This is a genomic window from Bradyrhizobium sp. USDA 4504, from assembly GCF_054063995.1.
The window spans coordinates 5,464,816-5,521,942 of the sequence record NZ_JBSSGV010000001.1 but is presented as its reverse complement, the minus strand read 5'-3'; the positions used below and the strand labels follow the sequence as shown (position 1 = coordinate 5,521,942).

Sequence of the window (57,127 nt, the reverse complement as noted above, 5' to 3'; positions counted from 1 at the left end):
CCCATCCAGGCGCCGCCAACCAGCTGCTGCTCGACCAGCCGTGGATTGAGCGCGCGGCCGAGTTCATAGGCGGAGTCCATCCGGACCATGTGGACCTCGCCGGTCTCGTCGTCGACCTCGACCTCGGCGACCAGGCAGGCATGCGCGTAGCATGTCGCCGGCGACATCTCGCCGGTCTCGGGGTCGACGTCGGACAGCGGCACCAGGAAGATACCGCGGCCGGAGATCGTCTTGCCCTGCTTGAACTGCGCGGCGATGGCGACGTCCTTGGTGGAGATCGAGCGATGCGGCGCGCCCTTGACGTGGATATTGCCGCGGCCGTCGGTCTCGAGGTCGGCGGCATTCACCTCCAGTTCCTCGGCGGCGGCCTCCATCATCACACCGCGTGCCTCGCGCGCAGCCGCCATTACGGCGTTGCCGACGCGATGCGTGCCGCGCGAGGCGAACGAGCCCATGCAGTGCGGGCCGGTGTCGGAATCCGCGGTGTCGACATAGACGTCCTCGACCGGCACGCCGAGCGTCTCGGCGCAGATCTGCCGCGTCACCGACTTCATGCCCTGGCCGAGGTCGATCGAGGACAGCGCCACGGTGAACTTGCCGCTCGGGTTGGAATGCACCAGCGCCTGGCTGGGATCGCCGCCGAGGTTCATGCCGATGGGATAGTTGACCGACGCGATGCCGCGTCCGCGATGCCGGGTCATGGTCAGCGCCTCCTGGTGCCGAAGACGGAAGAGAAGCGGGTGGCGCCGTGCGACGGCGCGCCCGGCCGCGGCGGCGGAGACGACGGTGGCGGCGAAGAGGGCGGCGGTGGCGGCGGCTCGCGGGTCGCGGCCGGCGCGCGGTCATACGTCGTGCGCTGCTGGGATGGTGAGGCCGGCGGTGCATGCGGCTCGCGCGGGGTCGGCGTCACGGCGGCTCGCGCGCCGCCACCATCCTTGCGCGACGACATCCGCTTGAAGTCTTCGCGGAGCGGCCACTTGGCCTTCTCCGCTGCGACCTGCACGCATTCGATCAGCGCGGTGTTCTTGGCCTCGCGGCGGTGCGCCTTCATGTCGCCGTCGCGATACGCATTGAGGATCCGGAACTCCATCGGGTCCATGCCGACGAGATGGGCGAGCTTGTCCATCTGGCATTCGATGGCGAAATCCATCGCGGTGACGCCGAAGCCGCGCATCGCGGTCGCCGGCGTGCGATTGGTGAAGACGCAGTAGACGTCGCCATGAACGTTCGGGATCGTGTAGGGGCCGGGCAGATGGGCGGCGCATTTCACCGCTGCATAGCTCGACAGCCGCGTATAGGCGCCGCTGTCGAAGTAGGCGCGCACCTTGCGGGCGACGATGCGGCCGTCGCGCATCACGCCGTCCTTGATGTAGATGCGCTCGGCGCCGCGCGGCGGCCCGTACTGCATCTCCTCCTCGCGCCCGAACACATAGCGCACCGGGCGACCGGTCAGCATCGCGCCGAGGATGCAGAGCGGCTCGGTCAGCGTATCGACCTTGCCGCCGAACCCGCCGCCCACGGTGCCGCCGATGAAGTGGAAGGTGTTGGAAGGCACGTCGAGGATCTTCGCGCAGGTGTCCACCGAGAAGAACAGCGCCTGCGTCGAGGTGTAGACGATGTAGCGGCCGTTGGTGTCGGGAGCTGCGATCGAGCCGTTGGTTTCGGTCGGCGCGTGCTCGATCGGCGACATCTGGTAGCGCTGTTCCAGCACATGGTCGGCCGTCGCGAGTGCGCGGTCGGCATCGCCGAAGCGCAGCTGCTGGTGATCATAGGTCTCGTGATAGGTGAAGGTGTTCTTGGGATAGACCTCGTTGACCACGGGCGCGCCCGCCTTCAGCGCCTCCTCGACGTCGAACACCGCCGGCAGCGGCTCATAGTCGATCTTGACCTTTGCGATGGCCTCATAGGCCTCGCGCGGGCTGTCGGCGACGATCGCGACGATGGGTTCGCCCTTGTAGCGCACCTTGTCGACCGCGAGCGAGGGCTCGTCGTCCTTGCCGAAATTGATCAGGCTGAGCAGCGTGTTCAGGTTGCGCGGCACGTCGGAGGCGCGGATCGCACGCCGGACCCCCTGCGACCGCTCGGCCTCCGAGGTGTCGATGCGGCGGAGTCTTGCATGGGGATGCGCGCTGCGCACCACCTTCAGATGCAGCATGCCCTGCAGCTTGTGGTCATCGAAATAGGGCGAGGTGCCGGTGACATGGCCGAGCATATCCTGGCGCTGCGTGCCTTTGCCGATCTCCTTCAGATCGTCGTCGCGCTCGTCGGCGAAGATGTCCTTGCGCAATTCCAGCATGGCACTATTCCCTTACGCACGCGCCCGGCCGCCGGAAGCGGCTGATAGCACGGCGTTGATGATCGGCTCGTAGCCGGTGCAGCGGCAGATGTTGCCGGAGATCGCCTCGACCACTTCGGCGCGGCTCGGCTGCGGATTGCGGTCGAGCAGCGCCTTCGCGGCCATCAGCATGCCGGGCGTGCAGTAGCCGCACTGCGCGGCGAAATTGTCGGCGAAGGCGCGCTGCAGCGGGTGCAGATTGGGGCCGTCCTTGACGCCGTCGAGCGTCTCGACCGAGCGGCCGGCGACCGTTTCGGCGAGCGTCAGGCAGGAGAGATGCAGCTCGCCGTCGATCAGCACGCTGCAGGTGCCGCAGCCGCCCTGGCCGCAGCCGAACTTCGGCGTCATGTCGCCGATCAGTTCGCGGAGCGCGACCAGAAGGTTGGTGCCGCCGTCGACGAAGATCGCGACGTCACGGCCGTTATGCTGGAATTGAAGGGCAGTCTTGGCCATCACGAATTATTCCTGACCGGACAACAGACGGCGGAGATGCACGCCGACGATCTCGCGGCGATACCAGGCGCTGGCGAGCGCATTGTCGCCGGGTGACGTTCCCTCAACGGCTGCCGCAGCAGCTGCGCTGATGGTGGAGGCGTCGAGCGCGCGGCCTTCGAGCGCGCGCTCGACGGCACGGGCGCGGATCGGCGTCGGCGCCATCGAGCCAAGCGCGACGCGGGCGCCGACGATGCGGCTGCCGTTAACGGGCAGGTGCGCCGCGAGCGTGATCACCGCGCCGCCGTTGGGCTTGATGCGCGCGATCTTGCGGTAGCGGAAGGCCTCAATGCTGCCGGGCCTGGCAAAGGAGATCGCCAGCACCAGCGATCCGGCCTGCCGGTCGCGCGATTGCAGGAACTCCTCGATCGGAATCTCGCGCCCGCCGAGGCCGCCCTGGACGGACACCGTGGCATCAAGCGCGAGCATCGCGACCGTGAAGTCGCCATACGGCACCGGCGCGAACAGATTGCCCCCGACGGTGCCCATGTTGCGCACCGCCGGCCCGCCGATCGAGCGCGCCGGGGCGTGCAGGAAGGCGAGGTCGCGTTCGGCCAGGACGCGGGCGAAGGTGACGCCGGCGCCGAGCGTGATGCGCGAGCCGGTGGCATCGATCCGTGTCATCGCTTGGTCGCTGGCGCGCACGATGGTCGAGATCGAGATGTCGCCCTCGTTCAGCGCCCGCATCACCAGCGTGCCGCCGCCGAGATAGCGGGCGCTGCGATCCGAGGACAGCGCCGCCGCGGCGTCATGGGTGCTGGTGAAGGTCTTCACCGTGACTGGCATGATGGTGCTCTCCGCTTACGCGGCCTCCTTCAGATGCCGGCGGATGGCGTTGAAGCCGGCCTGGTAGATGTCTTCCGAAACCATCCGCGTGATGCGCTCGCTGTCCTCGGTTCGCGTCGTGAAGCGCGACTCCCAGTGCCAGAAGGTGCGGTCACCATCGGTGACCGGCAGCAGACGGACATGCGCCACGTAGTTGAACATCGGGATCGGCGTATCGAGCAGGCAGTAGCTGAACGATTGCTCAAGATCGGACAGCGCCAGCAGTTGCTCGCGCAGCTCGGCGCCGTCCTTCAGCTTGAAGCGCCTGACGCAGCCGATCTTGTCGGACGGCTGGGCGCGCTCGATGCCGCTGCTCGCGACCGCCGGATGCCAGCGGTCATGACCGTTGAAATCGCGCAGCACGGCCCACACCGCATCGGTCGGCGCATCCAGGATCGTGCTTTTGACGATATGCGGCACGGTCTATCCTCCGAACGCCCGCTTCAACGCGTCGAAGCCGCCCTGGAACACGCCGCCGCCGATATTGTTGACGAGCTCCGTCTCGCGCTCCGGCGCGCAGTCGAATTCGGCGGTCCATTCCAGGAAGGTCTGGTCGCCGTCGGTGACTGGCGTGAGCCGCAGCGTCGCGACGTAGTTCTCGACGCCCATCGGCGATTCCAGGATCGAATAGGTGCAGAACATGTCGTAGTCGGACAGCCCGAGCAGCTTCTCGCGGATGCGATCGCCGTTGCGCAGCCGGAAATCCCTGACGCAGCCGATCTTGTCGGAGGGCTCGCCGCCCTCGATCCGGCTTTCGGCGATCGCGGGATGCCAGTTCGGCAGCCCGTTGAAATCGCGGACGCGGGCCCAGACCCGGTCGTTGCGGGCGTTGACGACGGTGGAAACGTAAACCCGTGCCATGGCGTGAGCTCAGTCCTTCTTGCGCGGCGTGCGCTCAGGTCGCGCCGGCTCGCCGCCGCCCTCGGGCGCCGGCGGCTTTTCCTCGGCGCCGCTCTTGCGCGCGGAGTCCTTGATGCCTTGCATGTCTCGGGCTTCGCGGATCAGGCCGGGCATCTTGGCGAGGCTGCCGCCCTCGACGCCGATATCCGAGAGGATCGAGTCGATCAGCGGCGCCTGCACGCGGTAGCGCAGCGCCGAGTCGATCACTTCGTCAGTGGCGCTGCGTCCGGTGCCGTTGCCATGCCCGTTGCCGTTGAGGCCGTCGACCTGGAGGATGCGGATGCCCTCGATCTTCTCCATCGGCTTGACGCTCTCGCGCACGATGCCCTCGATCCGGTCGAGCAGCTTGCGGCGGAACAGCGAGTAGCGCGCCTGATCGGTCAGCACGTTCTCGGCCTCGTTAAGCAGACGCTGCGCCTCGGCCTCGACCGTGGCACGGACCCGTTCGGCCCCGGCTGCGATCCTGGTTTCCTCGGCCTGCTTTTCGGCGAGCAGCACCTCGACGGTCTTGCGCCGCTTTGCGATCTCGCTTTCGCGCGCGGTGACGACGCGTTCGGCCGCTTCGGTGGCGTGGATCCGGGCGTCCTCGGCCGCGGCTCGTGCCGCGGATTCTTCCAGTGATTTCTGATGCAGCGCGATGGCCTTTTCCATCAGCGCGGTCTCGACATCCTTCTCGCGGTTGACCTCGAGCTTGCGTAGCTCGCGCTCGCGGCCGATGCGGGCCTCGTCGAGGCCACGGTCGGAGGCGATGCGGGCGCGTTCGACCTCCTCGCGGGCGACGATCTCGGCCTCCTGCAGCGACTGGTTGCGAGCGACCTCGAGCTGTTCGATCGCACGGCGCCGCTCGATCCGGGCCGCCTCCAGCGCCTGCTCGCGGGAGACGTCGGTGGTGTCGATGTCCTTGCGCGCCACAATTTCGGCCTGCCGGACCTGCCGGTCGGCATCGATCCGCTCGGAGCGCTTGGCGGCGAGCGCGATCACGCGCTCCTCGTCGGCGAGCTCGATCGCCTTCTTCTGGTCGATGTTGAGCACTTCGCGGGTCCTGGAGGAGGCGATCCGCTCACTCTCCAACGTCAGCTCGACATCGATGCGCTGCCGCTCGATGGCGTCGCGGCGCTTCAGCTCGGCGGCCTCGATCGCCTCGGTGCGCGCGATCTCGAGCCCGCGGGTTTCGCGCTCGGCGCGGATGCGCTGCGCGGCGACCGACTTCTCCTGCGAGATCCGCGCCGCCTCGATCGCCTCGCGGGAGGCGATATCGGCTTCCTCGATCGCGCGGGTGCGGGCGATCTCGAGCGCCCGGACGTGCTCTTCCTGGGCGATCCGCGACGCTTCGGTGGCTTCGCGGGCACTGATCCCGGCGATCTCGACCGCCTGGTTGCGCTCGATCTCGAGCTTGCGTGTGGTGTGGTCGGCGGCGATGCGCTCGGCGGCCAGCATCTTCTCGCGCGCGATGCGGGCGGCCTCGACCGCCTTCTGCGCCTCGATCTCGGCTTCCTGGATGGTGCGAACCTGCTGGATTTCCAGCGCGCGGGTGCGCTCGTCCGAGGAGATGCGCTCGACATTGACCGTCATGGTCTGGGCGATGCGCGCCTTCTCGGTGGCCTCGCGCGCGGCGATCTCGGCCTCGTCGACCGCGCGGGTGCGCTCGATCTCGCGGCGCCGGGTCTCCTCCTCATTGGCGATGCGGGCATCGGTGACGACGCGGTCCTGCTGGATCCGGGCCTTCTCGATCGCCTCGCGAGCGGCGATCTCGGCTTCCTCGACCGTGCGCATCCGCTCGATCTCGCGCTGGCGCACCTCGCGCTCGGAGGCGATGCGGGTGGTGTCGACCGAGCGCTGGTTGGCGATCCGGACCTTCTCGATCTCCTCGCGCGCCAGCAGCTCCTTCTCTTCGACCGCCCGCGTCCGCTCGATCTCCTTGTGCCGGGTCTCGCGCTCCGAGGCGATGCGTGCTTCGGTGATCGCCTGCTCGTTGGCGATGCGCGCTTTCTCGATGGCTTCGCGCGCCGCAATCTGGGCCTGCTCCGACTCTGTCTCGCGCAGCGCGCGCTCGCGGGCGACCTCAGTGCGCTGCAGGGCACGGCGCATCTCGATGTCGCGTTCCTGCTCGAGACGGGCGGTCTCGCTTTCGCGCTCGATCTCCAGCGCCTGCCGCTCGGCCTCGAGATTGCGGGAGCGGATCTTGATCATCGAGTCCTGCTCGATGTCGTTGCGCAGCTTGCGCTTGGCCTCGATGTCCTCCATCAGGCGGGTCAAGCCTTCGGCGTCGAAGCGGTTCGAGGGATTGAAATATTCGAGGTCGGTCTGATCGAGATCGGTGATCGCGACCGACTCCAGTTCGAGGCCATTCTGCGCCAGTGCTTCGGCGGCATTGGCCTTGACGCGCGCCACATAGTCGCCGCGCTGCTCGTGCATCTGCTCCATCGTCATCTCGGAGGCGACTGAGCGGATCGCGGAGATGAATTTGCCGGAGAGCAGGGTGTGGAGCTGCTCGGGCTCCATGGTGCGGCGGCCGAGCGTGGCGGCAGCGATCGAGACCGCTTCGCGGGTCGGCTGAACCCGGACGTAGAAATCGGCCTCGATGTCGACGCGCATGCGGTCGCGGGTGATCACCGCGTCCTGCCTGGAGCGCACGATCCCCATCGGCAGCACGTTCATGTTGACCGGCGTGTAGTCGTGGATGAAGGGCAGCACGAAGGCGCCGCCATTGATCACCACGCGCTCGCCGAGGAAACCGGTGCGGACGAAGGAGACCTCCTTCGACGAGCGGTGATACAGCCAGTTCACGACATAGACGATGATGACGATCGCGACGATTGCGACGATGAGCCAGAGGATCAATTCACCGACCAGCATCCCCGACATCTCTTCCTCCCTTGGTCACGGCGGCTAGCGCGCGCCGATCGCCTTGAATTTGCGAACCTGATCCGTGAGCGCCCGCTCGACCGGCAGGCGTTCCATCGAGGAGGCGCCGTAGAAGCCGTGGCAGTTGCGGGTCTGCTTCATGATGAAATCGGCATCGGCGGGGTCCGCGATCGGACCGCCATGCGCGAGCACGATGATGTTCGAATTGACGCTGAGCGCGGCCTCGGCCCAGGCCTCGATGCGGGCAGGGCAGTCGGCGAGCTTTGGCGCGGTCTGCGCGCCGATTGTGCCGCCGGTGGTGAGGCCCATATGGCAGACGATGATGTCGGCGCCGGCGATCGCCATCGCGGCAGCCTCCTGCTCGCTGAACACATAGGGCGTGGTCAGCATGTTCTTCTCATGCGCCTTCGCGATCATGTCGATCTCGAGCGCATAGGACATTCCGGTCTCTTCGAGATTGGCGCGGAAGGTGCCGTCGATCAGGCCGACGGTCGGGAAGTTCTGCACGCCGGCAAAGCCGATCGCCTTGAGCTGGTCGAGGAACACATCCATGTCGCGGAACGGATCGGTGCCGTTGACGCCGGCGAGCACCGGCGTCCTGGTCACGACCGGCAGCACCTCGCCGGCCATCTCGACGACGATGGCGTTGGCATCGCCATAGGGCATCAGGCCGGCGAGCGAGCCGCGGCCGGCCATGCGGTAGCGGCCGGAATTGTAGATCACGATCAGGTCGACGCCGCCGGCCTCCTCGCATTTCGCCGACAGTCCGGTGCCGGCGCCGCCGCCGACGATCGGCTCGCCGCGTGCGATCATGGCGTGAAACTTCTTCAACAGCGCTGCGCGTTCAAACCTGGCCATGGGTCACCTCGCCACTCTCCGCCGACCACCGGCGCGTCCGAGCAAGGGGCGGAACGCGCTGACGATGGCGGCGCTGAACTCGGGATCGTTGATATTGCGCTTGATGTGGATGATCTGCCGGTTGCCGGTCTGGCGCACGGTGCGCTCCAGCGCGCGGAACAACGCTGCATCGGCCTCCGGGTCCCAGAACGGCTGGCCGGGTGCATCGAGCGCGGAGACGCCGCCCTCGGCCAGGAAGAAGCGCACCGGCCCGTCCATCTGGTTGAGCCGTTCGCCGATCCAGCGGCCCATGCGCTCGTTCTCTTCCGGCGTGGTCCGCATCAAGGTGACCTGCGGATTGTGGATGTGGAATTTGCGCTGCCGATAGCGCTCCGGGATCGTGTCGGGTGCGCCGAAGTTCACCATGTCCAGCGCGCCGACCGAGCCGACATAGGGCACGCGGCTGCGGACGATGGCGCCGAAGCGATCCTCGGTCGCCGGGAACACGCCGCCCATCAGGAGGTCGCAGACCTCGGTCGTGGTGAGGTCGATCACGCCGGCGAGTTGGCCGGACTCGACCAGCTTCTCCATCGAGCGGCCGCCGACGCCGGTGGCGTGGAAGACGAGGCACTCGAAATCCTCGCGCAGGTCCGCCGCGATCTTCTGCACGGCCGGGGTGGTGACGCCGAACATGGTGATGCCGATCGCCGGAAGGTTCGCGCCTGCGCTGCGCTGCTTGCCGGCCTGCTCATCGAGCTGCGCCTTAACCATGCCGACCAGCGCATGAGCGCCGTTGCCGAGCACCGTGCGCGAAATCGAGTTGAGACCCTGCACGTCGGTCACCGAATACATCATGGTGATGTCGGCGGGACCGACATAGGGACCGACGTCGCCGGACGCGACCGAGGAGATGATCAGCTTCGGCACGCCGACCGGCAGCGCGCGCATGCCGGGCGCGACCAGCGACGCGCCGCCGGAGCCGCCGGCGGAGATGATCCCGGCGATATTGCCCTGGCGACGCAGCCATCGCTCGAACGCCTCCGCCATCGCCGTCACCGAGGCGCCGCGATCGGCGCCGAACACGCCGGAGCCGCCGCGGCCGTGGTTCAGTGCGATCTCCTGCGCGGTGACATCGCAGCTCGCCGCTTTGCCGCTGGTCGAGACGTCGACCAGTCGCGTGCGCAGGCCGCTGCCGGCGATGATATCGCGGATGAAGCGCAGCTCGGCACCCTTGGTGTCGAGCGTGCCGACGATGAGGACGACCGGTGGCCCGGACGTTCGGGAGGTCGTCGGTTCGCGTCGCTGCCGGGTTGCCTCCTCGAGCCGAGTGACCCCGGTGGACTGCGTCCGTGCGGCGGCCTCGATGCGGGCGATCGGCACCGGCTGCGACCAGCGGGTCGGCAGCACGGGATTGGAGACGTAGATGCGGGTCGGCCCCTTGCGTTCCGGCTGCGGGGCACCGGCCGCTTCGGCCTTCGCCGGTGCTGGCTCGGCGTCGGTCTCGTCGGCGCCATGGGTGCCGACGCCGAGCAACCGCTGCTGCAGCTCGCGGTCGGTTGCAAGGCGGGCGGAATCGATGATCCGGTTGATCCGGCCATTGACCATGATGGCGACGTTGCGCGACACCGCCGTCGCCACACCGATGTTCTGCTCGATGACCAGCACGGAGATGTCGCCCTCATCGCCGAGCCGCAGCAGCATATCCTCGACCTGGGCGACGATCACGGGCGCAAGGCCTTCGGTCGGCTCGTCCATGATCAAGAGATGCGGATTGGTCAGCAGCGCACGCGCGATCGCGAGCATCTGCTGCTCGCCGCCGGACAGCTGGTTGCCGCCGTTGGTCTTGCGCTCGGCGAGGCGCGGGAAGGTGTCGTAGATTCGCTCGATGGTCCAGGCGCCGCGCCGCAGGCCGCCGGCAAGCGCAAGGTGCTCGTCGACGGTCAGCGACCGCCACAGGCGGCGGCCCTGCGGCACATAACCGACGCCGAGCCGGGCGATCCGTGCCGGATTGAGCCGCGTGACCTCTTCGCCGCGAATCCGGATCGAACCGCCGCTGGCACGCACGAGGCCCATGATCGCCTTGCACAGCGTGGTCTTGCCCATGCCGTTGCGGCCGACTACCGAGAACACGCCGGACTCGAGCGTGAGATCGACGCCCTGCAGCGCATGCGAATGGCCGTAATAGACGTCGAGGCCCTTCACCTCGAGCGCGGGCATTGCGCGGCGGTCATTCATGGCCGCCTCCGAGATAAAGCTCCTGCACCTCGGGATCGGATTCGATCTCGCGCGGCAGGCCTTCCTTGAAGATGCGGCCGTTGTGCATCATCGTCACGCTCTCGACGACGCGCAGTGCGACGTCCATGTCGTGCTCGATGATGATGTAGCCGATATGCGCCGGCAACGAAGTCAGGATCTCGATCAGCTCGCGCCGCTCGGTCGGCGACAGCCCCGCCGCCGGCTCGTCGAACAGGATGAAGCGCGGCGCGCCGGCCAGCGCCAGCGCGATCTCGAGCTGCCGCTGCTGGCCATGTGCGAGCTCGGCGACGCGCTGGTCCTTCACGCCGCTGAGGTGAACCGCCTGGACCAGCGTTTCGGTCGCGTGCATCAGCGCATCGTTCTGCCCCGGGCGCAGGAACGAGAACCGGCCACGCGAGACGCCACGGCAGGCGAGGTAGACGTTGTCCTGCACCGTGAGGCCGGGGAACAGCGCCGAGATCTGGTAGGTACGGCGTAAGCCCCGGCGGATCCGCTCATAGGGCGGGAACTGGGTGATGTCCTCGCCGAAGAAGCGGATCGTGCCGGAGGAGGGCGGGAAGTCACCGGTGATGCAGTTGAACAGCGTGGTCTTGCCGGCGCCGTTCGAGCCGAGCACCGCGCGCCTTTCGCCCGGCCGCACAGTGATGGTGACGTCGGTCAGCGCCGCCAGCGCGCCGAACAGCCTTGTCACGCCGCGCAGTTCCAGCGCCGCGCCGGCGCCGACCACGGACAGCCGCTGCGCGACGCTATCCATGGCGGCCTCCGCCTGAACGTTGCGTCGAGGATGCATTGCGCTGCCGCCAGCGTTCCCACAGGCCGATCACGCCATCCGACGACCAGAACACGATGGCGAGGAAGCCGAGCCCGATCAGCAGCCGGAAGCGGTTGCCGTCGAGCCCGAACTTGATCAGCACGTCGAGCGCGAAGGTCCGCAGCAGCACGAAGATCAGCGCGCCGATGAAGGGTCCGATCGGCCGCGTGATGCCGCCGACCACGGCGATGATCAGGACGTCGATGCAGGCTCCGACGCTGACCGAGCCGGGCGAGATCTGCCGGTAGTTCCAGACCTGCAGCACGCCGCCGAGCGCGGCGATGAAGGCGGCGAAGGCGTAGGCCGCGATGCGGTGCGCATTGGGGTTGAAGCCGAGCGCCGCCATGCGGCGGGAATTGTCGCGGACACCCTGCAGCGCGAGGCCGAACGGCGCCCGCGAGACATACTGGACGGCGAAGTAGCAGATCGCGGCGACGCCGAGCGTGACATAATAGAAGGCGATATCGGCGCGCCAGTCGACGCCCCAGAACTGCGGCGTCGCGACGGTGTTGATGCCGGTGTGGCCGTTGAAGATCGCCCAATTCTGGTTGGTAAAGTAGTAGAACGCGGCGCCGATCGCGAGCGTAATCATGATGGTGTAGATGCCCTCGGTGCGCACCGCGAGCGCGCCGCCGAGCGTGCCGAACAGCGTCGCGAGCGCCAGCGCCATCGGGGTTGCCAGCCACCATGGCCAGCCGAGGCTGATATTGGCGTTGCCGCTGATGCCGAACACCGCGACCATGTAGCCGGCGAAGCCCGCGATGGTGAGCTGCATCAGGCTGACCATGCCGCCATAGCCGGCGAGGAACATCAGGCTGAGCGCGATGATGCCGAGGATCAGCGTGGTGGCGAAGATCTCGATCAGAAAGAAGCCGTTGGCGATCAGCGGCATGATCACGAGGATCAGCGCGACCAGCCAGGCCGCCGGGTTCTGGAATTCCGGCCAGGCACGGATGAAGGCGCGGCGGGTCGCGTTGGCGGACGGGTCGGGGCGGAACTGGGTGCTCTGCAGCAGCGACATCTGTCATCGCCTCGCGAGCAGGCCCTGCGGCCGCAGCGCCAGCACCAGCACCATGATCAGGAAGGTGACGACGATGGCGTAGGTCGGGATGTAGACCGAGCCGAGTTGCTCGGCGAGGCCGATGATGACGGCGCCGAGCGCCGCTCCCGGGATCGAGCCCATGCCGCCGACGATCACGACGACGAGCGAGGCGAGCAGGAACCGCGTATCCTCGCCCGGCGACAGCGACTGGAAGGTGCCGCCGACCACGCCGGCGATGCCGGCAAGGCCCGCGCCGAGCGCGAACACCAGCACGAACACCAGCTGGATCCGCACGCCGGTGGCGGCCAGGATGTCGCGGTCGTCGACGCCGGCGCGCACGATCATGCCGATCCGCGTACGGTTGAGCGCCAGCCACATCGCGATTCCGATCACGACGGACGCAGCGAAGATCACCAGCCGCACCAGCGGGTATTGCAGATAGACCGCTTCGCCCGTTGATTTGATCGCGGTCAGCAGCGGCAGCTGGATCGGGCCGATCAGCCAGCTCGGGGTCTGGATCTGGTAGAAGTCGCCGCCGAACACCCAGAGCATCAGATCGGCGAACACGATCGACAGCCCGATCGTCACCATGGTCTGCCTGAGGTCCTGACCCTCCATGCGTCGGAACACGACGAGCTGCAGGATCACGCCGACCAGCGCCACCGCGATGAAGGCGATGATGAAGCTGAGGAGCCACGACCCGGTCCAGCTGCTGATCGCGTAGCCGACATAGCCGCCGAACAGATAGAGCGAGCCGTGCGCGAGGTTGACATTGCGCATCAGGCCGAAGATCAGCGTGAAGCCGCTAGCCACCAGGAAGTAGAGCCCGCCGAGCGTGATGCCGTTCAGCACCGCGTTCAGGAACACGCGCTTGCGGCCGATCGCGGCCTCCAGCCCCGGCGGCCAGATCGCGAACACCAGCCACGCGAGCACCGCGACCGCGATGATCACGATCAGTGCCCAGGCCGGATGGCGTTCGATGAACCTGGCCATCTCCGTCGCGTTCCCTCACTGGTCGCGACCGTCTGCCGGGCCGCGTGTCCAGTATCCTACCGAGGGCGTAAGCTCAGGATTTGATCGACAGTATCTTTTATCGTGCGCTCCGGAACTCCTTCACGGCCGCAACACCTTGGCGGCGCGGCGATAGTCGGTCGGGGCCATGCCGACATTGGCGGCGAAGAAGCGGGTGAAGCCGCTCTGCGAGGAGAAGCCGAGGTCGAAGCCGATATCGGCGATCGGCGTCTCGGTCGCCACCAGCGCATCGAGCGCCTGCTCCATGATCAGCGTGTTCATGTAGAGGTGAGGGGTGACGCCGGTCTGGGTGCGGAACAGCCGGTAGAAATGCGGCCGCGACAGCCCGGCCTCGCGCGCGATCGCATCGAGCTCGATCTCGGCGCCGGGGCTTTCCGACATCAGCTTGATCGATTTGCGCACCCTGAAATCGGTCACCGCGGCCGCCGCGCGCGCATCCTGCGCGGCCTGCCAGCTCTCCTCGTAGCAGGAGTCGATCAGCTGCCGGAGTTCGCAATCGAGGCTGCGCAGCGACGGCGCGCCGCACACTAGTGCTGCGGTGCGGCGGATCAGCCGGTCGAGCGCTTCGGTGCGCGGAAAGAAGGTGCGGCCGAACCGCAGGCCCTGTGCCGTCGCGGGCTGCGGCACGAACCATTCGGCGTTGACATAAAGCACGAAGAAGATCGCGCCGTGGTCCATGTCGGTCGGCAGAAAGTTGTGCGGTTCCCACGGGTTGACCGCGACGACGGTGTCGTCCTTGAGCAGCAGCCGCTGCTCCGAGACGTCGATCTGCGCCGGCGTTCCGCCGACATGAAAGATCAGATGCCCCTCGCGGTGCGCATGCACGTTGAAGGGACGGTTCAACTGATAGACCGTCGCGCGACCGAACCGGCCGTGGAAGACGGCAAGCGCCCTGCTCATGCCTCCCCTCCCGCGGGATGTTCTTGTCTTTTCGACAAGGGTTCATCATCCGCCCGCGGAAAGCAAGGGTGAGCAGGGCTCTTGATGCAACCGCGCACCATGCCGCGGCCGTTCAGCCTGCACTGCAACAAATACGTCAGTACTTCTTGCACTCCGGGACCGTGCGGCTCGGCAGGCCGATCTTGGCGAACACCGCCGGATCGTAGCCCAGCGTCTGGTTGACGTTCGGGATCACCTTGACGACCTTGCTGAACAGCGCGCCCTTGCCGTCATCGACCACCTCGGTGACGAAATTGGTGCCGATCGCCTGGCGGTTGGAGTCGAGCTTGATCTTGCCGTTCGGCGCGTCGATCTCGATCTTCGCCAGCGCGTCCTTGAGCTTGGCCTGGTTGTTGGAGAGATCGCCATTGACCTGGCGCAGCGCCAGGATCAACGCCATCGTCGAGCCGTAATAGTTGGTCGCGAGCAGCGAAGGGCTCGGGAAGCGTTTGGCCGGCGGGAAGGCATCCTGATAAGCCTTGACGAATTTCTGCCAGCCCGGATCCTCCCAGGTATCGGCCTGGCCGCTGGCGGCGATGGTGCCGATCAGAGCGTTCTTGGCGTTGCCCTTCGACGACAGGATGGTCTGGTCGATCATGATCGAGCCGCCCATCAGATGCGCCTTGCCGCCGGCCTGCTGATACTGGTTGAGGAAGTTGACGGCATCGGCGCCGCCGAGGCCGAGATAGATCGCGTCGACGTCGTCAGGCAGCGCGGCGATCACGGAGGCAAAGTCCTTGGTGCCGAGCGGCACCCATTGTCGGTTGGTGACCTGGCCGCCGGCGCCGCAGAACTCGAGCACCAGGCCAAATACCTGGGTGTAGATGAAGGAGTAGTCCTCGCCGACGGTCGCGATCTTGCGATAGCCCTTGGTCTCATAGGCGTATTTGCCGAGGCCGACCTGCCACTGCGCGCCGTCCATGTTGTAGCGGAAGAAGTTCGGCGCCGGATCGACATAGGTCGTTTCCTGCGCGCCGGAGGCGGCGTTGACGAAGGTCAGCTCCGGATGGGTCTTGGCGAAGTTCTTGACCGCGATGCCTTCGTCGCCGGACAGCGGCGACAGCAGGATTTGCACCTTGTCCTGCTCGATCAGCTTGCGCACCGCGCGCACCGCGGAGTCGGGCGTCGCGTCGGTCGAGGCGACGACGAATTCGAGCTCCTTGTCGCCGATCTTCTTGCCGAGCACGTTGAGCGCCGTCTGGAAGCCGCGCATGCCGTCCTCGCCGAGCACCGTGTAGGTGCCCTCGAGCGTCGCGGTGACGCCGACCTTGATCTTCTCCTGAGCGAACGCCGTGCCCGAAAGCAACAGGCTGCTCAACGCAATCAGTCCCAAACTGCCTTTCAACATCGCGCTCCTCCCTCTGCGTTGTCGCCGGCGTCCACTTGGCGTGCGAAGGCTGATGGGCGTCCGGTTGTTGCCGGCAAAGCTAGCCGAAGGCGGGCGCGGCGCGGATGTCGTCGGCGCCAATTGGCTTAACGGGCAGTCTCATTTTGATTGTTGCGCCGCAGCGCGGCTCGCGGCGCAATGCCGCGGAGCGTGTTCGGTGTCATCACCGCGCATGCGAGTGATCCAGTATTCGAGAGACGGTCCTGCTTGAGCCGAGAGGTCACGGTGCACTGGATGCTCGCACGCGCGGGCATGACACCGAAGAGAATGCCGTCCATGCTCTCTCCGCACGTCGTCCCGGCGAAAGCCGGCAACTGTTACGTTGGTTTGGTCTGCAGGTACGGCTTTCGGTCTCGCATCATGGCATTGAGGACCGTCAACAGCTTCCTGGCGACGGCGATAAGGGCGAGTTTGGCTGGTTTTCCGGCCTGTCGCAGTCGTGCATAGAAGGCCTTGAACGGATCAGCCCTGCGAATTGCGTTGAGGGCCGCCATATAAAGGGCGTCACGAACGCGCTTTCGGCCGCCCGCAATTTTGCGCTTGCCGCGGAAGGCGCCGCTGTCGACGTTGAAGGGAGCAAGGCCAGCAAGCGCTGCGAGTTGTTTCGGTCCGACCCGCCCGAGTTCCGGCATCTGGGCGATGAGCTGCATGCAGGCCACCGGACCCACGCCGGGCAGCGAACGCATTAACTTCGCATCGTCCGCGATCTCCGCTTCGGCTTTAATCAAGGCGCCGATGTCGGCCTCGATCTCGGCGATCTCGCTGTCGAGGACCTCGATGAGGCGGCCAATGCGTTCGGCCATTGCACGATCGTCGGCCTCGCTGCGCCGGTTCTTCTCCTGGGCGCGCATGAGGTACCAGCTGATGACGCGTGTGGCGGATTGTCCGCAAGATGCGGTTGCCGGAACCGATGGTGGCGCGCATCGGAGAGTCGATAACTGCGACGAACGTCGAAGTTCCCTTGCGTTTGCCCAACATTGTCCATCATGAGTCTATCAACTTCGCGTGTGGTGCCTGTTGAATGCGGAGACAGGGGATCGCCGGAACCTGAGGTGCAGAGACTCGGGTCGCGTCAACAGGCAGGCGGAGCGGAACAATCAAGCAAATCGTGGTGCGACGATGCCTGCCGCCTTTGCCGGGGCGGGCAGGGCGGAGGTATTTCATCGCTGCAGCGCGGCGCGTTCTGCGTTCGGCGTGCGTCGCTGTCGTCGGTTGCTCGCTGTGCGAGCAGGCTCACGCGCTCGACTTCTTTGGCCTGTTCGGTTCCGACGATCCGCCGCCGGTCAGCGCCACGACGCTGTCCTATCGGCTGGAGATCGAAGCCAAGGCGCCGGAGGGCAAGAACGATAGCGACGCCGAACAGGCATTGCGCGATGCCGCCGGCACCTATCGCCTTCGACAGGAACCGCCGCCGGACGGGGAAGGTCTCGCGCGCCGGCTGCAGGCGGATATCAATCCGCTGCTCGATGCCCTTTGGGGGCTTGGCCGCTACAACGCTCAGATCGATGTGACTATAGACGGAGTTCCAATCTCCCTCGACGAGATCGGGCTTGCCGCGGCCGCGCGCCGGGCCGACAGCTTTCGCAATCGGACCGTTGTGCCCGTCAAGGTCATCGCGCGACTTGGTCCGTTGTTCAAGCTGCGTGCCGTTGATGTAGACTATCCGCGCGACCAAGCGCCGCAGGGATTGCCGCGCCGCGCGTTTGCGCTGAAGTCCGGCGATCCCGCGATCTCTGCCGACCTGCGCGCCGCGCAGGTGAAGCTCGTCGACTGGTTCCGCAGCAACGGACATCCGCTCGCGAAGGTCGCCGACGTCAAGGCCACCGTCGATCATGGCGCCGCCGCGATGGACCTTCGGCTGCGGGTCGAAGCGGGCCCCAAGGCCGGCATCGGCGCCGTGACGATCTCGGGCGGAGACGTCGATCCGAGAGTAGTGGCCACGCACGTCTACCTGAGGGAAGGCGAGCCTTATTCGCCAAAGCGGCTCGCCTTGGCGAAAACCTCGATCGCAAAGATCCCGGCCATCGGGGGAATTCGCGTCCGCGAGGCGGACCAGCTCGATGAGAATGGCAATCTGCCGGTCTTCATCGATTTGACGGAAAGGCCCAGGCACGCGGTGGGCCTCTCGGCGAAATATTCCACCGTCGATGGTCCCGGCATTGCTGGCTACTACGAGGATCGGAACATATTCGGCGGCGGCGAGCGCCTGAGGCTCGAAGCGTCCGCCTCGCTTTTGCAACGGATCGACGGCACGTCCTTCACCGGCTTCAATAATCTGAGCGGCTCGGATTTCGGCGCACGCTTTACCGGCACCTTCATCAAGCCGGGCTTGTTCGGTACGGCCAACGATCTACTGATCGAGGCCACTGCGTTCCGCGAGCGTGTCGGCAACAACGACCTCGGCGGTTACACTGACGACACGGTGCGCGGCACATTCGGCGTGATCCATCGCTTTTCGGAGGCGGCTTCGCTGCAGGCCGGTCTCCAGGTCGAGCAATCGAAATCGCAGGACGTGCTGGGGCGGGTCGATGCGACATTGATCGGCTTCACGGCGACCGGCCGCTACGACACGACAGACAATCCGCTCGACCCCACGCGCGGTGTGCGCCTCTCGGCGACCGTCAATGCCTATCCGAAGCTGATGGGTTCCACGATCGATCTGTTCGAAGCGCGGGTTGCGGGCTCGGCCTATTATACGCTCGACGAGCAGGCCGACTACGTGCTGGCGGGTCGGTTGGCCGCAGGCTCGCTTGCGGGCGCGCCGCTCGACCAGATTCCGGACGCACATCGCCTCTTCGCTGGCGGCGGCGGATCCGTACGCGGTTACGGCTTCAACACCATTTCGCCGATGATGTTCGGTCAAATCACCGGTGGTCGCAGCCTGATCGAGGGCTCCGCCGAGGTGCGGGTCAGGATCACTCCCACCATCGGCCTCGTGCCATTCTTCGACTTTGGCACCGCCTCCCGATCGTCCCTGCCAGGCTTCGACGACTATGTGGGCTACGGCGCGGGACTTGGGTTGCGCTATCTCACGCCGGTCGGCCCGATCCGCCTTGACGTTGCGACACCGCTGAACCCTCGGCCCGGCGACAGCCGTTACGCGATCTATGTCAGCATTGGGCAAGCCTTCTGATGCGCATCCGACGGCTGTTCATTATCGGTTCCGCCGTCGCGGCCTTGGGTCTCATCGCTGCCGCGGTGCTTGGTGTCGTTCTCTACGGAATGGTGGGCGGGAGCGGCGAGAACCAGCAGGATGTGCTGGCCAGTCTCGTCTCGCGGACGCTCTCGACGCCGGCGACCCAGGTCCATGTCGGCGCCGTCGATGGTGTGCTGTCCTCGGATGCAACGGTCCGCGACGTTAGCATCACCGACAAGGACGGTGTCTGGCTGACGCTCGACAAGGCGCGCCTCGTCTGGCGACGCAGCGCATTGTTGCTGGGGCGGCTGGAAATCGACCGTCTCGAGATCGGCACACTTGAGATCAGGCGAAAGCCGCTTCCGTCCGACCAGCCTGCCGCCGAGTCCGATCAGCCGATGCTGCCTGACCTTCCGGTGAAGGTGCAGGTGAAGGCTTTCGACCTGCGGGCCCTGACGCTGGGACAGTCGATTCTGGGTGAAGCTTTGAGTGTCGCGGCGACCGGCAATACCGAGTTCGGCTCGCCCTCGGAAGGGCTCGTCTTCAACCTCGATGCCACCCGCAAGGATTTTCCGGGCCACTTCAAGGCCGCTCTCGCCTACGTTCCGCAGGGAAATGCGCTTACCCTCGACGTCACGCTCGACGAGCCAGCCCACGGACTCATGTCGAAGCTCGGCCATCTGCCGGGCGAGCCGCCCGTCACATTCGCACTGGGAGGCAAGGGCACGCTCGACAGCTTTCGCGGTGCCCTGAAGTTGCAGGCCGGCCCCACGATCGATGCGACCGGCACGATTGCGCTTGACCGAAACGGCGCGGCCCGAGTGCTCGCAACGCGCCTTGCCAGTCACCTCGAACCGTTGTTGCCGGCGATCGCCGCGCCGGTCTTCGCGGGCGAAACCCATCTCGACAGTACGACGCATTTTGGTGACGACGGCAGCGTCGCCCTGGACGGGCTGACGCTGACGAGCCGTCTCGCACGGCTCGACGCGAAAGGTCTGCTCCGAGCTGACAAGGTCGTGGATTTTGCGGCTTCGATCCGCGCCTTGCCAAGCAACGGCGACGTGACCGAGACTGACCAAGGCTCGATCCGCAGCCTCGTCTTCGACAGCCGCGTCAACGGCCCAATCAAGGCTCCTACAGCATCGGTCAAGCTCGCGCTGTCGGGTGCTCATCTGCCGGACGGAGACGTCGAGACGCTTGATGCTTCGATCACGGCCGTTCCTCGTGCCGAGGCCAGCGATCCCGCAACGCGTATCATCCTTGACGCGAACCTGCGCGCTTCCGGCATCGCGCCACGCGACGCGAGTTTGGCGGCCGCGATCGGCAACACCGCGTCGCTCGTGCTCCATGGCGATACGGACCTGGGCGGCCGCGCCAGGATCGAGCGTCTCGAGGTCGGCACATCAACGGTTCAGGCCACCTATACAGGCGATGTCAGCGCCGATCGCCTGAATGGCCGGGCAACCGGAACCGTGCCCGACCTCGGCGCCTTTGCCGACCTTGCCGGGTTGAAGCTCAAGGGTTCGGTGGCGTTCGGCCTCGATCTCGACACGGATTTACAGCGTGGCAGCTTCGATATCAGAATGTCAGGTGCCGGCGAGAAGCTTGCGACGGGACTTGCGGCGCTCGATGGGCTCGCGGGGGCGCGGCTCGCACTGGCAGCCGACATCTCTGCTGACGGACGCGACACTTACACGGTCCGCGACGCGTCGATCGATGGTGCCCATGTTGCGGTTCGCGCCAAAGGAACAGTGACGCGCGACTCGAGCGACCTGTCGGCGCGTGTGGACCTGCCGGATCTCTCGGCGGCCGATGCTCGCCTCACCGGTGCGGGAGCTCTCGACGTCGGCCTGACAGGCGGGCTCGCGCATCCCGGGGTTTCGTTCGTGGCCTCGGTGGATCGTGCCACCGCGATGCGGCGTCCGATTCCGCATCTCGGGCTCGCCGCGACGGTCAACGACATCAACGGAGTCTGTGCTGTCGAGGCCAAGCTCGACGGCTCCGTCGACGGCAAGCCAGCGCGCGGGATTGTTCAGCTGAGTCGTCGATCGTCGGAGCCCGACGATCGCGCAGCTCCCGCCCTTGCCGGATGGCACGCAAAGACCGTCGACATCGCGATCGGATCGGTATCCCTGAAGGGGGCAGCAACGATCGACGCCCAGAGATTCGCCAGCGGGCAGATTCGCTTCGCAGCCGGGGCGCTCGCCGATCTCTCGCCGCTTGCGCTTACAGAGCTCGCCGGTTCGGCCTCACTCGACCTTGCCGCTTCGGCCGATGGCGGCCAACAGTCGATCCGGCTTGCCGGCAAGGGCGCGGGAATCCGTGCCGCGGGTGCGGCCGTCCGCAGTTTCGATCTGCGCGCCGATGGCGCCCATCTCTACAGCCATCCGGTGCTCAATGCTGATGCGCAGGTCAATGGTGCCGAGTTCGGCGGTCAGACAGTCTCAAACGTCACGCTGGCGGCCGCGGGCAATGCCGATGCGAGCACGATCGGCCTGTCCGCCAAGGCTGCCGGATTCGATCTCGATGCCGTGGGTGCACTGACCACCAGGGAGCGGGTGCGGTTCGATCTCAACCGCTTCACCGCGCGCCGTGGCGCCAAAGCGATTGCGCTGCAGGGCCCCGCGGGCTTCACGCTCGACGATGGCACGGTGCTGATCGAGCATCTGGCGCTCGGGATTGGACGCGGCCGCTTCACGGTGGACGGCAAGGCCGGCCAGGTGCTCGACCTTAAGGCCATGGCCAGCGCGATCCCGCTCGGCGAGGCCGATGTCGCGATACCCGGTCTGGGCCTGAGCGGGACCCTCGACGCGTCAGCGGCCATTGCGGGCTCCATGAGCGCGCCGACCGGCCAGTACAAAGTCGCGGTCAAGCAGCTCACCGCGCCGCAGACCAGAAGCGCCGGCCTGCCGCCGATCGACGTTGCCGCGGACGGACGGCTCGATGGCAGCCGCGCGAGCCTGAACACCACAATTGCCGCGGGAAGAGCCGGCGCGATCACGGCGTCGGGCACGGTGCCGTTCGACGCCACGGGTCCGATCGTGCTGACCGCGAAGGTCCGCCTCGATGCCGCCGTCGCCAATGCCGCGCTTTCCGCCTCCGGCCGTACCGTGTCCGGCAGCGTTACGCTCGATGCCCGTGTCGGCGGCACGCGTACCAGGCCACAGATCGGCGGTGTCGCCACCATGAGCGGAGGTACCTTCCGTGACAGCATGCTCGGTACGCGCCTTGATGCCGTCGACGCGAAAATCACCGCCGAAGGAGAGCGCATCGTCGTGGAGCGCCTGACCGCGGTGACGCCCAACGGCGGTACGTTGTCCGGCTCCGGTGAGGTAAGGGTCGCCCCGGATGCAGGTTTTCCAGGCACGATCTCGATTCGCGGTCAGCAGGCGACGCTTGCTTCCAGCGCGCTGGCGACCGCGCAGGCCAATCTCGCTATCGACGTCACAGGCGCCCTGGCGCGCGATCCGCGGATCGTCGGTCGCGTCGACTTGACTCGCGTCAACGTCGATATTCCGGATCGCCTGCCGTCGGCGCTGAAGCCGATCGACGGCATCAACCATGTGAACGCCTCGGGGCAGGCCGCTGCACGGCTCGCAGCTGCGCGCAAGGCCGAGACGCCGAAAGGCAACAAGAAGCGTCCGGCGCTCTTCAACGCCGCGCTCGACGTGACAGTTTCGGCGCCGAACCACGTCTTCATCCATGGCCGCGGGGTAACCGCAGAACTCGGCGGCTCCGTTCATGTCGGCGGCACGAGCAACGCGCCGGTTCCGAAGGGGGCTTTCTCGCTCTATCAGGGCAAGCTTGTGGTGCTCGGAAAGACGCTGACCTTCACCAAGGGCAATCTCTCCTTCAATGGCGATCTCGCGCCCGAGCTCGATTTCGCGGCAGAGATACAGGCCTCTGACATCACCGCGCAGGTCGGAATCTCGGGCCCGGCGGCCGCGCCGGTCTTCGCCTTCCATTCGCAGCCCGAGTTGCCGCAGGACGAGATCCTGTCGCGCATTCTCTTTCAGAAGGGTTCGGGCAGCCTGACGACCTCGCAGGCCGTGCAGCTCGCCGGGGCCGCGGCTCAGTTCGCAAGCGGTGGCGAGGGAACGGTGGACCGCATGCGCCGCTCGCTCGGGGTCGACAATCTGGACGTCGGCGCCGGAGCGGGCGGTCCGATGGTCGGCGCCTCGCGCGCGATCGGCGACAGGCTGAGCGTGGGCGTGCGGACGGGCGCGAGCGCCAGCCAGTCAGGAGTGTCGGCCAATGTCGACGTGACGCGCCATATCCGCGTCGAGTCGGATGTCGATGCGAAGGGCTCGACATCCGTCGGAGTCGGCACGCGATTCGAATGGTAAGGGCGACCGAGATCGCGCCTCACTTCGTGGTGTAGCCGCCGTTGACGAGGATGGTCTGGCCGGTCATCCACCAGCCGTCCGACACCAGCAGGCGGATCCACGGCACGATGTCCTTGATGTCGGTGAGCCCGGTCCTGGAGAAGCCCGACAGCGACGCCGCCGATTTGTGATAGGCGACCGCGTCCGCGCCTTCGGCCGGATAGAAGAACGGCGTGTCCATCGGACCCGGGCCGATCGCGGTGACCGAGATGCCGCGCGCGCCGAACTCCTTCGATGCCGCGCGGGTGAAATGCTCGACCGGCGCCTTGGTGCCGGCATAGGCCGCATAGAACGGCGTGTAGGCGCCGAGCAGCGACGTCACCAGCGTGCAGATCTTGCCGTTGTCGTTGACGTGGCGGCCGGCCTCCTTGAGGAAGAAGAACGCAGACTTGGCGTTGACCGCGCTCATCGCGTCATATTCGGTCTCCGAGATCTCGATCATCGGTTTCTTCAACACCTTGCCGACGGTGTTGATCGCGATGTCGGGGCGGCCGATCGCGGCGACCGCGTCGGCGAACAGTTTTTCCATCGCGCCCGATGTCGTGAGGTTGGCCTGGAAGGCGACCGCCTTGCTGCCTGCGGCCTGCAGCGCCGCCACCGTCGCGTCGGCATCGGCCTTGGTGGCCGCGCTGTTGTAGTGGATCACGATCGCAGCGATTCCGGTCTGATCGCAGCCGCTCGGCGATCTGACGCTGATGAATGTCGCAGGCCCCGGATATCTCGCACGCCACGGCACGCCGCGAACGCCCGACGATCTCGGCGCGCATTGGGCGGTCAACTACGCCTCGCCCTCCACCGGCCGCATCGAGGAGTGGGAGTGGAGCGAGCAGGGCGCAACGCGCACGATCGCGATGCGTGGCTGCGTCACCGTCAACAGCGCCGAGGCTCATATCGCCTGCTGCCTCGCCGGCCAGATTCCCGCGGACGACGTGAAGCGGCATATCGACGCCCGCTCGTTGAACTGATGCCGGGGCACCGCGCCGAGCCGATGCCGATGACCTTGCTCTATCCGCACCGTCAGCACCTGTCGCGGAGGCTGCCGGTATTTGCCGACTGGCTGACGGTTTTGCTGAAGCAGAAGCTGCTCGCGGCGGGGTAGGGCGCAGGCTGGTGTTCCCGGTCGGTGGGACGTATAATCCCTGTGCTCGTGACGGTAATCTGATGACCACTTTGGTAAGCAAACTCGGCCCCGCAATCGCAGTGTTGGCGCTGTGCCTGAGCGGCCAGCAGCAGGCCAGTGCCCAGGCCGGCCCGGTGCGCTACTGGACGCCGGGCTCGCTGTTCGGCTTCGGCGGCAGCCTCGCCGACGGCCAGAAGGCGGATACCTACGGAAACTTTCCGAGCTTTGACGCCGCCGGCGCGCAAGGCGGCGATTTTTCGTATCTGAACGGCCGGCCCGACGGCTGGTTCGCCGGCAGCGAAGGCGGTCGCGTCGGCTGGAACGCGCTCGGCCAATCGGCGGCGTTCGGCTCGCTGGAATATCAGGGCGCGCAGTTCGGCTACAATTTCAGGGGCGTCGGCAATACGCCCGTGACCTTCTTCGCCGGCTTCGACACGCTGAAATACAATCCGCCCGGGGCCGGCGGACCGCTGGCGCCGTTCAGCGGCAATCCCGGCGTCAACGCCGGCTATTCTGCGCGCGCGGGACTCGAGTTTCGGCCGACTTCGAATCTCAGCCTGTCCTTCGGCGCGAGCTTCACCCAGCAAGGGGCGGAGCGGATGGACAGCGACATTCATTCGCAGCTGCTGCCCGGCCAGTCTCCGGTCCTGTTCGGTGGGCGCTGAAGCGCGATGAGAATCGTCATCGCGCCTTATCTCCTTGTTTGAGCATGATCTTTTCGGAACCGCTTCGCACTTTTCCGGATCATGCTTTAGCGCGTCAGCGCAAGACGGCAGCGCTGCGGTCCTGATTCAACCAGAACGTCACAACCAAGAAGGCTCGAGCTCACGGGCACAGTCAGGATCGAAACATGGACATGCAGGGCAAGATCGCACTCGTCACCGCCACGGGATCCGGCGCCGGCCGCGCCGGGGCACGCATCCTCGCGCGCGAGGGCGCGGCGGTCGCGGTGGTCGACCAGAACGAGGCCGGCGCGAAGGCGGTGGTCGACGAGATCAAAAAGGGCGGCGGACGCGCGCTGGCGCTGACCGGCGATCTGCGCGACGACGGCTTTGCGCGCGACATCGTCACGGCAACCGCGAAGGAATTTGGAGCGCTCGACTGCGTGTGGAATCACCTCGGCATTCCCGGTCCGTCCGTGATCGACGATCTGGAAGGCTGGGATCTCAGCGTCGATCTCAACCTGCGCTCGCAGCTGATCACCACCAACGCGGCGCTCGGCCAGATGACCGCGCGGCGCCAGGGCAGCATCCTGTTCACTGCATCGACCTCGGGCCTGGTCGGCTCGCCGTGGAGTCCGACCTATTCGGCGGCCAAGGCCGGCGTGATCGGGCTGGCGCGCGCGCTCGCCAAGCGCCACGCCAAGGACGGCGTCCGCGTCAACGCGATCTGCCCCGGTGCGATCGACACGCCGATGCTGCGGGTGTTCGTCAACCGGCCGGACCAGCCGGGCCACAACGAGGCCGATCCAGAGGAGCTGATCAAGGCCGCGGTCACCCGCAATCCGATGGGCCGCGCCGCGCGTCCCGAGGAGATCGCGGAGGTCGCGGTGTTCCTGCTGTCGGACAAGGCGTCGTTCGTCACCGGCATCGCGATGCCGGTCGATGGCGGGACGGTGGCGTAGCGTCTTCCAGGAATTGCCCTAAAGCATGATCCGGAAAAGTGCGAAGCGGTTTTGCGAAAAGATCATGCTCAAACAAAGAGCTAAAGCGCGATGACGATTCAACCTAATCACATCGCGCTTTAGAACTTCGCCCTGATGCCGGCATAGGCGGCGAGCGGCATGCCGGGCACGAAGGTGCGCGGATCGGTCAGCTGCGCCATCAAATTGGGCGCGGCTCCGGCGCTGGCAAAGCCGCCAGTCTCGTAGAACGCGCCGCCGAGATAATAATGCTGGTTGAAGACGTTGTTGATCAGGCCGAACACCTCGATATTCGGCGTGATCCTGTAGGAGGTGTGCAGGTTCACGACCGCGTAGGCCGGGACCTTCTGGCTCTGGTTGGTGTCGTCGCCGATCAGCCACTGGCTGCCGACCACGTTGATGTCGGCGCCGACCTTCCATGCGTCGGTGGCGAGGTACTCGACACCTGCCTTGAAGCGGTGCGCCGGAATGCCCGGGATATGGTCGCCCGGCTTGACGTTGATGAACCGGACGTCATCGTTGTTCGGGTCGGTCAGGGCGTTCGGGTTGTCGGGAGCCGGCAACGTGTTTGCGCTTCGATAGGTCGCGTCGATGAAGGTGTAGTTGGCATAGGCGTTCCAGCGATTGACGCGGTAGTCGAGCTTGGCTTCGATGCCCTGCCGCAGGGTCTGCCCCGCATTCTGGAAATAGCCGAAATTGCCTGTGCCGATGGGGCTCTGCACCCGGATGATGTCGTCGTCGGACAGAGTGTGGAATGCGCCGAGGCCCCAGCTCAGCACGCCGGTCCTGGCGTCGTTGCCCCAGGTGCCGCGGAAGCCGGCCTCGATGGTGTGCGACACCACCTGCTTGAGCGGCGGATCGGACACCAGGAAGGAATCGATAACGCAGGGGCGGGCCGGATCGGAGCAGCCGAGCTCGAGCGGCGTCGGCGCGCGGTTGGCCTCCGAATAGCCGGCATAGAAGGTGAGGTTCGGGGTGATCTTGTAGGTGCCGCCGATCACCGGGTTGAGGCGCTGGAATCGGTTGCTGCTGTTGAGCTGGTCATTTGTCCCGGTCTGGTCCTGCAGATCGATCTGGGCATAGTTGAATCGTCCACCAGCAGTGACCGAGAACCTGTTCGTCACGTCGAAGGTATCGGTGAGATAGACGCCGGTGTAGGTGTTGGTGGCGCGCAAGTCGACCGGGGCGAGACCGGCATCGGGCTGGTTGATGAAGATGCCGGTGCCGGTCACGAACAGGTTGTTCGGATCGATCGTTCCGAGCTCGCTGGTCGCCGTGAATTTCGTGTTGCCGTGGTCGACGCTGACGCCCATCACGACGTGGTTGTCGTGTCCGAACAGCTTGTCCGAGTTGGTCAGCTGGGCTGTGCCGCCGAAGCTGTTGGTCGCGGCCCGGTTGCGGTCGACTTCGCCAAGGAAGGTGTTGCCCAGCGTGTTCGGAACCGAGGGACCTCCCGCCGGACCGAAAATCGGCAGGTCGTCGCCGATGCACAAACTGTCTCCCCCGTCGCAGGCATGCACGTCGGTGCCGTTGCCGTCGACATGGGTCTGCCGGAAGCCGCGGAAATAGGCATTGCCCTGGAAGGACCAGGTATCCGAGAAATTATGGTTCAGCGTGGCGTTGACGAAGGCGAGCTGAAGCAGCGTCGTCTGCGGCCAGGTGTAGACGCTCGACCAGCGCTGATTGAGCATCTGCACCGGCGTCGCCGCGACATTGCCGAGCAGGTTGCTGGCGCCGGTGAAATTGACATGAAATTCGGTGTCGTCGTTGCGTGCGCCAACATCCACATACATGCGGTTGATGTGCGACGAATTGGCGTAGTCGCGCCAGCCGCGATCATACGCGGATTCGAACGCAGCGTAGGCGGAGATGTTGTCCCTCTGGCCGCCGGCCTGCACGCTGCCCTGCACGCGCCCGTAAGAGCCGCCGAACAGTTCAGCCTCGGAGCCCTGATAGGTGAAGCCGTTCTTCATCTGGATGCTCAGCGCACCGCCGATCGCGTTGAGGCCGAACACCGGATTGTTGGGAAACAATGCGACGCTGTCGATAGCCTTTTCCGGGATGAAGTCCCAGTTGACCACGTCGCCCCAGGATTCGTTGATGCGCACGCCGTTCTGATAGACCGCGATGCCCTGCGGCGTGCCCTGGACCGGCGAGGCGGTGAAGCCGCGGTAGTCGAGGTTGCGCTGGAACGGATTGCCGGTCTGGTCGCCGAGCGTGACGCCGGGCAGCTTGCGGTTCACAGCATCGAGGAAGTTGGTCGAGTAGTTGTGGCTGAAATCCTGCGTCGTCATCACCGCGGTGTTGGACGGGACCTTGTCGCGATCAATCAGGGTGGAGGCGCGGTCGGAGGGGCCGGGTGCAGCGGTGCCGACATCGGGGCCCGCTGCCGGAGCAACAGGTCCGGTTCGGGTTCGCGCGGTTCGCGTGGTCCGAACCACCGGCCGTGCCGTCGGCCTTGCGCTGCGGGTGCCGGCCAGAGGCGTGGGCGCAATCACGTTGACGGGCGGCAGTTCAGTGGGGACCGGATCGGCCGTCTGAGCATGCAGGACAGTCGATGGCAGTGCAGAGCCAATAACAGCCAGCACGGCCGCAGCGCCTCGCGTATAGACCGAAGAAGACAAAGACCGTGTTGCCGCACGCAACAACGCAGCAGCCATGACGCCCACCCCCAAGCCGCGGTTCGGCTTGATCCCCGACGAACCTTGGCTCGGAGACTGCGGGAACGCCCTTGCTTTGGCAAACAAGATCAGTCCCGGGGGACCGGGATTCTTTTCCATCTGGAATCGGGAAAAATTCCCGATTTTGATGGACGGGCACACGCACACGATACGGGCGGGATGATTCCGGCCGACTTGGCGCAAATTGGTGCCCAAAAGGCGGGCATCGCCACCTTTGGGACCGCCGATCGTCTCAGTCCTTGAACTCGCAGCCGAGGCGCTGCAGGGCCTCGTCGACCCAGCGGCGGTCGCTGGTGCCGGCGAGGATTTGCTGGATCGCCTTTTCCTCGGTCGCCTTCTTGGCCTCGGTCAGCTTGCAGATCGCCTCGGCGTCGTCATAGGGCACGCAGAGCACGCCGTCGTCGTCGGCCACGACGAGATCGCCGGGCTCGACGATCATGCCATCGATCGAGACGGCGCAGTTGATCTCGCCCGGGCCGTCCTTGTAGGGTCCGCGATGGGCGACGCCGGCGGCAAACACCGGGAATGATCCGGCGCGGATCGCGCCGGCATCGCGGATCGAGCCGTCGATCACGAAGCCCGCGACGCCCTTCTTCTCGGCCAAGGTCGACATGATCTCGCCGATGATGGCGTTGACCAGCACGCCGCCGGCATCGACCACGATGACGTCGCCGGGCTGGGCCAGGTCGATCGCCTTGTGGACCATCAGATTGTCGCCTGGCCGGGTCTTGACCGTCAGCGCCGGGCCGCCGAGCCAGCCGCCGGCATGCATCGGCTGCAGCCGGTTGGTGCCCGCGATCCGCGACATCGAATCGCTGATATTGGCGACCGGCAGGGTGCGGTAGCGCGCGACGAGATCGGGCGACACTTTCCGCTTCGCCTTGTGAATAGCAAATCCTATGGCCATCGGTTTTCTCCGGTATGTTGGGCGTGATTGTACGTTTGCAATCGGGACGATGGAAATATCTTGCTTGTAGGACCATCACCGTCATTGCGAGCGAAGCGAAGCAATCCATGCTTCCGCAGATGCTGAGCGATGGATTGCTTCGTCGCTGACGCTCCTCGCAATGACGGGGCCGGAAACATCGATCGCTTCGTTCAATGCGCGCGGCGTTCGAGATGGGCGTTGAGGCGAGGATAGACGCGGCGGGCGTTGCCTTCAAAGATCTTGGCCTTGTCCGCCGCGCTCAGCGGCAGCGCGTCGATATAGCGGCGGGTGTCGTCGAAGTGATGACCCGTTTCAGGATCGATGCCGCGGACCGCGCCGACCATTTCGGACGCAAACAGGATGTTCTCGACAGGGATTACCCTGGTCAACAGCTCGATGCCGAGCAAGTGATAGACGCAGGTGTCGAAGAACACGTTCTTCAAGAGATGCTCCGACAGCGGCGGCAGCTTCATGTCCTGCGCGAGGCCACGGTAGCGGCCCCAGTGGTAGGGCACCGCGCCGCCGCCATGCGGGATGATGAACCGCAGGGTCGGGAAGCGCTTGAACAGATCCGAAGTCAGGAACTGCATGAAGGCGGTGGTGTCGCCGTTGAGGTAATGCGCGCCGGTGCCGTGGAAGCAGGGATTGCAGGACGAGGAGACATGGACCATCGCCGGCACGTCGAGCTCGACCATCTTCTCATACAGCGGATACCACCATTCGTCGGTCAGCGGCGGATCGCACCAATAGCCGCCGGCGGGATCGGGGTTGAGGTTGCAGCCGACGAAGCCGAGCTGGGTCACGCAGCGCTCCAACTCCTCGATGCAGTTGGCAGGCTTGATGCCCGGGCTCTGCGGCAGCTGGCACACGGGGACGAAGTTCTGCGGGAACAGCGTGCAGACCCGGTGCACGAGGTCGTTGCAGATCGTGGTCCATTCGCGGCTGGTCGCTTCCTTGCCGACGTGATGTGCCATGCCGGCGGCGCGCGGCGAGAAGATGGTGACGTCGGTGCCGCGCTCCCTTTGCAGGCGAAGCTGCGCGCCCTCGACGCTGGAGCGGATCTCGTCATCGGTGATGCCGAGATTGGTGGTGAGCGGCCGGCGCGACTTGTCGGCGAGGCCGGCGAGCTGCTTGTCGCGGAAGATCTGCAGCTTGGCCGGCTCGGTGGTGTAATGGCCGTGACAATCGATGATCATGGTTGCTTCCTTGGCAGGGGTGTCAGTGTGCGACGGATGACGGGATCGCGCCCGTCAATTCCGTCTCGCGCGGCTTGACGCGCATGGTGGCGGCGATGGCGGAGGCGACGAGCAGGAAGCCGGCGATGCCGACCAATGCCCAGGAGAAGCTTCCGGTGGAGTCCTTGATCAGGCCGATGCACCACGGCCCGATCAGGCCGCCGAACTGCGCCAGCGTGTTGACCAGCGCGATCGAGGCGGCGCCGGCCGCGCCGGTCAGCAGCGAGGCATTGATGCTCCAGAACAGCGGGTTGCCGGCATTGAGGCTGAAGCCGACGATGCACAGGAACACGAAGGCCAGCACCGGGCTCGCGACATAGGCGCTGCCGAGCATCGCGACGGCGGCGAGCAGATAGACCGCCGCGAGATGAAACTTGCGATCGCCGGTCTTGTCCGAGCTGCGGCTGACCACGATGGTGCCGATGACGCCGAGCAGCGGCGGGATCGCCGAGAGGAAGCCGACCTGGATGTTGCTGAGATTGCCCATGCCCTTGATGATCTGCGGCAGCCACAGCAAGAGGCCGTAGATCCCGACCAATGCGCAGCCGAACAGCGCCGCCAGCAGCCAGACCCGGATATCGAGCACGCATTCGATCAACCTGTGCTGCCCCTGTTGTTCGATCTCGGCCCGCTCGGCGGCGAGTTCGCCCTCCAGCCAGGCCGCCTGTTCCTTGGTGAGCCAGCTCGCCTTGGCCGGGCGGTCGGTGAGATAATAGAGCGTGAACAGGCCGAGCAGAATGGTCGGCACGCCCTCGGCGAGGAACATCCATTGCCAGCCGTGGAGACCGGCAGTGCCATCGAACGAGGTCATGATGCTGGTCGAGATCGGCCCGCCCAAAACCGCCGAGAACGAGCCGGCGATGATGTATCCCGCCACCGCGCGGGCGCGATAGCGCGCCGGGAACCAGTAGGTGAGGTAAAGCACCACGCCGGGCATGAAGCCGGCTTCCGCGACGCCGAGGCCGAACCGCATGACGTAGAGGCTGAGCGGATTCCAGACAAAGGCGGTCAGCGCGGCGACGAGGCCCCAGGTGATCAGGATGCGCGCCAGCCAGATCCGGGCGCCGAGCCAGTGCAGCATCAGGTTGCTCGGCACCTCGAGCACCATGTAGCCGAGGAAGAAGATGCTGGCCGCGAAGCCGAAGATCGCGGGGCTGAGGCCGAGGTCCTTGTTCATCGTCAGCCCGGCATAGCCGAGATTGATACGGTCCAGATAGTTGAAGAACATCATCACGAACAGGATCGGGATCAGCCGCCAATAGACGCGGCGGATGGTCTGTTGTTCGAGCTCAGTGACGGACGCTCCGGCCATTGCAATCCTCCCGTTCATTGTAATGGCGTTCATTGGGTCGCGACGCCATTTCGGATGTTGTTAGGGTGTCCAGTCTCTCGTTCGTGCGGCAGCCGTTCGGCGTCGTCCGAAGCTGCGCCTGCTGTCATCGTTCTGAGGTCGATGCCCTGCTGCTCGGGCAGCAGCAATGCCGCGCAGAACGCGGCGGTGTAGCCGCAGATGGCGCAGATCGCCATTGCGTCGCCGAGATGCATCCGCGTCGAGAGAATGTCGACGGTCGCCGGCACGATCGAGCCGAGGCCACGCCCTGCGCTGAGCGCGAATCCGGCGCCGTTGGCGCGGATGCTGGTTGGAAACAGCTCGGCAAAGGTCGGCATCAGGCCGGAGGCGAGGCCTGCCTGCAGCGCGCCGAGAAAGAATCCGAGGATGACCGTGATGCCCTGTCCGATCGGCGCTTGGGTGTACACGACGACGTTCAGTGCCTGGCAGACCAGGAACAGCATGAAACCCTTGCGGCGGCCGATGCGGTCGGTGATCAGGCCGAAGGCGATCGGTCCGACGAATGATCCGAAGATGTTGACGGCGAGATAGCCGGCGGTGTGCGTGACCGGTAGATGCAGCCCGGTTTGCAGATAGGTCGGCAGCCAGGTGATCATCACATAGGCCGCGCCAAGCGTGCCGGTCGTGAAGAAGGTCGCGACCAGCGTCTTGAACAGATGCTCGCCGGTGAAGATGGTCCAGAAGCTATGCGCCGGCGAGGCGGCGCGCTGTGCCTTCTCCTCGACGAAGATCGCGGATTCCGGCACGAAGCGGCGGACGAAGAAGACCAGCAGCGCGGGGAGGATTCCGATCGCGAAGAACACGCGCCAGGCCATGTCCTGCGACAGCCAGCCGAAGATGACGGGAAACAGCGCCACCGACAGCGCATTGCCGACGGCGTATCCGCTCTGGATCGCGGCGGCGACGCGGCCGCGCATGCCGGCCGAAACCACTTCGGCGACCAGCACGGCACCGACCGCGGCCTCGCCGCCATAGCCCATGCCCTGGATGGCGCGCGCGACCAAGAGATACCAGAAGCCGTCGGCAAAGGCGGCGGCAAAGGTCGAGACCGCGACCAGGAGGATGGTGAATTGCAGCACGCGCACCCGGCCGAACCGGTCCGCGGCAATTCCGGCGACCCAGCCGCCCAGGGCGGTGCCGATCAACGAGCTGGAAGCCAGAATGCCGGCGTCAGGCCGCGACAGGCTCAGCGTTGCGATCAGCGCCGGCGTGACCAGCGCGTAGATTGTCGTGTCCATCGAATCGAGTGCAAGGCCGCCGAAGGCGGCGAAGAAGGTCTTGCGTTCGACGGTGGACAGCTTGGACAGCCACCCCAGATTCATGTTCGTTTCCTCTTGATGTCGCGGCCTCTTGGTGGGCCGTTTCTGCGAGATTTAAGGCGCGTCGAGTGCCGCCGGGTTGACCACATTGGCGCGATCGATGTCGCGTTGCGTGAGGACAGCTGCGATGTTGCGCGCGGCCTCGACGCCGGTCCGCGTGATCGATGCGCCGGTTTGGGCTGCGATATGCGGCGTCACGATCAGGTTCGGCGCCTGCAGGATCGGCCTGTCTTTCGCCGGCGGCTCCTCCGCCAGCGTGTCGAGGCCGGCACCGGCGAGATGGCCGATGCGCAGCGCCGCGCACAGCGCGTCCTCGTCGACCAGCGCGCCGCGCGCGGTGTTGATCAGGAGGGAGCCGGGCTTCATGGCGTTGAGCCGCCCGGCATCGATCATGCCGCGCGTCGCATCGGTCAGCGGCGCGTGCAGGCTGACGATGTCGGAGACCGCAAGCAGCTCGGCGAGATCGGCGGCTTCGCGCGCCAGCGCCGGATCGACACGGCCGCTGCTCCGGCCGAGCGCGACGACGCTCATGCCGAGCGCGGCCGCCGCGCGGGCGACGTGCCGGGCGATGCGACCGAAGCCGACCAGGCCGATCGTGCGGCCGCGGATTTCGCGGCCGCGATAGGTGGCGCGGTCCCAGGCGCCGGAATGGGTTCGCGCGTTCAGGCTGACGACGTCGCGCCCGAGCGCGAGGATTAATGCGATGGTGTGCTCGGCAACCGCAGGCGCATTCGCGTCGCCCGCGACCATCACCAGCACGCGCCTGGCGGTTGCGGCATCGATATCGACGCTGTCGATGCCGGCGCCGTGCTTTGCGATCACGCGCAGGTGCGGATTGCCGGCGATGGTGGCGGCGGAGAACACCGGATTGCCGCGCATCAGGATCGCCTGCGTCGGCGCCCGCGCCATCTCATGCGCGAGACGCTCAGGCGTGACGGCATCGCGCATCAGCACGACATCTGCACCGATCTCGCTGAGGACATTGACGGCGGCCGGCGCGAGGCTGTCGCCGGTGACGAGAACGCGAAACGGAACGGTCATCTTCTATCGTCCGCTGCGATATTGCATGGCTGACCCGCTGCGAGCGCCGCGCCGTCGTGTCTGAACCTGACGCATTTCGCGCGCTTCTCCCTTGGAGGACTGGTGATTTCGCGCGAAGATCGGGAAACGGCCCCGTGAGGTCAAATACCTTGTTGACCCCCGACTTATAGGGAATCGGAATAAGCGATGGATTACAGGCAGCTTCGTTACTTCATCGCGGTAGCCGAAGAGCTCAGCTTCAGCCGCGCCGCCAAACGCTTGCATGTCAGCCAGCCGCCGCTGAGCACGCAGATCAAGGCGATGGAGGAAGAGCTCGGCACGCGCCTGTTGGCGCGGACGCGGCGCGCGGTGGAACTGACGCAAGCCGGACAATTGCTGCTGGAACATGCGCGGCGCGCGGTCAGCGAGCTTGATCTGGCGTCGGAGACGGTGCGCCGTGCGGCGCGCGGCGAGGCCGGCATGATCCGCGTCGGCTTCACCGGCTCGGTCCCGATGCTCGACATGTTCGCCGAGCTGTTCCGCAGCTTTCGCGCCAGCTATCCGCGGGTGAAGATCGAACTCCGGCACATGTCGACGGCAACGCAGCTGCGCGCGCTTGCCGACGCCGAACTCGATGTCGCGATTATGCGCCCGCCGCTCGATTTCAGGCCGGCGGCCGATCTGCAGGTCCATGTGGTTTGGCGCGACCGGCTGATGGTGTTCCTGCCGCTGGATCATCCGCTGGCCGGCGCGAAGGGCGCGCTCGAGATGGCCAACCTTGCCGAGCATGAATTCGTCGGTATGGCCGAGAGCGGCTGCGGTGTCGGTGATCAGGCCGCGATGCTGTGCCGGCGGGCGGGCTTTGCCCCGCGCGTGGTGCAGGAGGCGCATGAACTGCGCACCGTGCTCAGCCTGGTTGCGGCCGGGATCGGGCTGTCGATCCTGCCGTCGTGCTACCAGCAGGCTGGCGTGATGAATGTGGTGGCGAAGCCGCTGGACACGCCGGATGCGGAGAGCCGCATGCTGGTGGCGATGCGCTCCAACGCCTCGCTGCTGCCGCGCCGGTTCGTCGAATGCGCGCTGCAGGCAGCGTCGCGCAGCGCACCGCCGCTTGTTCCGGAGGTTGCGGCAGTGAGTCGTTGATCGTGCCGCACGCCCTATACTTTCGTCGGCCGTAGTCTTCCGGCATCCCGTCTGGCCCTGCTCTTGCATCGTTCAATGTCAGGTGCTGGGGCGCGGATGTGTCGTGCTCTCGCCTGCGGCGGCAGCGTCGCAGGCGAGCAGTCTGTGACGCGCCCGCAGCTGGACAGACGCTTACGGAGACGACGACATGCACGCCATCACGCGTGCGGCACTGCTGCTCGGGACGATGTGGCTGACATCGCCGACCCTGGCGCGGGACGACGGCCGCTACGCCAATTCACCGCTGAAACCCTGGTTTGAAAGCCTGCACAGCGGCTATGGACAATGCTGCTCGGATGCCGACGGCTATGTGGTCGCCGATCCCGACTGGGAGTCGGATCATGGCCACTATCGCGTGCTCATCGACAATGAATGGGTTGTCGTGCCCAACGAGGCGGTGATCACCGAGCCGAACAAGGTCGGGCGCACCATGGTGTGGAAGCACTATATCGACGGCCACCCGCGCGTGCGCTGCTTCATGCCGGGCAGCATGACCTGAGGCGCATCGTCCGGGCTGCAACTCAGGCCGGCGGGACGAACACCCGGTTCGGGAACGCCTGCTCGACGACGTCGAGAAACGCGCGAACCTTTGCGCCGACCAGCCGTCGCGAGCTCTGCAGCGCCCAGACCTCGATCGGAGGTCTGGCATCCGTTCCCCAATAGGCGAGCCGCCCCGCGGCAATGTCGTCATCGACCAGCAGCTTCGGCAGCAGGGCCGCGCCGGCGCCTGCGAGCACAGCATCGCGCATCATCAGCATCGATGAGAGACGCAGCACCGCCCGTGGCCTGAGCGTGATCTCTTCGCGTTCATTCCGGATGTGCCAAAGCGTGTCCGGCGGCGTCTGCGACATCAGAACGGCATCGACGGAGACGCCATTCGGATCGCGCGCGGCGGTCGTCGGCCATTGTCGATCGGGATGCGCCACGACGAGCAGTTCGTCGCTGAGGAAGCGGCGGCCGACCAGACGTTCATCCGCTGACGGGTTGATGCGGATGACGAGGTCATAGCCGTCCTCGACCGGGTCGACCAGGCGATCCTCGCGACGATCTCGAGCTGGACGTCGGGATAGGCGTGCGCAAAGCGCGCACCGATCCGGCCGAACGCGACATGGGCGAGCAAGACCGGCGCACTGACCCGCAAGCGGCCGCGCGGCGTCGACGCGCCGAGCACCACGGCTTCGCCGGCCTCGGCGATGTCGGACAGCGGACCGCTGGTACGCTCGTGCAGCGCGCGGCCCTCATCGGTCCGTCGCAGACTCTGCGAACCCCGCTCGATCAAGCGGACGCCGAGACTCTGTTCCAGTTCGGCGACGCGGCGGGACAGCGTGGCCTTGGCCCGTCCGGAAGCCCGGCTGGCGCGGCCGAGCCCGCCATGCGCGGCCACCAGATTGAAATCGGCGAGTGCCTGAAGGTCCATCGAACTGTTCCATATTCGAAACGGCCTGTTCAGATAATGCCATCTCCAAAGGAAAATTGGAACGTCTAGCTTCTCCGCAGCGGCAGACGATCTGCCGCAACAAAGGAGTTATTCGACATGACCATTCTGGTGACAGGCAGCACGGGCACCATCGGCACCCAGGTTCTCAATCATCTCGCCGGCCAGGGCGTCGAGGTTCGGGCCCTGACGCGTTCGCCCGGCAAGGCGCAATTTCCGCAGCACGTGACGGCGGTTCGCGGCGATCTTGCCGACGTGGATTCGGTCCGCGCGGCGCTCATTGGCGTCAGCACGCTGTTCCTGCTGGTGCCGAACGCCGCCGACGAACTGACGCAGGCGATGCTGACGCTGACCGCCGCACGCGAGGCCGGCGTCAAGGGCATCGTCTATCTCTCGGTGTTCAAGGGCGAGGCCTATGCCGACGTGCCGCATTTCGCCGGCAAGCACACGGTCGAGCGGATGATCGAGGCGCTCGATCTTCCCGCGACTGTCCTGCGTCCGGCCTATTTCATCCAGAACGATCTTCGGCTGAAGGAGCCGCTGCTGAACTTCGGCGCCTACGGCATGCCGATCGGCGCGAAGGGCATCTCGATGGTCGACATCCGCGATATCGGCGAGGCGGCCGCGATCGAGTTGCTGCGCCGCGAGCGCGCGTCCGCACCGCTGGGCCGCGAGACCTACGCGCTGGTCGGCCCCGACGTCGTGACCGGCGAGGGCGTGGCTGCGATCTGGCGCGATGAGCTTGGCCGCGCGGTCAGCTATGGCGGGGACGATCTCGCGGCGATGGAGCAGCGTTTCAAGGCAGCGATGCCGGCATGGCTCGCGCTCGACATGCGCCTCATGTTTGGCCGGTACCAGAGCGACGGCGCGGTCGCGACGGCCGACGAGCTGGCACGCCTGACGAAGCTGCTCGGCCGCGCGCCGCGGGCCTATCGCGATTTCGCCCGCGACGCCGCCGCGCAGTGGCACAAGGGCTAGCTGCGAATGAAGGCTTTACAGCGAAGCAAGCGCTTCCTTCAGCTCTCCCCCGCGTGCGGGGAGAGGTCGCATCGCATCGAAGATGCGATGCGGGTGAGGGGGGAGCCTCCGCGAATTTTTCTGGCTCCGTTGACGTGGTGACAGCCCCTCACCCCAACCCTCTCCCCGTAAGAACGGGGCGAGGGAGCGCAGTTCCGTTGCGGCCGCCAAGCGAACACGATGTCTAGTTGCTACGGCGCACGAGGAAGCGCGTGATCACGCCGCCAAGCGTGGCGTGGTCGAGCGGTTCGGTGAGCGAAGTCTTGGCGGCTTCGATCAGGGCATCCGGCGCGAGGCCGCGGCGCAGGTCGCACAGCGCGTCGGCATAGTCGGCGGTGAATTCCGGATGCGGCTGCACCGACAGCGTCGTGCCGTTGGCGTAGAGCAGGGCGGCGTGCGGCGTGAACCCGGACGACAGGATGGTGCGCGCTGAGGCGGGCGGGTCGACCACTTGGTCCTGATGCGAGCAGGCGACGGCGATCGTCTCGCCGTCGATCAGCCCGTTGTCCGGCGCGATCCGATAGACATGGCGCCCGATGCCCCAGCCTTTCTCGGATTTGCGCACCGTGCCGCCGAGCGCCTGCGCGATCAGCTGATGGCCGAAGCAGACGCCGACAGTCGGAATGCGCTTGTCATGGGCCGTGCGCACGAAGGCTTCGAGCGGCGCGATCCACGCGACGTCGTCGTAGACGCCGGCGGCCGATCCCGTGATCAGGATCGCATCCAATGCGACCGGATCCGGCAGCGTCTCGCCATTGGCGAGGCTGACGACGTCGCAGCCAACAGATGGATCGGCGGTCGCCACCATCCGCTGAAACATCTGCGGATAGCTGCCGTGGCGCTCGCGGGCTTGCGGGTTGACGAGCCCGGTTTCGATGATGGTGATGCGGGGCATGGAACGCGCTGACGGATGAGCGGGGACGCCTCAGCCTTTACTCCGAAAGCACTGGCGGCGACAAGCCGCGCGCGGCGGTCGCCGATCAATTCCGCGACGGTACCGCCGCGTCGATCGTGGCGGTGTGCTGCGCTGTCGGCGCCGGCGTCGTTGCGACGATCACGGGCTCGGTGCGGTAGCGCGGCAGCTGATCCTCGAGCGAGTAGCCGACGCAGAGCGCGAGGCTCGACCAGACCGCCATGCTGAAATACAGCGACATCCAGGCGATCTCCTCGCGCCACTCGGCGATGTCGTGGGTCACGACCCAGCGCCGGCTGACGTCGCGCAAGCCTTCCAGCGGATGCAGCAGCGTGCCGCCGGCGGCGAGGTTGGCGCGCCAGCGATTCAGATACATCGGGATGTCGACGGTCATCAGGAAGGCGAGGAAGCCGGCGATGCCGACGATCGCGACGACGAAGGCCCAGCGCACCGGGCCATGAAACTCCGGCAGCAGCCGGCACAGCGCGATCCCGACCAGGAAGAACACAACCGCCCAGATCGAGTTCTCGATCGCGTTGCAGAGATAATGGGTGGTCAGCACCGCATACCAGGAAAAGCATTCCGCGATCACGATCAGCGGCACGATGATCCAGGCGATGTTCACGGTGGTCTCGGCGCCGGTCATGGTGCCGAGCTGATGCAGGATGATTGCCCATTGCGCGGCGAAGCAGACCTCTGCGACGGTGGCGACGGTGCGGCCGACCACGACGCTCGACAGCCAGGTGTCGAACAGGCAGATGCGCTGCACGTCGGCGCGCGGCAGGACCGAGCGGAAGGCACAGCCGAACACATAGGCCGCGCACAGCAGCATCATCAGGCCGATGCCCGAGGTGTTGCTGAAGCTGCCATTGGCCTGTTCATTGAACTGGCGGTAGAGCGCGAACCAGACCGCGATGTTGGCGGCGCTGACGAGGCTCAAGAAGCCCCACCACCGGACCACTGGATTTGACCAAGCCAGCGAAACCGGCCGTGCCCGCCACTCCATGCTCATTCACCGCTCCGCGTGTAACCGAATTGATATTGAACTGTAGCAATTCTGTCATAGACGGCGGCGAATCACGAACTAAAAATTGCGTGTGGGAGCGAGCCGGGCAGATCCGATTGTGACAGTGCCCGATTGTGACAGTGCCCGATTGTGACAGTGCCCGATTGTGACAGTGCCCGATTGTGACAGTGTCCGATTGTGACAGTGCGTGGTGGTGCGTGACCGTCAGCCGCGCAGCGCGGTCTCGGGAATGGTGCGGCGGACCACCTCGCGCATCGCGAAGCTGGAATGGATGCGGGCGACGCCCGGCATCCGCGACAGATGCTGCTTGTGGATGCGCTCGAAGTCGGCGATGTCCCGGGCGATCACCTGCAGATGATAATCGTCGCTGCCCGACATCAGATGGCAGGACACGACGTCGGGACAGCGTGCGATCGCGGCCTCGAAGGCTGCCAGATAATCCTCGCTCTGCTTCTCCAGCGTGATGGTGACGACGACGGTGGTCACGAGTCCAAGCGTTGATGGTTCGAGGTCGACGCGATAGCCGCGGATCACGCCGATCTCCTCAAGATGGCGGATCCGCCGCGCGCAGGCGGTCGGCGACAACCCGACTTTCTCGGCAAGCTCGATCTGGCTGGCGCGGGCATCGCTGACCAGCTCGGCGAGGATCCTGAGGTCGATACGATCGAGACCGTCCACGCAGATTTCCTTCAAGAGCTGAGCGGAATGCGAAGGATATGGGCGTATTTTGCTGTGAGCAAGCCGGAAATCGCCGAGAAACGCCATGTGACGGGGCATAGCCTTGACGACGGCGGAAACGAATCCTTCAAGGAGCGGACCATGCGCATCGGCGTGCCCAAGGAAATCAAGGTCGAGGAGTATCGGGTCGGGCTGACGCCTGACTCGGTGCGGGAATATGTGGCGCACGGCCACGAGGTCGTGGTCCAGCGCGGCGCCGGTGACGGCATCGGTGCCGGCGACGACGTCTACACGCAGGCCGGCGCGCGGATCGCCGATACCGCCGAAGAGGTGTTTTCCGTCGCCGAGATGATCGTGAAAGTGAAGGAGCCGCAGCCGTCCGAATGGATCAGGCTGCGCGAGGGACAGATCCTCTTCACCTATCTGCATCTCGCGCCCGATGTGCCGCAGACCGCGGGTCTGATCGCCTCCGGCTGCACGGCGGTGGCCTATGAGACGGTGACCGACGCACAAGGTGGACTGCCGCTGCTCGCGCCGATGAGCGAAGTCGCCGGCCGGCTCGCGATCGAGGCCGCGGGCGCCGCGCTGCGCAAATCCGCCGACGGCATGGGCAAGCTGCTCGGTGGCGTGCCCGGCGTTCCGCCGGCGCGGGTTGCGATCATCGGTGGCGGCGTGGTCGGCACCCATGCGGCGCGGATGGCGGCAGGCCTTGGCAGCGAAGTCACCATTCTCGACCGCTCGTTGCCGCGGCTGCGCGCGCTCGACGACCTCTTCCTCGGCCGCGTCCGCACCCGTTACGCCACGCTGGAAGCGATCGAGCAGGAGGTCTTCGCGGCTGATGTTGTGATCGGCGCGGTGCTGGTGCCGGGCGCCAGCGCGCCAAAGCTGGTGTCGCGCGCGCAGCTTGCAGGCATGAAACGCCGCGCGGTGCTGGTCGACGTCGCGATCGACCAGGGCGGCTGCTTCGAGACCTCGAAGCCGACCACGCATCAGGCGCCGACTTACCTCGTTGATGACATCGTGCATTATTGCGTCGCCAACATGCCGGGCGCGGTGCCGGTCACCTCGAGCCACGCGCTCAACCACGCCACGCTACCGTTCGGGCTGGCGCTGGCATCGAAGGGGCTGCGCGCGCTGGTCGAGGATCCGCATCTGCGCGCCGGCCTCAACGTGCATCGCGGCCGCATCACCAACCGCGCCGTCGCCGAAAGCCAGCATCTGTCGGCCGTGATGCCGGAAGAAGCGCTGGCGTCGTAGGAAATTCGAAAGATCTAACTGCAGCGCGGGTCCCAACCTCCCCTTCAAAAGGGGAGGTCGCTTTGCTCGCCAGAGCAAAGCGGGTGGGGATCAACTCTCTCCACATAGAGCGTCGCCTGCGGCTGACCCCCATCCCGACCTTCCCCCTCAGGGGGGAGGAGAAGACAGATATTTAGTCCGAATGCTTCGCTTCATCCGGGCTACGGCTCCGTCATCCGCACGACGCGTTATGCGTCCCAAGAGGTCATTTCTCAACGAATTTTGGCCCGGCTTCATCTGTCAATTCCTTCAGCCGGCTCTGCATGACTTCAATGATGCGCGCGCGCTTTGCCGCGATACGTTCGATGGGGCCGCCGATGCCGATAGCCAGCGGAGCGCGTCGCTTTGGCAGGGGAACGAGCATGCCTATTGTGTTTGCGCCTGGCGTCGTGCGGCCGCCTGTCTCGGAAAAGCCGCGGCGGCGAATGCGCTCGACCTCTTCGAGAAAGGCGGATTCGCGAACGCGCGCCGACTGACTCGGCTCCTCGGCATTGTTGCGCCGGATAATGCCGCGAATTTTGGTGTTCGGCATTTGGCTCAGCAGCACATGTCCGAGCGCGGTCCGCACCATCGGTCGTATTTGACCGGCTTGTGCCGTGTACTGAAGCTGAGAGCCGCCGGGGACAACGTGCAGATATTGCATCCCGGCGGCGCCGGCCTGTTGTCCGAGCATAACGGTTTCGCCGCCCGTCGCGGTCCAGAGTTCCTCCATCAGATCGGTGAGCTTGGTATCACGGAACGGGGAACGACGGATCCAGTCACCCAGCAAATTGACCCGGTAGCTCGGGATGAAGAGCCGGGTCTTTCGCTCGTATTCCAGGTAGTTCAATTCAACGAGACATCGAAGCAACACTGACGTGCTCGACTGGGGCATCTCCAGCGCGGACGATATTTCGGTCACGGAAGCAGCCCGCTTTGTTTTCCGAAAGAACTCCAGAACTGCAAACGTCCGCATGGCCGATTTGACGATGGCCGTCTTATTCGGATTCGGCATGGCTGGCTCCTCGGTGGGTCAAGTACCGCACCTCCATCACATATGTGATGTTAGGGCAAAACTGCTTCACTTGACGACAACTTTGGCCCAGATTGGCGCCAATAAGATCAAGCCGCATGGAAACGCACAGAGCAGGGGAAGGCGGATGCCCGGCCGAAGTTTGCTCGAGAAGATCTGGGACCAGCATGTCATTGCTCGCCTCAGCGAAGACACAGACCTCCTTCATATCGACCGCCATCTGCTGCACGATCTCGGCGGCTCGCGCGGCCTGCTCGATCTCAAGAGCCGGGGCCTCAATGTCCACAATCCCGAACTGACCTTTGCAACGCCGGATCACGCGCTGTCGACGGCGCCGGGCCGCGCCGGAACCAGCAAGATCGGACTGGAATTGCTGGCGGCGCTGCGGGTCGAGACCTCGGCGAGCGGCATCACGCTGTTCGACGTCGATCAGCCCGGCCAGGGCATCGTCCACGTCATCGGTCCGGAGCTCGGCCTGAGCCTGCCGGGCGCGACCATCGTCTGCGGCGACAGCCACACCTGCACCCATGGCGGCTTGGGGGCGCTCGCCTTCGGCATCGGGTCGAGCGAGCTCACCCATGTGCTGGCGACGCAGGCGCTGATCCAGCGCCGCCCGAAGACGATGCGCGCGCGCTTCGAGGGTAAGCTGCCGCTCGGCGTCACCGCCAAGGACATGATCCTGGCGCTGATCGGCCATATCGGCGCCGCCGGCGGCACCGGCTATGCGGTCGAATATGCCGGCAGTGCGATCCGCGCGCTGCCGATCGAGGGCCGGCTCACGATCTGCAACCTCTCGATCGAGCTCGGCGCCAAGATGGGAATGGTGGCACCGGACGAGAAGACGTTCGAATTCCTCCGCGGCCGTCCCTATGCGCCGCAAGGCGAGATGTGGGATCTCGCGGTGAAAGCGTGGCGCGAACTGCCGAGCGATCCCGACGCGGTGTTCGACCGCGAGGTCGTGATCGATGTCGAGAAGATCATCCCGCAGGTGACCTGGGGCATCAGCCCCGAGCACGTCGTCGGCGTCGACGGCGTGATTCCCGACCCGAAGGCGGTCGACGATCCCTTGCGGCGCGCCGCGATCGAGACTGCGCTCGAGTATATGGGCCTGCAAGGCGGGGCGCCGATCGCGGGCACGCCGGTCGATTGGGTGTTCATCGGCTCCTGCACCAACAGCCGGCTCAGCGATCTGCGCGCCGCGGCCGAGGTCGCGCGCGGCCGCAAGGTCGCGGCCGGGGTCCGCGCCTGGGTGGTGCCGGGTTCCGAGAACGTCAAGCGCGAGGCGGTCGCCGAAGGGCTCGACAAGATCTTTATCGACGCCGGCTTCGAGTGGCGCGAGCCGGGCTGCTCGATGTGCCTGGCCGCTAATGGCGAGGTGGTGGCGCCCGGGCAGCGCTCGGTCTCGACCTCGAACCGCAATTTCGTCGGCCGGCAGGGGCCGCGCGCGCGGACGCATCTGGCGAGCCCCGCGAGCGCCGCGGCATCCGCGATTGCCGGCGCGATCGCCGATGTCAGGATGATGGGACGCTAGAGCATGCCAAAGCCGTTCGACAAGCTCACCGCAACCGCCGCGCCGATCATGCGCGGCAATATCGATACCGACGTCATCATCCGCATCGAGCGGCTGGTGGGCAATTCGATCCGCGGCACGCTCGGTAAATGGGCGTTCGGCTCGCTGCGCTATCTGCCCGACGGCTCGGAGAATCCGGAGTTCATCCTGAACCGCGAGCCGTACCGCGAGGCGGAGATTTTGGTGACCGGGCCGAATTTCGGCTGCGGCTCCTCGCGCGAGGGCGCGGTGTGGTCGCTGCAGGAGCGCGGCATCCGCGCCATCATCGGCTCCGGCTTCGGCGACATCTTCTTCGCCAACTGCTTCCAGAACGGAATCCTGCCCGTCATCGTCGACAAGGCGGTGGTCGATCAGCTTGCCGCCGACATCGAGGCGACGCAGGGCGCGGGCAAGGTCTCGATCGACCTCGAGGCCCAGACCGTCGTCTCGCCGTCGGGCGCGCGGCATTCGTTCGAGATCGATCCGCGGCGGCGCGAGGGGCTATTGAAGGGGCTCGACGAGGTGGCGCTGACGCTGCAGCGCGACGACGAGATCCGCGCCTTCCAGGCCTCCGACCGCGCGGCGCGGCCATGGATTCATTCGACAACGACACCCGCTTCAAGGACACCGGCATGAGCACGCAATCCAATATGGTCAAGGTCGCCGTCGTCGGCGGCGAGGGCATCGGCCCCGAGGTCACCGCGCAGTCGCGCCGCGTGCTCGACTGGTTCGCGGCGAAGCGCGGCGTTCCGATGACGCTGCGCGAGGCGCAATACGGCCTGATCCCGTATCTGGCGACCGGCAAGGTGCTGCCCGAGGACACCGCCGAGGCGATGGACGAGGCCGATGCGATCCTGTGGGGTGCGACCGGCGGGCCGGAGACCACCGAAGTGCCGGCCGCGGCACGCAAGGCCGGCAGTCTGCTCGGCCTGCGCAGCAAATACGATCTCTATGCCAATCTGCGGCCGATCGTGGCGAGCCCGGCCCTGTCGGCCTCCGCGCCACTCAAGGCCGAGGTGCTCGACGGCGTCGATTTCGTCATCATCCGCGAATTGACCAGCGGCATCTATTTCGGCGAGCCGCGCGGCATCGAGACGCTGCACGACGGCCAGCGCCGCGGCTTCAACACCGAGCAATACACCACGAACCAGATCCGCCGCGTGGCGCGCTCGGCCTTCGAGCTGGCGCGGACCCGGCGCAACAAGGTCTGCTCGGTCGACAAGGCCAATGTGCTGGAGACCAGTGTGGTCTGGCGCGAGGAGGTGATCAAGCTGCACAAGGAGGAGTTCTCCGATGTCGAGCTGACCCATCTCTATGTCGACAACGCCGCGATGCAGATCGTGCGCGAGCCGCGGCAGTTCGACGTGATGGTGACCGGCAACATCTTCGGCGACATCCTGTCGGACTGCGCGGCGATGGCTTCGGGCTCGCTCGGCATGCTGCCGTCGGCCTCGCTCGGCCCGGTCGATCGCTTCGGCCGGCGCAAGGCGCTCTATGAGCCGGTGCATGGCAGCGCGCCCGACATCGCGGGCAAGGGCATCGCCAATCCGCTCGGTTCGATCCTGAGTGTCGCGATGCTGCTGCGCCTGACGCTGAACCGGCCGGAGGACGCCGACCTGCTCGAGAAGGCGGTGCAGGCCGCGCTGGCCTCCGGCGCCCGCACGGCCGATATCGCCGAGGCCGGGGCGAAAAAGCTGTCGACTGTCCAGATGGGCGATGCGGTGCTCGGCGCACTCGACAGGATCTCGGCCAAGGAGCACGCGTGATGGCGCGCCTCACCATGCCCCACATTTCAAGGCGATCGGCGCTGACGGTCATCGCCGCCGGCGGCGCCGCGCTGGCGACCGGGCGTGCGTGGGCGCAGGCGGCCGCGGGCCGCGCGATCTATCCGGTCGCGGTGCCAGTCTATCAGACGCAGTTCGTCGCCGACCGTATAGGCTACTTCAAGGAGGCCGGGCTCGACTGCAAGCTGGTGCAGGGCGGCAGCGGCGTGAAGACCCGCGAGATCATAGCCTCGTCGCAGGGCGATATCGGCATCGGCGACGTCACCCATCCGATGCAGCTGACCAATCACGGCCGCGCCGCGCGCGTGCTGTTGCCGGTCGACACGCGATCGAACTCGGTGATGTTCATTATCCGCAAGGACCTGAAGGACCAGGGCATCAACTCGCTGGAGGCGTTCACGCAATGGAAGCGGCCCGATGGCCGCAAGCCGATCGTCTCGGTCTCCTCGCTCGGCGGCACCAACCATGTCTGGTCGTCCTACTATATGGAAACCATGGGGCTTGACGACAAGGTGACCTGGATCGGCACCGGCAATGTCGACACCATGCTGGGATCGCTGAAGTCGAAGCAGGTCGATATCCTCGTCAGCTCGCTGTCGCTGTTGAACGAGGCACAGCAGCAGGGCTGGGGCGAATTGCTGTTCGATGGCACCGACGAGGCGATCTGGAACAAGCATATCGGCGGCAAGGTGCCGGTCACGGCGCATTTCACGCTGCAAGCCACCATCGACAAGGACCCCGCCAAGATGCAGGCCTACGTCACCGCGCTGTGGCGGGCCTCGCAGTGGATCAAGACCCACAAGCCGACCGAGGTCTACGACGACATCGAGCCCTATGTCGGCAGCACCTCGCGAGAGGCCAATCTGCTGGAGATTACGTCGATCCAGAAGGTCGCGGACTATGAGGGCTCGATCGACGCCGCGAGCTTCGCTCGCGGCGAGAAGGTCTGGTTTCGCGAGATGACCGGCATCAAGCCGCTCAAGATCGCCGACGTGGTCAATTCCAACCTGATCGAAGCGGCGCGAAAGGCCTATCCGGGTTGAGCGCGCTCGAGACAAGCGCAACCGTATCGCCGCGCGCCTCGGCCGATCGCCGCGTCGAGGTCAAGGGCCTGAGCAAGTCGTTCCAGCTCGCCAAAACCACGATCGAGGCCGTGCGCGACGTGACCTTCGACGTCCGCCGCGGCGAGTTCGTCGCGCTGCTCGGGCCGTCGGGCTCCGGCAAGAGCACCGTGCTCAACATGATCGCCTCGCTGATCCGCCCGACCGGCGGCGAGATCCTGATCGACGGCAAGCGCGTCGTCGCCGGCAAGGCGACGCCCAACGTCGGCTACGTGTTCCAGCGCGACACGCTGTTTCCGTGGCGGACCGTCGGCGACAATATCGGCTACGGGCTGGAGCTATCAGGCGTGCCGGCTCACGAACGGAAGGAGCGCATCGCCGAATGCGTCGCGCAAGCCGGCCTGAAGGGATTCGAGAACGCCTATCCGTCGGCGCTGTCGGGCGGCATGCGCCAGCGCGCGGCGCTGATGCGGACGCTGATCGTCGAGCCGCAGATTCTCCTGATGGACGAGCCGTTCGGCGCGCTCGACACCCACACCAAGATCGACATGCACGAGGTGCTGCTCCGGATCTGGGAGCGCGAGCAGCAGACCGTGCTGTTCGTGACCCACGATCTCGGCGAGGCGTTGACATTGGCCGACCGCATCATCCTGTTCTCGGCGCGGCCGGGCCGGATCAAGGACATGTTCGAGGTCGATTTCGACCGCCCGCGCGATGCGGTGAAGGTGCGCGAAACCCCGCATTATGCCGAGCTGTTCCAGCACATCTGGCATTCGCTGGGCGAGGAATTCGTCAGGGGCCGCAGCATATGAAGAGGTACGGCACGCTCGGCACGGTCGGCTGGCAGGTCCTGATCTGCGCAGTCGTGCTGTCGGTCTGGCAATGGGGCTACGACCTCCGCACCAAACTGCCCTGGCTGGTGCCCGACCTGCTCGATCCCTACTTCATCTCGAAGCCGTCAATGATCTTCGACAACTTCCTGATCCAGAGCTGCCTGACCTCGAAGCTCGGCGCCTTCAACAGCTGGTTCAACGGCGACTTCGGAAAGTGCCTGGCGCGCAACGAGAACAACCTCTGGGCCGCGACCGCCATCACCCTGAAGAACACTTTCTTCGGCTTCGTCACCGGCGTTGTCAGCGGCTTCATCGCGGGGCTGATCCTGGGACGATCCGACCGCCTGAGCGCGATCTTTCAGCCCTTCATCACCGCGGTGAACTCGATCCCGCGGATCGCGCTGGCGCCGATCATCGTGCTAGCATTCGGGATCGGCGACATGTCGAAGATCGTGACGTCCTGGATCGTCGTCGTGTTCCTGGTGTTCTTCAACACTTTCGAGGGCGCGCGCTCGATCGACGAAGGCTTCGCCAACGCCGCGCGGCTGCTCGGCGCCAGCGAATGGCAGATCACCCGGACGGTGGTGATCCCCTCGACGATGGCCTGGGTGTTCGCTTCGCTGACGCCTGCGATCTCCTTCGCGCTGATCGGCGTGATCGTCGGCGAGTTCATCGGCGCCGAGCGCGGCATCGGTCGCCTCATCATCGAATCGGAGGCGCGCGGCGAGGCCTCGGGCATGATGGTTGCTGTCGTGGTGCTGATGCTGGTCGGTGTGGTGCTGTCGGCGATCATCTGGCGGCTGCAGGCCTATCTGTTGCGCTGGCAGCGGCAACGCAGCGCCGAATAGGCCGCGGGGCCGTGGCGACGTCGCATTTGCCGCCACGGCTGGCCCGGATCTAGGCTGCATTTTCCGATGGCGAGGTCTCGCCGTCGAGCCAGTCCTGTTCCTTTGCCAGCGCGCGCCAAGCCGCTTCCATTCGCTTGAAGCGATTGTAGGTCGGCCCGTCGTCGGCACGCTCGGCAAGTTGCGCGCAGTTCTCCGCATTATCGCGGAAGTGCTGTGACTGTTTCATGGAACGTCCTCCTATTAGTTAAGGACGTGGGACATCAATTCAGGCTATTCAACGCGTGGAACATGGGTATTTCGCCACACAGATGAATGCCTGTTCAGCGAGTTCCCGGTGCGATATTTCGCAACTGAGCGTGAGCAATTGCAGCACGGTCGATACAGGAACGGTGCGTCGCACTCGACGTTCCTCCTTCACGTCGCAACTGGAGGAGGAGAGACGGCATGAGGACGTATCTGCTAACCGCGGCCATGGTGACCGCGATCGCATCGCCTGTGTTCGCCGATGATATCGGTGTCCGCGCAGGTCCCGTCGGCGCAGGCGTAACGGTTGGTCGGGCACCCGAATATCGCGATCGCGATCGTGATCGCACCACGGTGATCAAGGAGCGTGAGCCGCGCCATGACCGGACCACGGTCATCAAGAAGCGGGACGAATTCGGCAATCGCAGCAAGACCGTCATCCATAACGACGACGATTGACGCCAACTCAGGCGATCTTGTGTGAGCATGAACGTCCGTCGCTGACCTCGTCACGGCGGACGTTTGCTTGGTGCCCCAGGCATGGAGCGACGATGGCGGCCGAGACGGAGCTCAAATTCCACGTTCCCGCGCGCAAGCTCAAGGGACTGAAGAAACCGCTGGTCGCCGGCAGCAAGAGCGGTGCACCATCCGAGAGCGATCTCGTCTCGACCTATTTCGACACCGCGAAGCACAAGCTCAAGCGGCACGGACTGACGTTGCGCGTGCGGCGGGATGGCGGCAACTATGTTCAGACTATCAAGTCGGGAGCGGGTCCGCAGTTTGAACGGGGCGAATGGGAGACTGACCTAGCGGACGGAAACCTCAACCTCGACAAGGCCAAAGGTACGCCGCTTGAAGGACTCACGTCTGGCAGGCTGCGTCGCAAGCTGAAACCGGTATTCGAGACGTCAGTGCGGCGTATCACCGTGCCGCTGCGGACCAAACGCAGCGAGATCGAACTCGCGATCGATCGCGGCTACACCACGGCCGGGCACCGTTCGCGCCGAATCGACGAGGTCGAACTCGAACTCAAGAGCGGCCGCCCGCTCGACCTGTTCCGGGTCGCAAGGGCGCTGGAGCGGAAGGCGGCAGCGGAGCTCGATCTGCGCTCGAAAGCCGAACACGGCTATGAACTTGCCGATGGCGAGGAGCATGTCGTCGTCTCCGCCGGGAGCATCGTGCTCGACGCCGGACTTACCGCCGGCGCGGCGTTCCGGGTGATCGCGCGCGCCGCGCTTCGTCACCTCTCGTCGAATGCCGAGGCCGTCCGCGAGGGCGAGGCGGAAGGCATTCACCAAATGCGGGTTGGGTTGCGGCGGCTGCGCGCCGCGATCTCGCTGTTCTCGAAGATCCTGACCGTGGCCCCGACGGAAGACATCAAGACGCAGCTGAAGTGGCTCACCAATGCGCTCGCCCCGGCGCGCGAGCTTGACGTGTTCGTCAAGGAAGATATCGAGCCAGCATCGCATGACGCGCTGCTGCGGCGCGGCGGAAAAGCGATCCGGCAGGAATTTTCCGGCCGCCGTGATCGCGCATTTGCCGGCGCGAGGCACGCGGTCAATTCGCAGCGCTATCGGTCCATGCTGATCGATACGTTGCAATGGATCGAGGCAAAGCAGACCGTTGCCGCGGAGGATGAAGGCGGTCCGATCGAGGAATTCGCCGCCGCGCTGCTGCATCGCCGCATCAGGAAGCTGCGCAAGGATGGCCGGCGTCTCGACGAGCTGTCGGCCCAGGAGCGGCACAAGGTGCGCATCAGGGCCAAGAAGCTCAGATACGCGATCGACTTCTTCGAAAGCCTGTTTCCGCGCAAGGGTGAGCGCAAGCAACTCGCGCGGCTGTCCAGGCACCTGAAGCGGGTCCAGGATGCGCTTGGCTCGCTCAACGATTTTGTCGCGCACCGCAAGCTGGCGGTCGATGCGACGCTGAAGTCCCCGCATCGGAAGGAGCGCGCCAGCGCCTTCGCCTCGGGCGTTGTGCTTGGCCGAGAGGAACAGGCGGTCAAGCCGCTGATCAAGGTCGCCGCCAGGGAAGTGCGAGGACTCGAGAAATTTTGACGAGCGTGTGGTGGCGAACTCCGGACATCTATCCCGCTGGTGATGCCCCCGATTGCCTCTCCCGCTCGGCCGCAGCGATCTGGTTGCGACATTCCTCCGCGTAGGCACGCAGGCGCTCGACGGTCAACGAGTCGATGTCAGTGCGTGCCAGCCGCTCGGCGCGGTCGGCCTGATCTCTGAGATCATCGGTTGCCCGGGTCATGTGTGCCTCCATGCCCAGACAATTTGAATCGAATTGCGACGTTCCCCGGCCGATCAGGACGTGGCTAACGGGTGGTTAAGGAGGCACGGTTGCTCAGGTCACCGGCGCCGGGTTGAACAGCGTCAGATCGTTGTGGATGCCCCAGCGGTCCGACCATGGCTTGGTGCGCCCGCTCGCGACGTCGAGGATCAGGCGGAACAGGTCCCAGCCGGTTTCCTCGATGGTCTTCTCGCCGGTGGCGATGCAGCCGGCGTCGAAATCGATCAGGTCCTTCCAGCGCCGTGCCAGCTCGCTGCGGGTCGCGACCTTGATGACAGGCGCGGCGGCCAGGCCATACGGCGTGCCGCGGCCGGTGGTGAACACCTGCAAGGTCATGCCGGAGGCGAGCTGCAGCGTGCCGCAGATGAAGTCGCTCGCCGGCGTCGCCGCAAACAGCATGCCCTTCTGCCGCGCCTTCTCGCCCGGCGACAGTACGCCCGCGATCGGGCCGGAGCCGGACTTGACGATCGAGCCGAGCGACTTTTCGACGATGTTGGCAATGCCGCCCTTCTTGTTGCCCGGCGTGGTGTTGGCGCTGCGGTCGGCGCCGCCGCGGGCGAGATAGGCGTCATACCATTCCATCTCGCGGATCAGCGCGCGGCCGACATCCTCGTTGACGGCGCGGCGGGTTAGAAGCTGGATCGCGTCACGCACCTCGGTGACTTCCGAAAACATCACGGTCGCGCCGGCGCGCACCAGCAGGTCGGCGGCAAAGCCCACCGCGGGGTTCGCGGTGACGCCGGAGAACGCGTCGCTGCCGCCGCATTGCAGGCCGATCACAAGATCGGCGGCCGGGCAGATCTCGCGCTTGCGGGCGTTGAGCACCTTCAGCCGGGCCTCGGCCTGGGTCATGATGGCGTCGACGATGGCGCCGAAGCCGTCAAACGCTTCGTCCTGCATCCGCACGATGGCATCGCCGACGCCCTCCGGCACCAGCCGTTCCGGCGCGAGCTTCTCGCAGCCGAGGCCGACGACGAGGATCTCGCCGCCGAAGTTCGGATTGAGCGCGAGATTCTGCAGGGTGCGGATCGGCACCACGGCGTCGGGTGCGGTGATCGCGACGCCGCAGCCATAGGCGTGCGTCAACGGCACGACGTCGTCGACATTGGGATATTTCGGCAAGAGCTCGGCGCGGATGCGCTTCACGGCATATTCCATCGTGCCCTTGACGCATTGCACGGAGGAGGAGATGCCGAGGATGTTCTTGGTGCCGACCGAGCCGTCGGGATTGCGATAGCCCTCGAAGGTGAAGCCTTCGAGCGGCGGCAGCGCGGGCGGCACCGCGGTCGCGATCTCGAGCTGATCGAGCGGTGGCGCCTCGGGCATGCGGATACGGGCCTCGTCGACCCACTCACCGGCCAGGATCGGCGACAGCGCCGTGCCGATCACTTCGCCATAGCGGATGATCGGGGCGCCCTCGGCGATGTCTTCCAGCGCGGTCTTGTGGCCTTGCGGCACGAAAGCGCGCAGCGTCAGGCCCGAGGCGAAGCGGGAGCCGGCCGGCAGGCCAAAATCATTCACGACGATCGCGACATTGTCGCGCTCGTTGAGCTTGATGTAGCGGGGCTGCTCCTGGGCGCCGATCGACTGGTCCATGCCGTATTCCTCCTGGCTTCACTTCACCTCTCCCGCTTGCGGGGGAGGTCGGATCGCATCGAATGATGCGATCCGGGTGGGGGTCTCTCCACAGCATGACTCGCGGGGAGAGCCCCCACCCCAATTCTCCCCCGCAAGCGGGAGAGGGGGTGCAGCGTCTTACGCGGCTGCACTCTGTTTCAACTGCTTCAGCCCGGGAACGTGTAAGCCGTCTTCACCGTGGTGTAGAACTCGCGGGCATAGGCACCCTGTTCGCGTGCGCCGTAGCTTGAGCCTTTGCGGCCGCCGAACGGGACGTGGTAGTCGACGCCGGCGGTCGGCAGGTTGACCATCACCATGCCGGCCTCGCTGTTGCGCTTGTAGTGCGAGGCGTATTTCAGGCTTGACGTGCAGATGCCCGAGGCAAGGCCGAACTCGGTGTCGTTGGAGATCGCCAGCGCCTCTTCATAATCCTTGGCGCGGATCACGCAGGCGACCGGACCAAAGATCTCCTCGCGGGCGATCCGCATCTGGTTGGTCGCCTCGGTGAACAGCGCCGGCTGCAGATAGAAGCCGGGCGTCTCGCGGTTCAACAATTCGCCGCCCCAGTGCAGGCGGGCGCCTTCATCCTGACCGATCTTGATGTAGCGCAGGTCCTGGTCGAGCTGGCTCTGGTCGACGACCGGGCCGACATGTACGCCGCTCTTCAGCGCGTCGTCCACCGAAAGTCCCTTCATGCGCTCGGTCATCGCGGCGACGAAGCGGTCGTGAATTCCCGCGGTGACGATCAGGCGCGAGGACGCCGTGCAGCGCTGGCCGGTCGAGTAATAGGCGCCGTTGACGGCGACCTCGACCGCGACCTTCACGTCGGCGTCGTCGAGCACGACCAGCGGGTTCTTGCCGCCCATCTCGAGCTGGAACTTCTTCATGGGGTTGGAGAGCACGCAGGCCTGAGCGATCTTGCGGCCGGTCTGCACCGAGCCGGTGAAGGAGATCGCGGCGACATCGGGATGATCGAGCAGGGTCTGGCCGACCACCGAGCCCGAGCCGACCACGAGATTGAAGACCCCCGCCGGAATGCCGGAACGCGCAATGATCTCGGACAGCGCATGGGCGGAGCCCGGCACCAGCTCGGCCGGCTTGAACACCACGGCGTTGCCGTAACACAGCGCCGGCGCGATCTTCCACGCCGGGATCGCGATCGGGAAATTCCACGGCGTGATCATGCCGACAACGCCGACCGGCTCGCGGGTGATCTCGACGTCGAGGCCGGGGCGCACCGATGCGCCCTTCTCGCCCATTAGCCGCAGCGCTTCGCCGGCAAAGAACGCAAAGATCTGCCCGGCGCGCGCCACCTCGCCGATGCCTTCCGGCAGCGTCTTGCCCTCCTCGCGGGCGAGCAGGCGGCCGAGCTCTTCCTTGCGGACGAGGATTTCGACCGAGATCCTGGTCAGCGCATCGAAGCGCTCCTGCGGCGTCGAGCGCGCCCAGGCCGGGAAGGCGGCCTTCGCCGCGGCGATCGCCTTTTCGGTCTGCGCCTTGTCGGCCTTGGCGTATTCGCCGACGACATCGCCGGTGTTGGAGGGGTTGATGTCCCGCGTGATGCCTGTTCCGTCGACCCATTCGCCGGCGATGAAGTTCTTCTGGTGAGCGGTCATGTTTCCAACCTTCCTTGTTTAGCGCACGAGGCAGGGACGCTTGTCGTCGAAGGTCCACCCCTGGATCAGGAACTGCATGGCCAGCGCGTCGTCGCGGGCGCCGAGACCATGCTGCTTGTATAGCGCGTTCGCGGCCTCGATGGCACCGCGATCGAGCTCGATGCCAAGGCCCGGCCGATCCGGAATAGCGATCTTGCCGCCCTTGATCTGCAGCGGCTGGCGCGTCAACGCCTGGCCGTCCTGCCAGATCCAGTGGGTGTCGATCGCGGTCACCTTGCCGGGCGCGGCGGCTCCGACATGGGTGAACATCGCCAGCGAAATATCGAAATGGTTGTTGGAGTGCGAGCCCCAGGTCAGGCCGTTGTCGCGGCAGGTCTGTGCCACCCGCACCGAGCCTTGCATGGTCCAGAAATGCGGATCGGCGAGCGGAATGTCGACTGCGCCGAGCCGCAGTGCGTGCGCGAGCTGGCGCCAGTCGGTCGCGATCATGTTGGTCGCGGTCGGCAGCCCGGTGGCGCGGCGGAACTCGGCCATGATCTCACGACCGGAGAAGCCGGCCTCGGCGCCGCAGGGATCCTCGGCATAGGCGAGCACGCCATGCATGTTGCTGCACAGCCGGATCGCCTCGTCGAGCGACCAGGCGCCGTTCGGGTCGAGCGTGACGCGCGCCTTCGGGAAGCGTTTTGCAATTGCGGTGACGGCCTCGATCTCCTCTTCGCCCCTGAGCACGCCACCCTTGAGCTTGAAATCGGCAAAGCCGTAATGCGCCTGCGTCGCTTCGGCGAGGCGCACGATGGCATCCGGCGTCATTGCAACCTGATGGCGCAGATCGAACCAGTCGGGCTTGCCGGTCTCGCCCTCGACGTAAGGCAGGTTGGTCTTCCTGCGGTCGCCGACGAAGAAGAGATAGCCGAGCGTCTCGACGCTGGCGCGCTGCTGGCCTTCGCCAAGCAGCGCCGCGACCGGGAGATTGAGATGCTGGCCGAGCAGGTCGAGCAGCGCGGATTCCACTGCGGTGACCGCATGGATGGTGACGCGGAGGTCGAAGGTCTGCTTGCCACGGCCGCCGGCGTCGCGATCGGCGAAGGCCTGGCGCATCGAGGCTAGGATGTTGTTGCAGGCGCCGATGGTCTGGCCGACGACGAGGTCGCTTGCGTCCTCGAGCGTCTTCTTGATCTTCTCGCCGCCCGGCACCTCGCCGACGCCGGTGTGGCCGGAGTTGTCGGTGAGGATAACGAGGTTGCGGGTGAAGAACGGCGCATGCGCGCCGCTCAGATTGAGGAGCATGCCGTCGCGGCCGGCGACCGGGATCACCTCCATCGCCGTGACAACAGGTGCGCCGGCAAAGCCGGTGCGGATCGTGTCCTGGATCATCTGCCCCTCCCTTCGTCCTTTGCAGTTTTCCTGGCCGTTCGGCTTATTCTGCCGCCTGCTGCGCGGCGGCCTGCGGCAGCTTGGCGACCAGCGCCGCGAGCTCGCCGATCTCCTGCTCGTTAAGATCGGTCAGCGGCGGCCGCACCGGGCCGGAGTAGCGGCCGATCACCTTCATGCCGGCCTTGATAATCGACACCGCATAACCCTTCCTGCGGTTGCGTATCGCGATCAGCGGCAGGATGAAATCCTTCAGGCCTGCATGGATGGTCTGATGATCGCGCCGGCGCACCGCGGCGTAGAAACCGGTGCCGAATTCGGGCACGAAATTGAACACCGCCGACGAATAGGTGGTCACGCCCATGTCGAGATAGGGCAGGGCAAAGGTCTCCGCGGTCGGCAGGCCGCCGATATAAGTCAGGCGGTCGCCGAGCCGGGTGTAGACACGGGTCATCAGCTCGATATCGCCGATGCCGTCCTTGTAGCCGACGAGGTTCGGGCAGCGCTCGCAGAGGCGCGCCAGCGTATCAGGCTGCAGGATCGCATTGTCGCGGTTGTAGACGATGACGCCGATCTTAACCGATGCGCACACCGCCTCGACATGGGCAGCGAGGCCGTCCTGCTCGGCATGCGTGAGATAGGGCGGCAGCAGCAGCAGGCCGTCGGCGCCGGCCTTCTCGGCGCCAACCGCGATCTCGCGCGCGATCGCGGTGCCGTAGCCGGTGCCGGCCAGCACGGGAACGCGGCCCTTGGTCTCGTCGACCGCGATCTTCACGACGTGGGGAACTTCACTCGGCGTCAGCGAGAAG

General features: G+C 65.9%; 47 protein-coding genes and 4 pseudogenes (2 of these 51 running past the window's edge). 17 read left to right on the top strand and 34 right to left on the bottom strand.

Translation table 11 applies throughout. The annotated features are described in order from the left end of the window. From ACVMB1_RS25970 to ACVMB1_RS25895, 16 genes and pseudogenes are all read right to left on the bottom strand, one after another. Positions 1 to 701: the 5' portion of a xanthine dehydrogenase family protein molybdopterin-binding subunit gene (locus tag ACVMB1_RS25970; RefSeq protein ID WP_456814846.1), read on the bottom strand. 322 nt of this gene lie to the left of the window's left edge; only the first 701 of its 1,023 coding nucleotides appear in the window; the start codon lies at positions 699 to 701; the stop codon falls past the left edge of the window. A 2-nt stretch (positions 702 to 703) separates the two neighbouring features. After that, on the bottom strand, positions 704 to 2,296 hold the full coding sequence (locus ACVMB1_RS25965) for a xanthine dehydrogenase family protein molybdopterin-binding subunit (protein ID WP_253638792.1): 1,593 nt from the start codon (positions 2,294 to 2,296) through the stop codon (positions 704 to 706). A 12-nt stretch (positions 2,297 to 2,308) separates the two neighbouring features. Further along, positions 2,309 to 2,788: a (2Fe-2S)-binding protein gene (locus ACVMB1_RS25960; RefSeq protein WP_141343042.1), complete on the bottom strand. Its 480-nt coding sequence runs from the start codon at positions 2,786 to 2,788 to the stop codon at positions 2,309 to 2,311. 6 nt (positions 2,789 to 2,794) lie between these two features. After that, entirely contained in the window at positions 2,795 to 3,613 is an 819-nt protein-coding gene (locus ACVMB1_RS25955) for an FAD binding domain-containing protein (RefSeq protein WP_141343041.1), read from the bottom strand. A 15-nt stretch (positions 3,614 to 3,628) separates the two neighbouring features. Then, a complete protein-coding gene (locus ACVMB1_RS25950) occupies positions 3,629 to 4,072 on the bottom strand; it encodes an SRPBCC family protein (RefSeq protein WP_141343040.1) in 444 nt (147 codons plus the stop codon). Positions 4,073 to 4,075: 3 nt separating this feature from the next. Further along, positions 4,076 to 4,513 (bottom strand): SRPBCC family protein, encoded by a 438-nt coding sequence (locus tag ACVMB1_RS25945; RefSeq protein ID WP_028338488.1) that lies wholly within the window; start codon positions 4,511 to 4,513, stop codon positions 4,076 to 4,078. Between the two features lie 9 nt (positions 4,514 to 4,522). Further along, positions 4,523 to 7,417, bottom strand: a complete 2,895-nt coding sequence (locus ACVMB1_RS25940) for a flotillin family protein (RefSeq protein WP_141343039.1) — start codon at positions 7,415 to 7,417, stop codon at positions 4,523 to 4,525. A 24-nt stretch (positions 7,418 to 7,441) separates the two neighbouring features. Then, positions 7,442 to 8,275, bottom strand: a complete 834-nt coding sequence (locus ACVMB1_RS25935) for a phosphoenolpyruvate hydrolase family protein (RefSeq protein ID WP_141343038.1) — start codon at positions 8,273 to 8,275, stop codon at positions 7,442 to 7,444. A gap of 3 nt (positions 8,276 to 8,278) precedes the next feature. After that, positions 8,279 to 10,489 (bottom strand): ABC transporter permease, encoded by a 2,211-nt coding sequence (locus tag ACVMB1_RS25930; protein WP_141343037.1) that lies wholly within the window; start codon positions 10,487 to 10,489, stop codon positions 8,279 to 8,281. After that, the gene (locus ACVMB1_RS25925; RefSeq protein ID WP_016847809.1) at positions 10,482 to 11,264 is read right to left on the bottom strand and encodes an ABC transporter ATP-binding protein; all 783 of its coding nucleotides are present in this window, start codon (positions 11,262 to 11,264) and stop codon (positions 10,482 to 10,484) included. The genes ACVMB1_RS25930 and ACVMB1_RS25925 overlap by 8 nt, the downstream gene beginning before the upstream one ends. Further along, the gene (locus ACVMB1_RS25920) at positions 11,257 to 12,342 is read right to left on the bottom strand and encodes a branched-chain amino acid ABC transporter permease (RefSeq protein ID WP_253638794.1); all 1,086 of its coding nucleotides are present in this window, start codon (positions 12,340 to 12,342) and stop codon (positions 11,257 to 11,259) included. The genes ACVMB1_RS25925 and ACVMB1_RS25920 overlap by 8 nt, the downstream gene beginning before the upstream one ends. 3 nt (positions 12,343 to 12,345) lie before the next feature. Further along, positions 12,346 to 13,356: a branched-chain amino acid ABC transporter permease gene (locus ACVMB1_RS25915; RefSeq protein ID WP_141343035.1), complete on the bottom strand. Its 1,011-nt coding sequence runs from the start codon at positions 13,354 to 13,356 to the stop codon at positions 12,346 to 12,348. 120 nt (positions 13,357 to 13,476) lie between these two features. Continuing rightward, entirely contained in the window at positions 13,477 to 14,295 is an 819-nt protein-coding gene (locus ACVMB1_RS25910) for a helix-turn-helix transcriptional regulator (RefSeq protein WP_456815373.1), read from the bottom strand. 136 nt (positions 14,296 to 14,431) lie between these two features. Further along, a complete protein-coding gene (locus ACVMB1_RS25905) occupies positions 14,432 to 15,682 on the bottom strand; it encodes an ABC transporter substrate-binding protein (RefSeq protein ID WP_028333311.1) in 1,251 nt (416 codons plus the stop codon). 125 nt (positions 15,683 to 15,807) lie between these two features. After that, positions 15,808 to 15,999, bottom strand: a complete 192-nt coding sequence (locus tag ACVMB1_RS25900; protein ID WP_141343034.1) for a hypothetical protein — start codon at positions 15,997 to 15,999, stop codon at positions 15,808 to 15,810. 39 nt (positions 16,000 to 16,038) lie between these two features. After that, a pseudogene (locus ACVMB1_RS25895) lies at positions 16,039 to 16,641 on the bottom strand (transposase); the annotation flags it as partial. Between the two features lie 188 nt (positions 16,642 to 16,829). Between ACVMB1_RS25895 and ACVMB1_RS25890 the strand changes: the two are divergent. Both ACVMB1_RS25890 and ACVMB1_RS25885 read left to right on the top strand, forming a co-directional pair. After that, a complete protein-coding gene (locus ACVMB1_RS25890; protein ID WP_456849357.1) occupies positions 16,830 to 18,854 on the top strand; it encodes an autotransporter assembly complex protein TamA in 2,025 nt (674 codons plus the stop codon). Further along, a complete protein-coding gene (locus ACVMB1_RS25885; protein ID WP_456849355.1) occupies positions 18,854 to 23,203 on the top strand; it encodes a translocation/assembly module TamB domain-containing protein in 4,350 nt (1,449 codons plus the stop codon). The genes ACVMB1_RS25890 and ACVMB1_RS25885 overlap by 1 nt, the downstream gene beginning before the upstream one ends. A 19-nt stretch (positions 23,204 to 23,222) precedes the next feature. Here ACVMB1_RS25885 and ACVMB1_RS25880 read toward each other — a convergent pair. Then, positions 23,223 to 23,903, bottom strand: a pseudogene (locus ACVMB1_RS25880) (SDR family oxidoreductase); the annotation flags it as partial. On the opposite strand from ACVMB1_RS25880, the pseudogene ACVMB1_RS25875 reads away from it, so the two are divergent. The 3 genes and pseudogenes from ACVMB1_RS25875 to ACVMB1_RS25865 all read left to right on the top strand — a co-directional run. Beyond that, positions 23,895 to 24,341 (top strand): annotated as a pseudogene (locus ACVMB1_RS25875) (LysR substrate-binding domain-containing protein); the annotation flags it as partial. The pseudogenes ACVMB1_RS25880 and ACVMB1_RS25875 overlap by 9 nt on opposite strands. A 62-nt stretch (positions 24,342 to 24,403) precedes the next feature. Next, positions 24,404 to 25,027, top strand: a complete 624-nt coding sequence (locus ACVMB1_RS25870; protein ID WP_168855389.1) for a hypothetical protein — start codon at positions 24,404 to 24,406, stop codon at positions 25,025 to 25,027. A gap of 185 nt (positions 25,028 to 25,212) precedes the next feature. Then, positions 25,213 to 25,986: an SDR family NAD(P)-dependent oxidoreductase gene (locus tag ACVMB1_RS25865; RefSeq protein WP_456815370.1), complete on the top strand. Its 774-nt coding sequence runs from the start codon at positions 25,213 to 25,215 to the stop codon at positions 25,984 to 25,986. 119 nt (positions 25,987 to 26,105) lie between these two features. Here the strand turns inward: ACVMB1_RS25865 and ACVMB1_RS25860 are convergent, their stop codons facing one another. The 6 genes from ACVMB1_RS25860 to ACVMB1_RS25835 all read right to left on the bottom strand — a co-directional run bounded on the left by ACVMB1_RS25860 (position 26,106) and on the right by ACVMB1_RS25835 (position 34,559). Next, positions 26,106 to 28,592, bottom strand: coding sequence for a TonB-dependent receptor (locus ACVMB1_RS25860; protein ID WP_456815369.1), 2,487 nt, complete (start codon positions 28,590 to 28,592; stop codon positions 26,106 to 26,108). A gap of 325 nt (positions 28,593 to 28,917) precedes the next feature. Next, positions 28,918 to 29,592, bottom strand: a complete 675-nt coding sequence (locus ACVMB1_RS25855; protein ID WP_141340726.1) for an RraA family protein — start codon at positions 29,590 to 29,592, stop codon at positions 28,918 to 28,920. 191 nt (positions 29,593 to 29,783) lie between these two features. Next, a complete protein-coding gene (locus ACVMB1_RS25850) occupies positions 29,784 to 30,809 on the bottom strand; it encodes an amidohydrolase family protein (RefSeq protein WP_141340727.1) in 1,026 nt (341 codons plus the stop codon). A 22-nt stretch (positions 30,810 to 30,831) separates the two neighbouring features. Continuing rightward, on the bottom strand, positions 30,832 to 32,160 hold the full coding sequence (locus ACVMB1_RS25845) for an MFS transporter (protein WP_141340728.1): 1,329 nt from the start codon (positions 32,158 to 32,160) through the stop codon (positions 30,832 to 30,834). Between the two features lie 29 nt (positions 32,161 to 32,189). Continuing rightward, positions 32,190 to 33,521, bottom strand: coding sequence for an MFS transporter (locus ACVMB1_RS25840; RefSeq protein WP_456814844.1), 1,332 nt, complete (start codon positions 33,519 to 33,521; stop codon positions 32,190 to 32,192). 51 nt (positions 33,522 to 33,572) lie between these two features. Beyond that, entirely contained in the window at positions 33,573 to 34,559 is a 987-nt protein-coding gene (locus ACVMB1_RS25835; protein WP_141340730.1) for an NAD(P)-dependent oxidoreductase, read from the bottom strand. 186 nt (positions 34,560 to 34,745) lie between these two features. Here ACVMB1_RS25835 and ACVMB1_RS25830 point away from each other — a divergent pair, with 186 nt between their 5' ends. After that, the gene (locus ACVMB1_RS25830) at positions 34,746 to 35,681 is read left to right on the top strand and encodes a LysR substrate-binding domain-containing protein (protein ID WP_229193443.1); all 936 of its coding nucleotides are present in this window, start codon (positions 34,746 to 34,748) and stop codon (positions 35,679 to 35,681) included. Positions 35,682 to 35,868: 187 nt separating this feature from the next. Next, positions 35,869 to 36,219: a hypothetical protein gene (locus tag ACVMB1_RS25825; protein WP_057017007.1), complete on the top strand. Its 351-nt coding sequence runs from the start codon at positions 35,869 to 35,871 to the stop codon at positions 36,217 to 36,219. Between the two features lie 22 nt (positions 36,220 to 36,241). On the opposite strand, the pseudogene ACVMB1_RS25820 reads toward ACVMB1_RS25825, so the two are convergent. Continuing rightward, positions 36,242 to 37,137: pseudogene (locus ACVMB1_RS25820) on the bottom strand (LysR family transcriptional regulator). A gap of 117 nt (positions 37,138 to 37,254) precedes the next feature. Between ACVMB1_RS25820 and ACVMB1_RS25815 the strand changes: the two are divergent. After that, positions 37,255 to 38,133, top strand: coding sequence for an NmrA/HSCARG family protein (locus tag ACVMB1_RS25815; RefSeq protein ID WP_253638797.1), 879 nt, complete (start codon positions 37,255 to 37,257; stop codon positions 38,131 to 38,133). A gap of 223 nt (positions 38,134 to 38,356) precedes the next feature. On the opposite strand, the gene ACVMB1_RS25810 is transcribed toward ACVMB1_RS25815, so the two are convergent. The 3 genes from ACVMB1_RS25810 to ACVMB1_RS25800 all read right to left on the bottom strand — a co-directional run bounded on the left by ACVMB1_RS25810 (position 38,357) and on the right by ACVMB1_RS25800 (position 40,805). Then, complete coding sequence (locus tag ACVMB1_RS25810; protein ID WP_141340733.1) at positions 38,357 to 39,067, bottom strand: type 1 glutamine amidotransferase; 711 nt, start codon at positions 39,065 to 39,067, stop codon at positions 38,357 to 38,359. 85 nt (positions 39,068 to 39,152) lie between these two features. Next, complete coding sequence (locus ACVMB1_RS25805; protein ID WP_200844532.1) at positions 39,153 to 40,091, bottom strand: hypothetical protein; 939 nt, start codon at positions 40,089 to 40,091, stop codon at positions 39,153 to 39,155. Between the two features lie 225 nt (positions 40,092 to 40,316). Beyond that, positions 40,317 to 40,805: an Lrp/AsnC family transcriptional regulator gene (locus tag ACVMB1_RS25800; protein ID WP_057017008.1), complete on the bottom strand. Its 489-nt coding sequence runs from the start codon at positions 40,803 to 40,805 to the stop codon at positions 40,317 to 40,319. A gap of 126 nt (positions 40,806 to 40,931) precedes the next feature. On the opposite strand from ACVMB1_RS25800, the gene ald reads away from it, so the two are divergent. Next, positions 40,932 to 42,047, top strand: coding sequence for an alanine dehydrogenase (gene ald, locus ACVMB1_RS25795; protein WP_141340735.1), 1,116 nt, complete (start codon positions 40,932 to 40,934; stop codon positions 42,045 to 42,047). Between the two features lie 244 nt (positions 42,048 to 42,291). On the opposite strand, the gene ACVMB1_RS25790 is transcribed toward ald, so the two are convergent. Then, positions 42,292 to 43,080 (bottom strand): IclR family transcriptional regulator, encoded by a 789-nt coding sequence (locus ACVMB1_RS25790; RefSeq protein WP_141340736.1) that lies wholly within the window; start codon positions 43,078 to 43,080, stop codon positions 42,292 to 42,294. A gap of 145 nt (positions 43,081 to 43,225) precedes the next feature. On the opposite strand from ACVMB1_RS25790, the gene leuC reads away from it, so the two are divergent. From leuC to ACVMB1_RS25760, 6 genes are read left to right on the top strand one after another with little or no spacing between them, the layout of a single operon-like run. After that, on the top strand, positions 43,226 to 44,629 hold the full coding sequence (leuC, locus tag ACVMB1_RS25785) for a 3-isopropylmalate dehydratase large subunit (protein WP_141340737.1): 1,404 nt from the start codon (positions 43,226 to 43,228) through the stop codon (positions 44,627 to 44,629). 3 nt (positions 44,630 to 44,632) lie between these two features. Next, positions 44,633 to 45,283 (top strand): 3-isopropylmalate dehydratase small subunit, encoded by a 651-nt coding sequence (gene leuD, locus ACVMB1_RS25780; protein ID WP_141340738.1) that lies wholly within the window; start codon positions 44,633 to 44,635, stop codon positions 45,281 to 45,283. After that, positions 45,280 to 46,413: a 3-isopropylmalate dehydrogenase gene (gene leuB / locus ACVMB1_RS25775; RefSeq protein ID WP_141340766.1), complete on the top strand. Its 1,134-nt coding sequence runs from the start codon at positions 45,280 to 45,282 to the stop codon at positions 46,411 to 46,413. The genes leuD and leuB overlap by 4 nt, the downstream gene beginning before the upstream one ends. Then, a complete protein-coding gene (locus ACVMB1_RS25770; protein ID WP_456849353.1) occupies positions 46,413 to 47,474 on the top strand; it encodes an ABC transporter substrate-binding protein in 1,062 nt (353 codons plus the stop codon). Before leuB ends, ACVMB1_RS25770 begins: the two co-directional genes overlap by 1 nt. Next, positions 47,471 to 48,304, top strand: a complete 834-nt coding sequence (locus ACVMB1_RS25765; protein ID WP_141340740.1) for an ABC transporter ATP-binding protein — start codon at positions 47,471 to 47,473, stop codon at positions 48,302 to 48,304. Before ACVMB1_RS25770 ends, ACVMB1_RS25765 begins: the two co-directional genes overlap by 4 nt. Then, positions 48,301 to 49,173: an ABC transporter permease gene (locus ACVMB1_RS25760; protein WP_141340741.1), complete on the top strand. Its 873-nt coding sequence runs from the start codon at positions 48,301 to 48,303 to the stop codon at positions 49,171 to 49,173. Before ACVMB1_RS25765 ends, ACVMB1_RS25760 begins: the two co-directional genes overlap by 4 nt. 49 nt (positions 49,174 to 49,222) lie before the next feature. Here ACVMB1_RS25760 and ACVMB1_RS25755 read toward each other — a convergent pair whose 3' ends face one another. After that, the gene (locus ACVMB1_RS25755) at positions 49,223 to 49,399 is read right to left on the bottom strand and encodes a hypothetical protein (protein ID WP_168857282.1); all 177 of its coding nucleotides are present in this window, start codon (positions 49,397 to 49,399) and stop codon (positions 49,223 to 49,225) included. A 218-nt stretch (positions 49,400 to 49,617) separates the two neighbouring features. On the opposite strand from ACVMB1_RS25755, the gene ACVMB1_RS25750 reads away from it, so the two are divergent. Both ACVMB1_RS25750 and ACVMB1_RS25745 read left to right on the top strand, forming a co-directional pair. After that, positions 49,618 to 49,875, top strand: a complete 258-nt coding sequence (locus ACVMB1_RS25750; protein WP_141340742.1) for a hypothetical protein — start codon at positions 49,618 to 49,620, stop codon at positions 49,873 to 49,875. Positions 49,876 to 49,967: 92 nt separating this feature from the next. Then, the gene (locus ACVMB1_RS25745) at positions 49,968 to 51,473 is read left to right on the top strand and encodes a CYTH and CHAD domain-containing protein (RefSeq protein ID WP_141340743.1); all 1,506 of its coding nucleotides are present in this window, start codon (positions 49,968 to 49,970) and stop codon (positions 51,471 to 51,473) included. A gap of 28 nt (positions 51,474 to 51,501) precedes the next feature. Here the strand turns inward: ACVMB1_RS25745 and ACVMB1_RS25740 are convergent, their stop codons facing one another. The 5 genes from ACVMB1_RS25740 to kdgD all read right to left on the bottom strand — a co-directional run. Further along, positions 51,502 to 51,675, bottom strand: coding sequence for a hypothetical protein (locus ACVMB1_RS25740; protein ID WP_309143757.1), 174 nt, complete (start codon positions 51,673 to 51,675; stop codon positions 51,502 to 51,504). Positions 51,676 to 51,768: 93 nt separating this feature from the next. Next, complete coding sequence (garD, locus tag ACVMB1_RS25735; RefSeq protein ID WP_456849350.1) at positions 51,769 to 53,310, bottom strand: galactarate dehydratase; 1,542 nt, start codon at positions 53,308 to 53,310, stop codon at positions 51,769 to 51,771. A 188-nt stretch (positions 53,311 to 53,498) separates the two neighbouring features. Further along, positions 53,499 to 54,947 (bottom strand): aldehyde dehydrogenase family protein, encoded by a 1,449-nt coding sequence (locus ACVMB1_RS25730; RefSeq protein ID WP_456814843.1) that lies wholly within the window; start codon positions 54,945 to 54,947, stop codon positions 53,499 to 53,501. Positions 54,948 to 54,965: 18 nt separating this feature from the next. Further along, positions 54,966 to 56,321: a glucarate dehydratase gene (gene gudD, locus ACVMB1_RS25725; RefSeq protein WP_141340747.1), complete on the bottom strand. Its 1,356-nt coding sequence runs from the start codon at positions 56,319 to 56,321 to the stop codon at positions 54,966 to 54,968. Positions 56,322 to 56,364: 43 nt separating this feature from the next. Beyond that, positions 56,365 to 57,127: the 3' portion of a 5-dehydro-4-deoxyglucarate dehydratase gene (gene kdgD, locus ACVMB1_RS25720; RefSeq protein ID WP_076826062.1), read on the bottom strand. The gene runs 179 nt beyond the window's last position; the window shows 763 of its 942 coding nt (coding positions 180–942); the start codon falls outside the window, past its right edge; its stop codon occupies positions 56,365 to 56,367.

Bases quoted from the DNA above. Each gene is read 5' to 3' on its own strand.
- ACVMB1_RS25805 (WP_200844532.1), bottom strand. From the start codon at position 40,091: ATGGAGTGGCGGGCACGGCCGGTTTCGCTGGCTTGGTCAAATCCAGTG.
- leuB (WP_141340766.1), top strand. From the start codon at position 45,280: ATGAGCACGCAATCCAATATGGTCAAGGTCGCCGTCGTCGGCGGCGAG.
- ACVMB1_RS25770 (WP_456849353.1), top strand. From the start codon at position 46,413: ATGGCGCGCCTCACCATGCCCCACATTTCAAGGCGATCGGCGCTGACG.
- ACVMB1_RS25870 (WP_168855389.1), top strand. From the start codon at position 24,404: ATGACCACTTTGGTAAGCAAACTCGGCCCCGCAATCGCAGTGTTGGCG.
- ACVMB1_RS25905 (WP_028333311.1), bottom strand. From the start codon at position 15,682: ATGTTGAAAGGCAGTTTGGGACTGATTGCGTTGAGCAGCCTGTTGCTT.
- ACVMB1_RS25825 (WP_057017007.1), top strand. From the start codon at position 35,869: ATGCACGCCATCACGCGTGCGGCACTGCTGCTCGGGACGATGTGGCTG.
- ACVMB1_RS25915 (WP_141343035.1), bottom strand. From the start codon at position 13,356: ATGGCCAGGTTCATCGAACGCCATCCGGCCTGGGCACTGATCGTGATC.
- ACVMB1_RS25855 (WP_141340726.1), bottom strand. From the start codon at position 29,592: ATGGCCATAGGATTTGCTATTCACAAGGCGAAGCGGAAAGTGTCGCCC.
- ACVMB1_RS25945 (WP_028338488.1), bottom strand. From the start codon at position 4,513: ATGGCACGGGTTTACGTTTCCACCGTCGTCAACGCCCGCAACGACCGG.
- ACVMB1_RS25865 (WP_456815370.1), top strand. From the start codon at position 25,213: ATGGACATGCAGGGCAAGATCGCACTCGTCACCGCCACGGGATCCGGC.
- ACVMB1_RS25940 (WP_141343039.1), bottom strand. From the start codon at position 7,417: ATGTCGGGGATGCTGGTCGGTGAATTGATCCTCTGGCTCATCGTCGCA.
- ACVMB1_RS25885 (WP_456849355.1), top strand. From the start codon at position 18,854: ATGCGCATCCGACGGCTGTTCATTATCGGTTCCGCCGTCGCGGCCTTG.
- ACVMB1_RS25960 (WP_141343042.1), bottom strand. From the start codon at position 2,788: ATGGCCAAGACTGCCCTTCAATTCCAGCATAACGGCCGTGACGTCGCG.
- ACVMB1_RS25910 (WP_456815373.1), bottom strand. From the start codon at position 14,295: ATGAGCAGGGCGCTTGCCGTCTTCCACGGCCGGTTCGGTCGCGCGACG.
- ACVMB1_RS25900 (WP_141343034.1), bottom strand. From the start codon at position 15,999: ATGGACGGCATTCTCTTCGGTGTCATGCCCGCGCGTGCGAGCATCCAG.
- ACVMB1_RS25810 (WP_141340733.1), bottom strand. From the start codon at position 39,067: ATGCCCCGCATCACCATCATCGAAACCGGGCTCGTCAACCCGCAAGCC.
- ACVMB1_RS25935 (WP_141343038.1), bottom strand. From the start codon at position 8,275: ATGGCCAGGTTTGAACGCGCAGCGCTGTTGAAGAAGTTTCACGCCATG.
- ACVMB1_RS25730 (WP_456814843.1), bottom strand. From the start codon at position 54,947: ATGACCGCTCACCAGAAGAACTTCATCGCCGGCGAATGGGTCGACGGA.
- ACVMB1_RS25965 (WP_253638792.1), bottom strand. From the start codon at position 2,296: ATGCTGGAATTGCGCAAGGACATCTTCGCCGACGAGCGCGACGACGAT.
- ACVMB1_RS25790 (WP_141340736.1), bottom strand. From the start codon at position 43,080: ATGCCGAATCCGAATAAGACGGCCATCGTCAAATCGGCCATGCGGACG.
- ACVMB1_RS25815 (WP_253638797.1), top strand. From the start codon at position 37,255: ATGACCATTCTGGTGACAGGCAGCACGGGCACCATCGGCACCCAGGTT.
- gudD (WP_141340747.1), bottom strand. From the start codon at position 56,321: ATGATCCAGGACACGATCCGCACCGGCTTTGCCGGCGCACCTGTTGTC.
- ACVMB1_RS25925 (WP_016847809.1), bottom strand. From the start codon at position 11,264: ATGGATAGCGTCGCGCAGCGGCTGTCCGTGGTCGGCGCCGGCGCGGCG.
- ACVMB1_RS25955 (WP_141343041.1), bottom strand. From the start codon at position 3,613: ATGCCAGTCACGGTGAAGACCTTCACCAGCACCCATGACGCCGCGGCG.
- leuD (WP_141340738.1), top strand. From the start codon at position 44,633: ATGCCAAAGCCGTTCGACAAGCTCACCGCAACCGCCGCGCCGATCATG.
- ACVMB1_RS25920 (WP_253638794.1), bottom strand. From the start codon at position 12,342: ATGTCGCTGCTGCAGAGCACCCAGTTCCGCCCCGACCCGTCCGCCAAC.
- leuC (WP_141340737.1), top strand. From the start codon at position 43,226: ATGCCCGGCCGAAGTTTGCTCGAGAAGATCTGGGACCAGCATGTCATT.
- ACVMB1_RS25840 (WP_456814844.1), bottom strand. From the start codon at position 33,521: ATGAATCTGGGGTGGCTGTCCAAGCTGTCCACCGTCGAACGCAAGACC.
- ACVMB1_RS25830 (WP_229193443.1), top strand. From the start codon at position 34,746: ATGGATTACAGGCAGCTTCGTTACTTCATCGCGGTAGCCGAAGAGCTC.
- ACVMB1_RS25745 (WP_141340743.1), top strand. From the start codon at position 49,968: ATGGCGGCCGAGACGGAGCTCAAATTCCACGTTCCCGCGCGCAAGCTC.
- ACVMB1_RS25750 (WP_141340742.1), top strand. From the start codon at position 49,618: ATGAGGACGTATCTGCTAACCGCGGCCATGGTGACCGCGATCGCATCG.
- ACVMB1_RS25760 (WP_141340741.1), top strand. From the start codon at position 48,301: ATGAAGAGGTACGGCACGCTCGGCACGGTCGGCTGGCAGGTCCTGATC.
- ACVMB1_RS25835 (WP_141340730.1), bottom strand. From the start codon at position 34,559: ATGACCGTTCCGTTTCGCGTTCTCGTCACCGGCGACAGCCTCGCGCCG.
- ACVMB1_RS25755 (WP_168857282.1), bottom strand. From the start codon at position 49,399: ATGAAACAGTCACAGCACTTCCGCGATAATGCGGAGAACTGCGCGCAA.
- ACVMB1_RS25930 (WP_141343037.1), bottom strand. From the start codon at position 10,489: ATGAATGACCGCCGCGCAATGCCCGCGCTCGAGGTGAAGGGCCTCGAC.
- ACVMB1_RS25845 (WP_141340728.1), bottom strand. From the start codon at position 32,160: ATGGCCGGAGCGTCCGTCACTGAGCTCGAACAACAGACCATCCGCCGC.
- ACVMB1_RS25850 (WP_141340727.1), bottom strand. From the start codon at position 30,809: ATGATCATCGATTGTCACGGCCATTACACCACCGAGCCGGCCAAGCTG.
- ald (WP_141340735.1), top strand. From the start codon at position 40,932: ATGCGCATCGGCGTGCCCAAGGAAATCAAGGTCGAGGAGTATCGGGTC.
- garD (WP_456849350.1), bottom strand. From the start codon at position 53,310: ATGGACCAGTCGATCGGCGCCCAGGAGCAGCCCCGCTACATCAAGCTC.
- ACVMB1_RS25740 (WP_309143757.1), bottom strand. From the start codon at position 51,675: ATGACCCGGGCAACCGATGATCTCAGAGATCAGGCCGACCGCGCCGAG.